This window comes from Streptomyces griseus (assembly GCF_900460065.1).
Classification (GTDB): Bacteria; Actinomycetota; Actinomycetes; order Streptomycetales; family Streptomycetaceae; genus Streptomyces; species Streptomyces griseus.
The window spans coordinates 54,897-100,176 of the sequence record NZ_UAVD01000003.1; the positions used below are offsets into that span (position 1 = coordinate 54,897).

General features: G+C 74.1%; 38 protein-coding genes (1 of these 38 running past the window's edge). 24 read left to right on the forward strand and 14 right to left on the reverse strand.

All coding sequences use genetic code 11. The features are described from left to right. A protein-coding gene (locus DTB53_RS01435) for an FUSC family protein (protein WP_012381984.1) crosses the window boundary here: on the reverse strand, window positions 1-919 show its 5' portion. It extends 587 nt beyond the left edge of the window; the window shows 919 of its 1,506 coding nt (coding positions 1-919); its start codon is at window positions 917-919; the stop codon falls past the left edge of the window. Window positions 920-1,232: 313 nt separating this feature from the next. On the opposite strand from DTB53_RS01435, the gene DTB53_RS01440 reads away from it, so the two are divergent. From DTB53_RS01440 to DTB53_RS01450, 3 genes are all read left to right on the forward strand, one after another. Beyond that, the gene (locus DTB53_RS01440) at window positions 1,233-1,742 is read left to right on the forward strand and encodes an Lrp/AsnC family transcriptional regulator (RefSeq protein WP_003970811.1); all 510 of its coding nucleotides are present in this window, start codon (window positions 1,233-1,235) and stop codon (window positions 1,740-1,742) included. A 37-nt stretch (window positions 1,743-1,779) separates the two neighbouring features. Beyond that, complete coding sequence (locus tag DTB53_RS01445; RefSeq protein ID WP_012381983.1) at window positions 1,780-2,472, forward strand: HAD family hydrolase; 693 nt, start codon at window positions 1,780-1,782, stop codon at window positions 2,470-2,472. Window positions 2,473-2,737: 265 nt separating this feature from the next. Beyond that, window positions 2,738-3,910, forward strand: coding sequence for a serine/threonine-protein kinase (locus DTB53_RS01450; protein ID WP_042497697.1), 1,173 nt, complete (start codon window positions 2,738-2,740; stop codon window positions 3,908-3,910). Window positions 3,911-3,967: 57 nt separating this feature from the next. On the opposite strand, the gene DTB53_RS01455 is transcribed toward DTB53_RS01450, so the two are convergent. The 3 genes from DTB53_RS01455 to DTB53_RS01465 form a co-directional block, all read right to left on the reverse strand. Beyond that, on the reverse strand, window positions 3,968-4,960 hold the full coding sequence (locus DTB53_RS01455; protein ID WP_106431732.1) for an aldo/keto reductase: 993 nt from the start codon (window positions 4,958-4,960) through the stop codon (window positions 3,968-3,970). Between the two features lie 101 nt (window positions 4,961-5,061). Then, a complete protein-coding gene (locus tag DTB53_RS01460) occupies window positions 5,062-6,459 on the reverse strand; it encodes a chitinase (protein ID WP_012381980.1) in 1,398 nt (465 codons plus the stop codon). A 164-nt stretch (window positions 6,460-6,623) separates the two neighbouring features. After that, a complete protein-coding gene (locus DTB53_RS01465) occupies window positions 6,624-7,532 on the reverse strand; it encodes a glycoside hydrolase family 16 protein (RefSeq protein ID WP_042497693.1) in 909 nt (302 codons plus the stop codon). Window positions 7,533-7,803: 271 nt separating this feature from the next. Between DTB53_RS01465 and DTB53_RS01470 the strand changes: the two genes are divergently transcribed. Further along, window positions 7,804-8,367, forward strand: coding sequence for a DNA polymerase ligase N-terminal domain-containing protein (locus tag DTB53_RS01470; protein WP_012381979.1), 564 nt, complete (start codon window positions 7,804-7,806; stop codon window positions 8,365-8,367). A 37-nt stretch (window positions 8,368-8,404) separates the two neighbouring features. Here the strand turns inward: DTB53_RS01470 and DTB53_RS01475 are convergent, their stop codons facing one another. Further along, window positions 8,405-13,291 carry a HEAT repeat domain-containing protein gene (locus tag DTB53_RS01475; protein ID WP_012381978.1) on the reverse strand — a complete coding sequence of 1,629 codons (4,887 nt, stop codon included), beginning with the start codon at window positions 13,289-13,291 and terminating at the stop codon, window positions 8,405-8,407. Window positions 13,292-13,612: 321 nt separating this feature from the next. On the opposite strand from DTB53_RS01475, the gene DTB53_RS01480 reads away from it, so the two are divergent. The 3 genes from DTB53_RS01480 (at window position 13,613) to DTB53_RS01490 (ending at window position 16,483) form a co-directional block, all read left to right on the forward strand. Further along, window positions 13,613-14,902 (forward strand): geranylgeranyl reductase family protein, encoded by a 1,290-nt coding sequence (locus DTB53_RS01480; protein ID WP_012381977.1) that lies wholly within the window; start codon window positions 13,613-13,615, stop codon window positions 14,900-14,902. Window positions 14,903-14,999: 97 nt separating this feature from the next. Continuing rightward, entirely contained in the window at window positions 15,000-16,154 is a 1,155-nt protein-coding gene (locus DTB53_RS01485; RefSeq protein WP_012381976.1) for a winged helix DNA-binding domain-containing protein, read from the forward strand. A 122-nt stretch (window positions 16,155-16,276) separates the two neighbouring features. Beyond that, window positions 16,277-16,483 carry a twin-arginine translocase TatA/TatE family subunit gene (locus DTB53_RS01490; protein ID WP_003970801.1) on the forward strand — a complete coding sequence of 69 codons (207 nt, stop codon included), beginning with the start codon at window positions 16,277-16,279 and terminating at the stop codon, window positions 16,481-16,483. Window positions 16,484-16,544: 61 nt separating this feature from the next. Here the strand turns inward: DTB53_RS01490 and DTB53_RS01495 are convergent, their stop codons facing one another. The 4 genes from DTB53_RS01495 to DTB53_RS01510 all read right to left on the reverse strand — a co-directional run bounded on the left by DTB53_RS01495 (window position 16,545) and on the right by DTB53_RS01510 (window position 20,685). Beyond that, the gene (locus tag DTB53_RS01495; RefSeq protein ID WP_003970800.1) at window positions 16,545-17,588 is read right to left on the reverse strand and encodes a hemolysin family protein; all 1,044 of its coding nucleotides are present in this window, start codon (window positions 17,586-17,588) and stop codon (window positions 16,545-16,547) included. Beyond that, on the reverse strand, window positions 17,585-18,997 hold the full coding sequence (locus tag DTB53_RS01500; RefSeq protein WP_012381975.1) for a hemolysin family protein: 1,413 nt from the start codon (window positions 18,995-18,997) through the stop codon (window positions 17,585-17,587). Before DTB53_RS01500 ends, DTB53_RS01495 begins: the two co-directional genes overlap by 4 nt. A 324-nt stretch (window positions 18,998-19,321) precedes the next feature. Next, window positions 19,322-20,254 (reverse strand): M56 family metallopeptidase, encoded by a 933-nt coding sequence (locus DTB53_RS01505; RefSeq protein ID WP_012381974.1) that lies wholly within the window; start codon window positions 20,252-20,254, stop codon window positions 19,322-19,324. A 2-nt stretch (window positions 20,255-20,256) separates the two neighbouring features. Then, on the reverse strand, window positions 20,257-20,685 hold the full coding sequence (locus DTB53_RS01510) for a BlaI/MecI/CopY family transcriptional regulator (protein WP_003970797.1): 429 nt from the start codon (window positions 20,683-20,685) through the stop codon (window positions 20,257-20,259). A 257-nt stretch (window positions 20,686-20,942) separates the two neighbouring features. On the opposite strand from DTB53_RS01510, the gene DTB53_RS01515 reads away from it, so the two are divergent. From DTB53_RS01515 to DTB53_RS01525, 3 genes are all read left to right on the forward strand, one after another. After that, window positions 20,943-21,518, forward strand: coding sequence for a TerD family protein (locus DTB53_RS01515; RefSeq protein ID WP_003970796.1), 576 nt, complete (start codon window positions 20,943-20,945; stop codon window positions 21,516-21,518). A 68-nt stretch (window positions 21,519-21,586) separates the two neighbouring features. Next, complete coding sequence (locus DTB53_RS01520; protein WP_003970795.1) at window positions 21,587-22,168, forward strand: TerD family protein; 582 nt, start codon at window positions 21,587-21,589, stop codon at window positions 22,166-22,168. Window positions 22,169-22,318: 150 nt separating this feature from the next. Continuing rightward, complete coding sequence (locus DTB53_RS01525) at window positions 22,319-23,098, forward strand: hypothetical protein (protein WP_042497686.1); 780 nt, start codon at window positions 22,319-22,321, stop codon at window positions 23,096-23,098. Here the strand turns inward: DTB53_RS01525 and DTB53_RS01530 are convergent. From DTB53_RS01530 to DTB53_RS01540, 3 genes are all read right to left on the reverse strand, one after another. Next, window positions 23,001-23,750 carry a gamma-glutamyl-gamma-aminobutyrate hydrolase family protein gene (locus DTB53_RS01530; protein ID WP_012381972.1) on the reverse strand — a complete coding sequence of 250 codons (750 nt, stop codon included), beginning with the start codon at window positions 23,748-23,750 and terminating at the stop codon, window positions 23,001-23,003. The two genes, DTB53_RS01525 and DTB53_RS01530, sit on opposite strands and share 98 nt — an antisense overlap. Window positions 23,751-23,855: 105 nt before the next feature. Continuing rightward, window positions 23,856-25,325: an ethanolamine permease gene (gene eat / locus DTB53_RS01535; RefSeq protein ID WP_012381971.1), complete on the reverse strand. Its 1,470-nt coding sequence runs from the start codon at window positions 25,323-25,325 to the stop codon at window positions 23,856-23,858. 176 nt (window positions 25,326-25,501) lie between these two features. Then, window positions 25,502-26,263 carry a FadR/GntR family transcriptional regulator gene (locus DTB53_RS01540; protein WP_012381970.1) on the reverse strand — a complete coding sequence of 254 codons (762 nt, stop codon included), beginning with the start codon at window positions 26,261-26,263 and terminating at the stop codon, window positions 25,502-25,504. 136 nt (window positions 26,264-26,399) lie between these two features. Between DTB53_RS01540 and DTB53_RS01545 the strand changes: the two genes are divergently transcribed. Genes DTB53_RS01545 through DTB53_RS01555 form a run of 3 tightly spaced genes read left to right on the forward strand, consistent with a single transcriptional unit; the run spans window position 26,400 to window position 29,969 of the window. Beyond that, the gene (locus DTB53_RS01545) at window positions 26,400-27,764 is read left to right on the forward strand and encodes a glutamine synthetase family protein (RefSeq protein ID WP_003970785.1); all 1,365 of its coding nucleotides are present in this window, start codon (window positions 26,400-26,402) and stop codon (window positions 27,762-27,764) included. A gap of 31 nt (window positions 27,765-27,795) precedes the next feature. Further along, window positions 27,796-29,178 (forward strand): aldehyde dehydrogenase family protein, encoded by a 1,383-nt coding sequence (locus DTB53_RS01550; RefSeq protein ID WP_012381969.1) that lies wholly within the window; start codon window positions 27,796-27,798, stop codon window positions 29,176-29,178. 5 nt (window positions 29,179-29,183) lie between these two features. Further along, entirely contained in the window at window positions 29,184-29,969 is a 786-nt protein-coding gene (locus DTB53_RS01555) for a 3-oxoacyl-ACP reductase (RefSeq protein ID WP_012381968.1), read from the forward strand. A 100-nt stretch (window positions 29,970-30,069) separates the two neighbouring features. Here DTB53_RS01555 and DTB53_RS01560 read toward each other — a convergent pair whose 3' ends face one another. Continuing rightward, entirely contained in the window at window positions 30,070-31,275 is a 1,206-nt protein-coding gene (locus tag DTB53_RS01560) for a PucR family transcriptional regulator (RefSeq protein ID WP_003970782.1), read from the reverse strand. Continuing rightward, window positions 31,272-31,424, reverse strand: a complete 153-nt coding sequence (locus DTB53_RS36760) for a hypothetical protein (RefSeq protein ID WP_172595238.1) — start codon at window positions 31,422-31,424, stop codon at window positions 31,272-31,274. Before DTB53_RS36760 ends, DTB53_RS01560 begins: the two co-directional genes overlap by 4 nt. A gap of 183 nt (window positions 31,425-31,607) precedes the next feature. On the opposite strand from DTB53_RS36760, the gene pgfA reads away from it, so the two are divergent. From pgfA to DTB53_RS01615, 11 genes are all read left to right on the forward strand, one after another. Then, complete coding sequence (gene pgfA / locus DTB53_RS01565; protein ID WP_003970780.1) at window positions 31,608-32,591, forward strand: cell envelope lipid trafficking protein PgfA; 984 nt, start codon at window positions 31,608-31,610, stop codon at window positions 32,589-32,591. A gap of 274 nt (window positions 32,592-32,865) precedes the next feature. Continuing rightward, the gene (locus tag DTB53_RS01570; RefSeq protein ID WP_012381967.1) at window positions 32,866-34,050 is read left to right on the forward strand and encodes a glycosyltransferase family 4 protein; all 1,185 of its coding nucleotides are present in this window, start codon (window positions 32,866-32,868) and stop codon (window positions 34,048-34,050) included. Beyond that, entirely contained in the window at window positions 34,047-34,766 is a 720-nt protein-coding gene (locus tag DTB53_RS01575; RefSeq protein ID WP_003970778.1) for a class I SAM-dependent methyltransferase, read from the forward strand. Before DTB53_RS01570 ends, DTB53_RS01575 begins: the two co-directional genes overlap by 4 nt. Beyond that, complete coding sequence (locus DTB53_RS01580; RefSeq protein WP_012381966.1) at window positions 34,763-39,181, forward strand: alpha-(1->3)-arabinofuranosyltransferase domain-containing protein; 4,419 nt, start codon at window positions 34,763-34,765, stop codon at window positions 39,179-39,181. The genes DTB53_RS01575 and DTB53_RS01580 overlap by 4 nt, the downstream gene beginning before the upstream one ends. After that, on the forward strand, window positions 39,181-40,509 hold the full coding sequence (locus DTB53_RS01585) for a condensation domain-containing protein (RefSeq protein ID WP_012381965.1): 1,329 nt from the start codon (window positions 39,181-39,183) through the stop codon (window positions 40,507-40,509). The genes DTB53_RS01580 and DTB53_RS01585 overlap by 1 nt, the downstream gene beginning before the upstream one ends. Next, a complete protein-coding gene (locus DTB53_RS01590) occupies window positions 40,506-41,231 on the forward strand; it encodes a class I SAM-dependent methyltransferase (protein WP_012381964.1) in 726 nt (241 codons plus the stop codon). Before DTB53_RS01585 ends, DTB53_RS01590 begins: the two co-directional genes overlap by 4 nt. Before the next feature lie 4 nt (window positions 41,232-41,235). Further along, window positions 41,236-42,129 (forward strand): hypothetical protein, encoded by an 894-nt coding sequence (locus DTB53_RS01595; RefSeq protein WP_012381963.1) that lies wholly within the window; start codon window positions 41,236-41,238, stop codon window positions 42,127-42,129. A 92-nt stretch (window positions 42,130-42,221) separates the two neighbouring features. Beyond that, window positions 42,222-42,440 carry a Trm112 family protein gene (locus DTB53_RS01600; protein WP_012381962.1) on the forward strand — a complete coding sequence of 73 codons (219 nt, stop codon included), beginning with the start codon at window positions 42,222-42,224 and terminating at the stop codon, window positions 42,438-42,440. Continuing rightward, a complete protein-coding gene (locus DTB53_RS01605; RefSeq protein WP_003970772.1) occupies window positions 42,437-43,207 on the forward strand; it encodes an FkbM family methyltransferase in 771 nt (256 codons plus the stop codon). Before DTB53_RS01600 ends, DTB53_RS01605 begins: the two co-directional genes overlap by 4 nt. 50 nt (window positions 43,208-43,257) lie before the next feature. Continuing rightward, on the forward strand, window positions 43,258-43,989 hold the full coding sequence (locus DTB53_RS01610) for a GntR family transcriptional regulator (RefSeq protein WP_012381961.1): 732 nt from the start codon (window positions 43,258-43,260) through the stop codon (window positions 43,987-43,989). A 168-nt stretch (window positions 43,990-44,157) separates the two neighbouring features. Continuing rightward, a partial coding sequence (locus tag DTB53_RS01615) for an amidohydrolase family protein (protein WP_112416002.1) occupies window positions 44,158-45,280 on the forward strand: 1,123 nt, incomplete at its 3' end.

Genomic DNA, 45,280 nt, shown 5'->3' on the forward strand with positions numbered 1-45,280 from the left:
GCAGGGCGGCGTCCAGGACGCCCAGCGCCCCGTAGAGCATGCCGGCCATCACCGTCACGAAGAACATCATCCAGCTGTACGAGACCGCCGCCGCGTAGAAGATGCCGAAGACGCTGACCGCGACGACGACGGCCGTCGGGGCCCCCGCGCCGTCGAGCGGGATGGCCACGGCGAAACCCGCGACGATCCCGATCACCGTGCCCAGGACCCGCCGGAAGCCCCGTACGAGCGTCTCGCCCCGCGAGGTGGTGTTCACGAAGACCCACCAGGTGGCTCCCACGGCCCAGTACCACCGCTGGTCGGACAGGAGCTGCCCCAAGCCCAGCGCGAAGGCCCCGCCCAGGGTGGCCTGGACGGCCTGCCGGGTGGTGATGCGCAGCGGGCCCCGGCCCTTTGGGGGTGCGGGCACGGGCACGACGGGCAGCCGCCGCTCGTAGCACCACAGGCCGAAGCGCACGGTGGCCGAGGCGCCCAGGGAGAGCAGCACGGCGGCGTACAGCTCCGGCAGCTGACCGGGCACGGTGTGCAGGAACTGGGCGGCGAACAGCATCATGAACGCGAAGACGCCCAGCGCGTGGCCGCGCGGTCCCCAGCGCCGCGCGTACACGCCCGCCCCCATCACCGCGAGGAAGACCAGGTCGCGGGCGACCGGATGGTCGTGCAGTACGGCGGCGACGGCGAGGACGGGCAGGCCGACGACGGGGAGCAGGGCGGTGGTGACCGCCTGGCCGCGCACGGTCGGGTCGGTCACGGTGAACAGGGCGAGCAGCGCCGCGAGACCGCCCGTGATCGCCGCCACGAGCGAGTGGCCGACGAGGCCGCACAGCGCGACCGCGAGGCTGATGCCGAGGACGCCCCGGCCTGCGAAGCGCAGCCGCACCCGCCCCGGGTCCGGCGCCATGAACACCCTCTTCAGCACACTTCCGCCCCTTCCGCGTCCCCGCAGAACTCGCATGAAAAAGGCGCCGCGGAAGTCCGCAGCGCCATTGATGGATCCATTGCAGCATCTATCGGGCCCTTGGATCAAACCGGGACGAGAACCATGTGCCAATGGCCCAGTGAAGCCCGGTGATCTTCGGCCGGTGGCGTGCCAACGGACCACCAGGGGCGGGCGCCGCCGCGCGCCCGGCGGAAGCACGCACCGGACGACCGGGCTCCGGTTCGGGGCGGGGCGCCCCGCCCTGGGTACAGTCGGGGCCGCACCGGACGGCTCGGAAGGAGATCTGCGGATCATGGCGGTGGACGTTCTCGACACCCGGATCCTGCGGCTGCTGATCGAGCAGCCGCGTACCAGCGTCCGGGAGTACGCGCGCATCCTCGGGGTGGCCCGCGGCACGCTGCAGGCCCGGCTCGACCGGCTGGAGCGCGACGGCGTGATCACCGGTACCGGGCCGACCCTCTCCCCCGCCGCGCTCGGCCATCCCGTGCTCGCCTTCGTCCACCTGGAGGTCACCCAGGGGCATCTGGTCGAGGTGGGCGACGCCCTGGCGGCCGTGCCGGAGATCATCGAGGCGTTCTCGACGACGGGCGGGGGCGATCTGCTGACCCGCGTCGTCGCCCGGGACGCCGGGCATCTGGAGGACGTGATCCAGCGGCTGATCCAGCTGCCGGGGGTCGTCAGGACCCGGACCGACGTGGCGCTCCGCGAGCGGGTGGCGCACCGGGTGCTGCCGCTGGTCGAATCCGTGGGGCGCGCGGCGGGCGACCGGGACCGGCCGGGTCCCGGGGCCGGCCGGGGGTGACCGGGCCGACCGTCAGGGGCTGGGGCATGCTGGGGCCATGACGCCCCGCCCCGTGACCGAGCCCGGCCCTCACGTGATCTTCGATCTCGACGGAACGCTGGTGGACAGCGAGCCGAACTACTTCGAGGCCGGGCGCCGGCTGCTCGCCCGGTACGGGGTCCGGGACTTCGACTGGGAGGCCCACACCCGGTTCATCGGCATCGGCACCCGGGAGACGCTGACGGTTCTGCGCGCGGAGTACGGGATCGACGCCCCGGTCGAGGAGCTCCTCGCCGGGAAGAACGCCCTCTATCTGGAGCTGGCCGGGTCGTCGACCGAGGTCTTCCCGCAGATGCGGGTCTTCGTGGAGCGCCTGCACGCGGCCGGGGTGCCGATGGCGGTGGCCTCCGGTTCGTCCCGGGCCGCGATCGGGGCGGTCCTCGCGGTGACCGGGCTGGACGCGTACATCCCGCTGTACGTCTCCGCCGAGGAGGTCGCGCACGGCAAGCCGGAGCCGGACGTCTTCCTGGAGACGGCCCGGCGGATGGCGGCGGAGCCGGCGGACTGCGTGGTGCTGGAGGACGCGCCTCCCGGAGCGGCGGCCGCGCACGCGGCGGGCATGCGGTGCTTCGCCGTCCCCTATGTGCCGGGGACGGCGTCGGACCCGGCGTTCGGAACCGCCGAACTGCTTTTCGTGGACGGGCAGTCCGCGTTCACGGCCGATGCCGCGTACCGTCGGCTGCTCGGCTGAACCGGGGTCCGGCGGGCGCTCCCGGCGCCGGGACGGGCGCGGAGGGGTACCGGCCCGTCAGCAGAGCCCGGGGAAAGGGCCGTCGGGGCATCGGGGCTCCGCCGGACCGATATCCTGATCATGTCCTTCGCCGCTCCGCCCCGGACTCCGCCGGAGAGCGGGAACAACGGGGCCCGGCAGCCGGAGCGGGCCACAATTCGAGACAGGTGCACAGGTGCTGGTAGCTGGTCGGTACCGATTGGTATCCCCCATCGGTCGTGGCGGCATGGGCGAGGTGTGGCGTGCCACCGACGAGGTGCTGGGGCGTGCCGTGGCCGTGAAGCTGCTGCTGGGCGACCAGGCGGACGCCTCGTCGACCGCCCGCTTCCGGCTGGAGGCGCAGACCGCCGCGCGGCTGAGCCATCCGCATCTGGTGGCCGTGTTCGACTTCGGGGCCTGGGAGGACCGGTTCTTCCTGGTGATGGAGCTGGTCGAGGGGCAGAGCCTCGGGGACCTGCTGGCCGCCCAGGAGCGGGTCCATCCCGAACAGGTCGCCCGGATCGCGGGCCAGGCCGCCGCCGGGCTGGCCGCCGCGCACCGCCAGGGCATCGTCCACCGCGACATCAAGCCGGGCAACCTGATGCTGGACGCGGACGGCTCGGTGAAGATCGGCGACTTCGGGATCGCCCAGTTCGTGGACGACCCCTCGACCGCGCTGACGACGGCCGGCCACATCGTCGGGACGAGCCTCTATCTGGCCCCCGAGCGGGCGCTGGGACGGACCGCCGACTCGGCGTCGGACATGTACTCCCTGGGTTGTGTCGTCTATCAACTGCTGCTCGGTCAGCCGCCGTTCCGCTCCGACACGGCGACCGCGACGCTGTACCAGCATGTCGACACCCCGCCGGTCCCGCTGCGGCAGCGGGGCGTGGAGATATCGGCCGCCTTCGACTCGTATCTCCTCGGGCTGCTGGCCAAGCAGCCGGAGGAACGGCCCACCGCGCAGCAGGTCTCCGACTGGTTCCGCACCGACGCCTGGCGCGGCCGGCCGGAGCCGCTTCCCCTCCAGACGCCCACGTCCCACCGGGCGCCCGCCCCCCTGGCCCCGAAGCCCTCCCCTGCCGGGCCGCCGGCGCCGGTCGCCCCGACGACGTACCGGCTCCCGGGGCCCACGGGGCGAAGACGGCAGGCGCCGACCCGATCGGCTCCGGCCCGTCGTCGCAGCACCCGTGAGGCGATACGACGGCGGCCCAGGGTGGCCAGTGCCATCGCGGGCACCGCGACGTTCCTGGCCGCCGTGTACCTCGGGATGATCCTCTTCTCCCCGGACTCCAGCTCGGCCGGAACGCCGGATCAGAGTCCCTCCTCGGGCCCCTCGCAGGACGTCGGCGACGGCGAGGGACAGCAGCAGGACCAGCAGGACGGCGGGCAGGGCGGGGACGACGAGCAGGACGACTGAGTCCCGCCCGCTCCCCTCTCTGCTTTCGGGGCTCGCCCGCTCCGGACCCGCCCGGCCTCACCAGCGGTCGTGGACCTCCGCGCGGATCGACCGGTCGTACAGCTCGCGTACCGCGTCCAGGGTGGACTGCGGCAGCGGCGGCAGGTCGGCCGCCGCCGCGTTGGCGCGGGCCTGTCCCACCGAGCGTGCGCCGGGGATCACACTGGTCACGCCCGGCTGCTGGATGATCCAGCGCAGCGCGGTCTGCGCCGGGGTGGCGCCCTCGGGGGCCAGTTCGGCGAACTCCGCCGCCGCGGCGACGCCGGTCGCGTAGTCGATGCCGGAGAACGTCTCGCCCCGGTCGAACGCTTCGCCGTGCCGGTTGTACGTGCGGTGGTCCTCGGGGCCGAAGACCGTGTCCTTGGTGTACTTGCCGGAGAGCAGGCCCGAGGCGAGCGGCACCCGGGCGATGATGCCGACGCCCGCCGCCGCGGCGGCCGGGAGGACCTCGTCCAGCGGCTTGAGGCGGAACGGGTTGAGGATGATCTGCACGCTCGCGACGCCGGGGCGCGCGATGGCGGTCAGCGCCTCGGCGCAGGTCTCGACGCTCACCGCGTAGGCGGCGATCCGCTGCTCGGCGACCAGGGTGTCGAGGGCGTCGTAGACGGCGTCAGAGGAGTAGACGGCACTGGGCGGGCAGTGCAGTTGTACGAGGTCGAGCGTGTCGGTCCCGAGGTTCGCGCGGGAACGGTCGTTCCAGGCGCGGAAGTTGTCCAGGACGTAGTTCTCCGGCAGCTGGTCGGCCCGGCGGCCCATCTTGGTGGCGACGAAGACGTCGGCGTCGGGGCGGGTCTTGAGGTAGCGGCCGATGAGCTGTTCGCTGCGGCCGTCGCCGTAGACGTCCGCGGTGTCGAAGAAGGTGACGCCGGATTCGACGGCAGCGTCGAGGACCCCGAAGGCGTCCTCCTCCGCGACCTCGCCCCAGTCGCCCCCGAGCTGCCAGGTGCCCTGTCCGACGACCGAGACGTCACGGCCGGTCCTGCCGAGTGTGCGCTGTTCCATGGGGATCATGCTATTCCGGTTCTCCGACGGTGAGGGGTGGACGGCGGCAGGAGCACCTCTGCCGCCGTCCACCGGCTTGCGGCCGCCCCGGGAGCGGGCGGGGGGGCGGGTCAGCCCCGGTACTGCGCGAGGACCCGCGTGAAGTCCCACGGCTGCTGTCCGACACCCGAACAGGTGTCGGCGCCGCCGCCGGTGCAGGGGCGGTCGCGGTTGACGGACCAGAAGGTCAGCCGGGCGAGGTGCCGCTGCTGGGCGTAGGCGAGGATGGTCCGGAAGTCGGCGACGGTGATGGTCTCGCCGACGTCGGTGGTGCCGTTCATCGAGGAGATGCCGGTGTGCCGGTAGGCCTGGTCGTCGCTGTAGCCGTAGGCGCCCTTGACGGCCGTCTTGAGCCCTTCGGCGGCGCGGACGCTGAGGGTGCCCATGTTCTGGCCGTTGCCGCCGAAGTTGAACGGCATGATGGTCCAGCTGTCGACGGTGAGGCCGGACTGGGCGGCCCGGTTGATCAGGCTGGTGTCGGAACCGTTCTGGCCGGTGCCGAAGGTGACGTACAGCTTGATGCCGGGGTTGTTCGCCCGGATGGTCTTCAGGGCGTCCACGGTGCGCTGCTGGACGGTCGGCGAGTCGTAGGCGGCGGCTTCGATGTCGATGTCGATGGCCTTGAGCCCGTACGCGTCGATGACCTTCTGGTAGGCGGCGGCCAGTTCGCCCGCGCTGCCGCAGGAGCTCTCCAGCTTGTTGCCGCTCCAGCCGCCGAACGACGGGATCACGTCGCCGCCGGCGGCCCGCACGGTGTTGATGGTCCGCTGGTCCACTCCTCCGACGAGGGGGCGGCCACCGTCCCACTGGGGGTTGCAGTAGCCGTTGCTCAGGACGAAGGCGAGGGTGAACCACTTGACGCCCGTCGCGTTCATCACGGTCGTCGGGGAGGGCGGGCTGCCCCAGCCGTTGTAGAGGTAGGGGGCCACGGCCATCGGGGCCCCGCCCGGGTCGGGATCGCCGCCGCCGGACGGGGCGTTCCACTTCTGGTTGGCGGCCCCGGTGCAGGTCCACAGCTGGAGCCGGGTGCCGTTGGCGGAGCTGTTGCCGGTCGCGTCGAGGCACTTGTCGGCCGCTACGGAGACGATGTCGCGGGCGGCGGAGATCCCCCAGCGCTGGGCGGCCGAACCGTTGCAGTCCCACAGTTGGAGGACGGTGCCGTTGGCGGTCGCGCCGTCCTTGACGTCGAGGCACTTGCCGAGCGCGCGCACGGTGCCGTCGGAGCGGACGTCCCACTGCTGGGCGCCGGTCCCGTTGCAGTCGTAGAGCTGTACGGCGGTCCCGTTGGCGGCGGACGCGCCCGCCACGTCGACGCACTTGCCGCCGATGCCGGAGATCTGCCCGGTCGCGGCGACAGCTGCGGTGGCGGGGCCGGCGCGGGTGAGGAACGCGGCCACGGCGACGAGCGCCAGAGCGGGCAGCGCGAGGCTCCCGAGCCGTCTTCGCGGGGAGCGGGGGGTCGCGGTCATACGGTCACCGTCCTTGTAGGAAGAGAGCCGGCGCCCGTCCGCGGACTGCCGCGGACGGGCGCCGGAGCTGCTGGTTCCACCGCGGCCGGAGCGTGGGCTCGGACGCGACCCGTTGCCGGCCGGCGGGCCGTCGGGCACGGCCGCCGGTTGTCGGTCCCCGGGAGTCAGTCGCCGGTCGTCACGCGGACGTAGTCGATGACCATCTGCTGCGGGAACTGCGTGCTGCCGTCGGGGTCGCCGGGCCAGTAGCCGCCGACCGCGAGGTTCAGGATGAGGAAGAAGGGCTTGTTGAACACCCAGCGGTTGCCGTTCAGGTCGGCCGGGGAGCGCCGCTGGAAGACGTTGCCGTCGACGGACCAGGTGATGGAGTCGGGCGCCCAGTCGATGGCGAAGGTGTGGAAGTCGTCGGCGAACGCCTGTCCGTTCGGCAGCGTGTACGCGGCGCCGATGCCGCCGGAGCCCGAGTATCCCGGTCCGTGCAGGGTGCCGTGGACGGTGCCGGGTTCGAAGCCGACGTTCTCCATCACGTCGATCTCGCCGCTGTCGGGCCAGCCGACGTTGCCGAAGTCGTCGCCCAGCATCCAGAACGCGGGCCAGATGCCCTGGCCCCGCGGAATCTTGATCCGGGCCTCGACGTGGCCGTAGGCGGCGGCGAACGTGCCGGAGGTGTTGAGCCGGGACGAGGTGTACTCGCAGCTCCCGTACCAGCACTGGTAGTTGCCCGGGTTCTCCTTCCGGGCGGTGATCACGAGGTTGCCCTGGCCGTCGAGCGCGGCGTTGTCGTTCCCCGGCGTGTAGTACTGCCGCTCGTGGTTGTTGACGTTGTCGCCGGTCTCGATCCGCCACTTGGCGCCGTCGACACCGGCGCCGGCGGGCCCGTCGAACTGGTCCTCGAAGGCGACGGCCCGCGTCCCGGGCCCGGCGGCTTGGGAGCCGGCGGCGGGCGCGGCGGACGCTCCGCCGGGGAGCGCGGTCAGGATGGCGGAACAGCAGAGCAGCGAGGCGGCGCACAGGGCGACGCGACGGCGCCGGGAAACGCGGCGCGCCGTGGAGTGCGTGGGGTGCACGGTCATCACATCACTTCGCGTGGGGGGCATGCGCATGACAGGTCGGCACCGAGAGGTGAACGGTTGGGGCGATCACCTCGGGCGCATATTTCAATACTTGATTTAAGGGAGTGCCACAGGAGCCGTCAATAACCTGGTCCAGACCGGAGAGGGAACGGCATGCGCCGAAGGCATATGCGCCTGAAGACAGTCGGCTCACCGTGCGGTCCGTCCCGGACAGCCGCAGAGTGGAGACACGGACCGGCGGGACAGGCCGGGGCACCGAAAGGAGCACGACGTGGAGATCGACGGCGCACCGCGGCCCGCCTTCGTCGTGCAGATCCACGACGCGCGGCGCCTGCACTTCGATTTCCGGCTGGAGGTCGACGGCGTACTGAAGTCCTGGGCGGTGCCGCGCGGGCCGTCGGAGAACCCCAGCGACCGCCGGCTCGCCGTGCCGACGGAGGACCACGCCCTGGAGTACCGCGAGTTCGAAGGGGTGATCCCCCGCGGGGAGTCCGGCAGCGGCACGGTCATCGTCTGGGACCAGGGCACCTACCGGCCGCTCGGGCACGACGGATCGGGCGATGCCGTCCCGTTCTCCGAGTCCCTGGCACTCGGCCACGCGACGTTCTGGCTGTACGGGTCGAAGCTGCACGGCGAGTTCGCGCTGACCCGTGTCCGCAAGGGCGACGAGCCGGACAGCGGCGGTCACGAGGCGTGGCTGCTGATCAAGGCGAACGACCGCCTGGCCGTGCGCGGCGGGCCCGGCTCCCCCGACCCGTACCACGCCAGGTCCGCCCGTACGGGGCGAACGCTGCACCAGGTCGCCGCTGCGGCGTCCCGCGGGCCGGGAGGCTGAGGCCGGCCCCACGGACCGGGACGGGCCGTGCGCCCCGTCAGACCGCCGCGCCGGAGATCTCGGCGAGCACGTCCGTGTAGAGCGGCCGCCGGTCGGGGCGGGCGTGGGCCGCGGTCCGGCGCAGGACCGGGACCGCCGCGTCGCCGAAGCCGACGAGCGCCTCGCGGGCCGCTCCCCGGACCCCCGCTCCCCTGTGGTCGAGGAGCCGGACGAGGCCGGGCAGCGCGGGCTCCCAGCCGGCGCGGCCGAGCGTCCGCGCCGCCATCCGCACCACGTCGGGCGAGGGATCGGACAGCAGGAGGACGGTGAGCCGGGCGTGGGTGTCCCGGTCGAACAGGGCGCGCGAGGTCCGGTGGGCGCGCAGGCGCACCCCGGCGCGCGGGTGGCTCAGCAACTCCTCCACCAAGGCGTGCAGCTCCGGGGCCGTGGCGGCTCCGGGCTCGGGGGCGTGCTCCTCGACGAGACGGGTGAGGACCTCGCGGATCTGCTCGGGCGTTCCCGTGCGGGCGAGATCGAGCAGTTCCGGCGTCGACGGGCGGCCCGCCGGGGCGGCCGCGGCGGGCCGGAACGGGGTGCACAGGGCATCGAGCGCGGCAGCGTCCACGGGCGCGGCCCCGGGTGTGCGCAGCGGGCCGTCGACGAGGACGAGCGCGTCGGCCAGGTCGTCGCGGCCTTCGGTACGCAGCCGGCGTTCGGCCCTGCTCAGCACGGGGGTCCGGAGCAGCCGCACCCCGGCCAGCAGGTCGAGCAGTCCGAGGTCGCCCGCCTCCACGCGTGGTGCCAGGTGGTGGGCGAGGACGTCGGCGGGTACGTGGTGCAGCGTGGTCCGGGCCGCCTCGTGCACGGCGGGCGAGCCGTTCTGCCACCACGCGACGATCAGCGGGACGAGCGGGGGCAGATCGTCCTCGGGCAGCAGCGCCGCCCAGCGCAGCGCCCGCTCGGGCAGCACTCCTCGGGAGGTCAGCTCCGCAAGGGCGGGGTGCCGGCCGCCGTCCTCTTCGGGGCGGTCCCCGCAGTGGTCCTGGGGATGGGCGAGGAGATCCAGGGAGGCCGTCTCCGGGAGCACGTCCACCCGGCCGCGCAGATAGGCACGCAGTACGGCGCGCGCCACCTCCGGCTCCGGCCGGTCAAGCAGGGCCCGCGCCGCGGCGGTCCGGCGCTCCGGCCTCTTCGCTTCCAGCATGGCCAGCAGCCGGGTCCGCTGGGCGGCCGACCGGGGCTGGTCGAGATCGTCCGCCCGCACCGGGCGCGACGCGGGCCCGGAGGCCGTGTTCGCCGCGCCGGTCTCGGCGATGGTCCACTCGGGCGCGTCGATCGGCTGGAGCTCGGTCATCCAGTCGACGAGCCGCCCGCGCACTTCGGGCGCGGCCCCCGGATACGCCTCGACGAGCGCGGAGAGCAGCGCCCGGGACCCGTTCGCGGCGGGGGCGCGCCCGGCGGCGTCGGCGTCGGCGGGGCGCAGGACCGGTGTGGCGGCTCCATCGTGTCCCCGGAACTCCGCCAGCGCTGCGGGTGTCCGTACCGCCTCGGCCAACGCCGCACGCCAGGCCGCCGGTTCGGCGTCGAGCGCCCGCCGCCCCGGTACGCCGAACGCCTCCCGGAGCACGGCGGGCGCGGCGCTCCAGGGGTCCGCGCCGAGGTGGGCGGTGTCCAGGGCCCGGTCGAGGTCGGCGCGGACGAGCACCGCGCCCAGCCGCCGGAGCAACGCGAGGTCGCGGGCGGCCGTCCCGGGCCGGGGCCGGCCGTCCGGGGCGGCGGGCGGCAGGGCGCGCAGTCCTTCGACGACGGTGAAACGCCGGTCGGCGGACAGGTGCGGTGCGACGGTGTGCAGGACCTCGACCAGCTCCCGGGCCACCGGCCCCGCGACCGCGGCCCGGGCCCCGTGTGCCGCTCCCCCGCCCGTGGCGGCGTCGAACGCCTCGGTCACCGTACCGGTGTGCCGGGCGAGGACCGCCGCCTCGTCGGCGGACCACGGCCCCGGGCACAGGCGCAGGGCGCACCGCAGGAGGCGGGCGCGGAGCCCGGCCTCGGGGGTGCTGCCGGCCAGGTCGAGCCAGTGTCCCAGCAGTGCGCGGGCCGCCCGGCGTTCGTGGCCGCCGACGGTGTCCGGGGGCGCGGGCCGCCGGGCGACGCGCAGGGCGAGCGCCGGGTCCCAGCCGGAGCGCAGCAGTGCCGCGACCTCGGGGTCGGCCCCGTCCGGGGGCCCGCCGGGGGCGGCGGGCGGCGTCGGCACACCGTGCCGGGCGAGTGGTTCCGCCAGGTCCTGGACGGAGCCGGCGGCGAGCCGCACCCCGCCGTCGGCGACGAGCGCCAGCAGGGCGGGGACGACCGGCGATCCGCCCGCGTCGAGGGCGAACACGGCGTGGACGGTCACCTCCTGGTCGAGGGCGCGGAGCAGGAGGCGTCGGGTCCGCTCGTCGGGGGCCGCTTCGGCGGCGGCGAGGAGCGTCGCCGCGTGGGCGTCGCCCACGACGGCGCGCAGCGCCCGCGTCAGCGCGGTGCGCAGCCCCGGGTTGTCGTCGCGGCCGAGCGCCCGCAGGAGGTGCGGGACGGCGGCCGGCGCGCCCGCGTCGAGGAGGGCGGCCGCCGCGGTCTTCCGGATGTTCATGTTCGGGTGGTGGAGACAGCCGGCGACCGCCTCGCCGGCCCAGCGGGCCCGGGCCGCGCCCAGCGCCGACAGGGCCGCGCGCACGGTCCGGATGTCCGGGTCCCGGGTGAGCGGGACGAGGGTCGCGGACAGGGCCCGCGCGTCCTCGCCCGTGGCGTCGTGGGCCAGCAGGGCGATGACGTGCTTGCGCACGTGCGGGTCGCGGTCGCGCAGCAAACGGTGCACCCGGGCCCGGGTGGCCGGGGTCGCGGGGCTCTGGAGCAACGCCTTGAGCAGCACCGCCCGTTCGCCTCCGGTGAGTTCGGGCCGCTCCAGCAGGCCGAGCACCGTCGCGGTGAGGAACGCGTGGCCGGCCGCGGTGCCGTCCGGTGCCTCGAGCAGACAGACGGGCCTGATCCGCCGTCGACTCCACAGCCGGCTCCCGAGGGCACGCGTCGCCTCCAGCACCTCGGGCGGCAGCTCCGGTTCGCCGTCCGGGCGGCCCGGTCCCGCGGGTACGAGGCCGGGGCCCGGGGCGTCCGGCCCCGGCCCGAGCCGGCCGGCGGCGAGGTCGCGCACGATGCGCAGGAGCAGGTCGGCCAGGGGGACGCCCTCCGGGGACGCGGGTCCCCCACCGGCGTGCGCCGCGATCCGGCAGAAGGCCGCGACGGGGGCGTCCAGGTCCACGCGGGCGCGCAGGACGGCCAGTTCCCGCTCGTCGGGGGCGCCGAGATCGGCCTCGATGTCGCGCGGGAGGTCCTGCGGGGCCAGCCGGGAGAGCAGTTCGTGCCGCTGCCCGGGTCGGTGGGTGAGATGCCACAGCAGGGCCAGCGCCCGGTCGCGTACGGGACGCAGTTCGGGTGCGACCGGGAGGGGTGACGGGCCGTCCGCGGCCGTGGGCGGTCCGTCCGCCGGGCCTCCGACGCCGAACGCGTGGGCCAGCGCCGATCGCGTGCGGTCGCCGCCGACGGCCTCCAGGGCGTCCAGGGCGGCGGCCGGGGCCGTGGGCAGCAGGGCCAGTACCGCTTCCTCGGCGGCCGGCGGCCGCAGGGCGCGGATCGCGGCGAGGAACGGGCGCGGGGCGCGGGCCGCGGGGAGGAGGCGGATGATGGCCTCACCGATGGGGACGTCCTCGGCCCCCTGTGCCGACAGGGCGACGAGCAGCTCCAGCCGGCGTGGCCAGTCCGGGGCGGTGGGCGGGGCGCCGGTGAGGGCGTCGAACAGCGGGTGACGGCAGGTGTAGAGGACCGTGGCGAAGTCCTCCGCCGGAAGCGTGTGGTCGGTCAGGGCCAGGGAGAGGAGCGGGCCGACGTCCGTGGCCGCCGGGAAGTGGCCGCGCCGGTGCAGCGCGCGCAGACAGGTCAGTACGGGCCCGGCGAGCAGGAAGGGGTCCGTCCCGGCCAGGGCCACCAGGCGGCCGACGTCGGAGCGTTCCGCCCGTTCGCCCAGGAGTTCCACGGCCTGCCCGCGCAGGGCCGGAGCACCGGCCGGGTCCTCCGCCGTGCTCCACAGCTCCGTGGGGTGACCGTGCCGGGCGGCGGCGAGGAGAGCGGCTGCCGCGAGCGCGGCGGACGGCCCGTCGCGGTCGGCGGACCGGCCGCCCAGGGCTCTCGCCGGGCGGATCAGCGGGGATGCTTCCACGGGGGTCACCGCAGCCCAGGGCTCGGCGAGTTCCCGCAGTGCGTCGGTCACGACACCGGGGTCGGGCGAGTCGAGCAGCCGCACCAGCCGGCCGCGTACGAACGCCGGTGCGAGCAGCCCGGCGTGCAGCCCGGCACGGGCCAGCCGCAGCGCCTCGGCCCCCAGGACCGGGTCCCCGGTACCGACGAGTTCGGCGACCAGCCGGTCGGGGCGGTGCGCCCCGGCGGCGTCGCACGCGCGCACGGCCCGGTAGAGGGGTTCGCCCGCCGGTTCCGTACGCAGGACGGCCGGGTCGCCGAGGATCTCCGCCCGCAGCCAGGCGATCCGCACCCGGGCGGGCAGCGCCGCCGCGCGCCAGTCCGGCAGCCGGTGTCGCGGCTGCCGCGCCGCGAGCCGGGCGTGGAGGCCCGCGAGCAGGAGGGACTCCTCGGGCGAGGACCCGGGGGAATCGGGCAACAGGTGCCGTGCGGGACGGTGTGCCCCGGCCGTGTCCTCTCCCCCGTCCCCGGAGACCGGGGCGTCCGCGCGTTCGGCGAGGAGGGCGAGGCCGAGGTGCCGTATCCGGGGTGCGGGGTGCCGGACCATCCGGCCGAGCAGATCCGGCGGACAGGTGAGGGCGTCGAGCCGCCGGGCGAGGAGAGCGGCGTCGGCGTGGTCGAGGGCGTCGGTGATCGTTTCGTCCGGCGGAGTGGTCACCGACGGAGCGTAGAGGGCCGGGTCACCCGGTCGCCCGGGGTTTTCCGAGGCCTGGTACCGCCCGGGCCCGTCCTGATCGATGATGTTGCCCTGGGCCGCCGCTCCGGCAGGAGCAACGGCCCGTGGGACGAAGGGGTTGTGATGCGGGAACTGCCACCGGACCCGACGACGACGGACCCGCGGGAGACTCCCCGTACGGGAGATCCGCGGGAGACTCCCCGCACGGAAGACGGGCAGGGGGCGTCCCGTACGGAAGACGCGCGGGAGGCGCCCCGTGCGGAAGAAGCGCGGGAGGCGCCCCGTGCGGGAGCCGACGCCCAGGTGATCGTGGTGGGGGCGGGCCCGGCCGGCTCCTCGGCCGCGTACCACCTGGCGCGGGCCGGAGTGGACGTGATCCTGCTGGAGAAGGCCCGCTTCCCCCGGGAGAAGGTGTGCGGCGACGGCCTCACCCCGCGCGCGGTGCACCAGCTCATCCGGATGGGCGTCGACATCACCGCCCCGGGCTGGACGCGTTCGCGCGGTATGCGCTGGGTGGCCGGGGAGCACCGGGTGCGCATCGACTGGCCCGCGCTGGGCCGCTATCCGGACTTCGGGCTCTCCCGCAGCCGCCACGACTTCGACGACATCCTGGCGCGGCACGCCGTGGCGGCCGGGGCTCGGCTGTACAGCGGATGGAAGGCGGAACGCCCGCTGACGGACCGGGCGGGCCGGGTCACGGGGGTCGCCGCGTCCTCGGACTCCGCGGAGGTCCCGGACCCGGTCGACTTCCGCGCTCCGGTCGTCATCGCCGCCGACGGGGCGTCCGCGCGCCTTGCCCTGGCGCTGGGTCTGGAACGGGACCCGCGACGGCAGATCGCGACGGCCGCCCGGCGCTACTACCGCAGCCCCGAACGCTCCCGGGAGGAGTACCTGGAGCTCTGGGCCGACCTCCGCTTCCCCGGCGGGGGCCCGTACCTCCCCGGCTACGGCTGGATCTTCCCGATGGGCGACGGGCGCGTCAACGTCGGTCTCGGGGCGCTCCCCCACCGGCGGCACGGCAAGGCGGACCTGCGCGCCACCCTGGACCAGTGGCTGGCCCGGACCCCGGAGGAGTGGGGGCTGCGCGAGGAGAACGCGGAGGGCCCCGTCCGCAGCGCCGCCCTGCCGCTCGGATTCAACCGCCATCCGCTGTACGCGCGCGGGCTGCTGCTGGTCGGCGACTCCGGCGGGATGGTCAGCCCCTGGAACGGCGAGGGCATCGCCCAGGCGATGGAGGCGGGCGAGGTCGCCGCCGAGACCGCGGCCCTCGCCCTGGCCCACCCCCGAGGGGCCCGCCGCGAACAGGTGCTGCGCGGCTACCCGGTGGAGATGAACCGCCGCTGGGGCCGCTACTACCGCCTCGGCAACACCGCCGCCGACCTGGTCTTCAGCCGCTCGGGCTTCCAGCCGGTGCTCAACCGGTACGTCATGGGCTCGCCGTTCCTCCTCAACGCCCTGGCCCGGCTGCTCACGGACCTGACGGACAAGCCCTCGCGCGATGTGATCGACCACGTCCTCAACACGGCGTTCCGCCTCGTCCCGGCGCCGCGGCCGCGTCCGGGCCGGCGCGGCGGTCGGCCGGGCGACCGCTGACAGCCTGCGGGGGGCGCCGGTGTCCGGGATGCCGGCCGGGCGGCGTACGGTTCCGTCACCCACGGCACGAAGTGGGCAGTCACCGAAGGACGGACCGATGGACGACGGCAGGGTCATCACCGCGCGTGAGCTGAACCGTTCCACGCTCGCCCGGCAGTTGCTGCTGCGGCGCGAACCGCTGGACGCCGCCGAGGGGGTGCGGCGCGTGGTGGCGCTCCAGGCCCAGCAGCCGGCCTCCCCCTACCTCGCCCTCTGGAACCGGCTCGCTGCCTTCGATCCCGCCGGGCTCGACGCGGCGTTCACGGATCACGCGGTGGTGAAGGCGACCTTGATGCGGCTCACGCTCCACGCCGTGCACGCCGACGACCACCGGGTCTTCCGGGAAGCCATGCATCCGGTGGTGCGCGCCGCCCGGCTGGGCTCCCGCTTCACCGCCTCCGGGCTGACGGCCGAGGACGCCGACGCGCTGGTCCCCCGGCTGCTGGAGTTCGCGGACCGGCCCCGGACCACCGCCGAGTGCGAAGCGTGGCTGGGCGAGCGGCTGGGCGAACGGCCCGGGCCGGGCGCCTGGTGGGGACTGCGGCAGTACACGCCGCTGCTCCACGCGCCCACGGCTCCGCCGTGGTCGTTCGGACACCGGCCCTCCTACATCGCGCCCCGCAACGGACCCCCGGGAACGGAGCCGGCGGCGTCCGCGGCGTCCCTGCGGGAGCTCGTCGTGCGCTACCTCGAAGGGTTCGGGCCCGCGTCCGTCGCGGACGTGGCGCAGTTCGCCATGGTCCGGCGGACGGACGCGCGGACCGCGCTCGCGGAGCTCGCCGGGCGTCTGGAGCGGCTGACGGGCCCGGCGGGCGAGGAGTTGTTCGACCTGCCGGGCTCCCTCCGTCCGGACGCGGCGACACCCGCCCCGCCCCGGCTGATGGCGATGTGGGACAGCGTGCTGCTGGCGTACGCGGACCGAGGCCGTGTCCTGCCCGCGGCCTACCGCAGGATCGTGATCCGGGCGAACGGGGACGTACTGCCGACGCTGCTGGTCGACGGGTACGTCGCCGGAGTGTGGCGGCCGGTCGCCGGCGGCATCGAGGCGACGGCGTTCCACCCGCTGCCCGAGGAGAGCTGGGAGGGGCTGGCCGCCGAGGCCCGTTCGCTGGTGGCGTTCCTCGCCGACCGTGAACCGGAGGTCTACCGGCGCTACGGGCACTGGTGGGGACACCTCCCGGACGCCACCGTGCGTCTGCTGCCCGGCGGTTGAGGCGCCGTCCGGTCGCCGGACCCGGACCACGACTGCTCTACAGACCTGTAGATTGAGCCTGCCCGCCCCGTCGGACGCGGGGCAGGCTCCGTGTCCGCTCCGCCCCAGAGAAAGCAGCGACCATGTTCGGGATCGGCGAACTCACCATCCTCCTCCTGGTGATCGTGGCGGTGCTGGCCGTGAAGCGGCTGCCCGACCTCACGAGGTCGGCCGGGAAGGCCGCGCGCATCCTCAAGAGCGAGAAGCGGGCGCTCAGGGACGAGGACGGCGACGGCCCCCGGTCGTCTCCCCGCGTCATCCGCGGGGAGACGACCGAGCGGGACTCCTGAGGGCCGTCGTCGCGAGAGCTTGCACGGCCCCGCGGGACAGGCGGCAGTTCGACGACAGGGCCTAGAGGCCCTGTGCCGCGGCCCCGGGGGTCGTCGGCGGGTGCAGCAGCCGGGCGAGGAGGTCGTCCAGGCTGACCAGTCCGGTGAGCCCGCCCTCCGCGTCGCGGACGACGGCGATCGTGGCCCGCCGATCGCGCAACTGCTCCACCGCGTGCGCGACGGTCGCGTCCGGGGCCAGCTCCGGGACGGGCCGGGCCAGGTCGCGGGCGAGGACGTCCCGGCCTCCGGCACGGGCCACGAGGGCGTCCCGGGCGTGCACCGATCCCAGAACCTCGTCCCCGTCGCGCACCAGCAGCCGGGTGCGGTCGGCGTCGGCGGCGGTGGCCAGGATCCGGTCGAGTCCGGCGTCCGCCGGGACCGTCACGATCCGCTCCACCGGGATCCGGAGCGCGGAGACCGGGGTCCCCGGCTCGGTCAGGGACCGGGTCATCAGTCCGGAGTCGCCCTTGCTGATCAGCCCGAGGCGCTCGGACTCCTCGATCAGGTGGGTGAGCTGGTCGCGGTTGTGCACCGAGGTGAGTTCGTCGCGCGGGGTGACCCGGCACAGCCGCACCAGGGAGTTGCTGACGGCGTTCAGCAGCCGGATCAGCGGGCGTACGACGCCCACCACGGCGCGGAAGGCCGGGCTCAGCAGCATCGCGGAGCTCTCCGGGTGGGCGATGGCCCAGGACTTCGGCGCCATCTCGCCGACCACCATGTGCAGGAAGACGACGACGATCATCGCCAGCGCGAAGGCCACGCCGTAGCTGAGGGCGGCGGGCAGTCCGAGCCGCTCCAGCAGCGGGTCCAGCTCGTGGGAGATGGCGGGCTTGGACACGGAGCCCAGGCCCAGGGTACAGACGGTGATGCCGAGCTGGGCTCCCGCGAGCATCAGCGACAGCTCGCGCATCCCGTCGAGCGCGGCCTTGGCCCCGCGCTGCCCGCGGGCGGCGGCCTGTTCCATGCGGTGCCGCTTGGAGGCGACCAGGGCGAACTCGGCGGCGACGAAGAATCCGCTGCCGATCAGGAGGAGGACCGTCACGAAGAGAGCCATGGGGAAGCTCATGCCTGCGGCTCCTGTCCGGTGGATTCGGCGGGCCCGGTGGGATCAGTGGGCCCGGTGGGATCAGTGGGTCCGGTGCGTCCGGTGGATTCGACGCGTTCGGTGGGTTCGATGCGTTCGGTGGGTTCGATGCGGGCGTACTCGGCGACGTGCCGGTCGAGGGTGCGCACCTCGATCCGGACCGAGCCGACGGTCAGCCGGTCGCCCACGGTGGGAAAGCGCCCGAGCCGGTCGATGATCAGCCCGGCCAGGGTGTCGTAGTCGTCGCTCTCCTGGGGCAGCGCGACGCCGGTGGCCTCCTCGATCTCGTCGAGGCGGCGGCCCGCGTCCACGATCCAGCCGGAGCCGTCGGCGACCGCGAGTTCGACGACGGTGTCGGACTCGTCGGCGATGTCCCCGACGAGCTCCTCGGCGATGTCCTCGTACGTGACGATCCCGGCCAGGCCGCCGTGCTCGTCGAGGACGACGGCGAACTCGTCGTCGCGTTCGCGCATCTGCGCGACCGCCGCCGGGAGCCTGAGGAGCTCCGGCAGCAGGAGGGGGCGGCGGGCCAGGGAGCCCACGGTGGTGCGCCCGACGTCGGCGGCGGGCAGCCGCATCAGCTCCCGTACGCCCAGGACTCCGGCGGGGTCGTCCGGATGGTCGCCGAGCACCGGGTAGTTGGAGTGTCCGTGGCGGGCGATCAGCTCGACGGCCTCGGTGGCGAGGGCGTCCCGGCGGATGAACGCCACGTCGGCGCGCGGGATCATCACCTCGCCCAGGTTCCGCTCGGAGAACTCCAGCGCGTGGTCCATGAGCTCGGCCGTGGCGGCCGGCAGTTCACCCTGTTCGTGGGATTCGCCGATGAGGTGGCCCAGCTCCTCCAGCGTCGCGCCGTGGTGGAGCTCCTCGACCGGTTCGATGCCGATGCGGCGCAGCAGCCGGTTGGCGGCGCTGTCGAAGACGTGGACCACGGGGCCCACGATCCGCAGGTAGATCAGGGTGGAGGAGGCGAGGGACTTCGCCATGCTCTCCGGCACGGCCAGGGCGAGGTTCTTGGGGGCGAGTTCACCGAGGACCATCTGGATGACGGTCGCCACCACGAACGACAGCACCACGGAGATGCCCGAGACCAGGCCGTCGGAGAGGCCCGTGCCGTTCAGGGCGGGCCGCAGGAGGACGGAGACGGACGGTTCCGCGAGGAAGCCGACGACGAGTCCCGTGACGGTGATGCCGAGCTGCGCGCCCGACAGCATGAAGGAGAGCCGTTCCAGCACCTTCACGGCGCGGGCGGCCCGCTTGTCGCCGGCGGCGGCCTCCCGGGCGAGGGTCAGCCGGTCGGCGGAGACGTAGGCGAACTCCTGGGCCACGAAGTAGCCGGTTCCGGCGGTGAGGACGAACACGGCCAGCAGGCCGAGCAGGGCGGAGATCATCGGTCACCCGTCCCGCGTGGCAGGCGGCGGGCGGCCCCGCACGGGGCCGCGGGTCGGTGACTGTGGGGGTCGGGCCCTGAGGGGCCCGGACTGGCGGACAACGCGTGGCTCCTGTCCGGCTGGGTTTCTCCAGCCATGGCATCGAGTGGGACGCACTCCGGCGGGAGGTGGGCGCCGAGCATGATTCTGCATGCCGGGCGGGTGGAGAGCCGCCGTCGACGGGCCCACATTCCGCGGCTGATGAACTCTACAGCCCTGTAGTGAACGGCGTCGGGTGGATATGCGCGGCCCGGACAGCGCTCGCGAGGGGGGCCGGGCGCCGCACTACAGCGGTGTCGCCGCCTCCAGGACGAGGAACAGCGCGACGGCCGCGTTCAGCGCGGACAGCGCGGAGACGGTCGTCCCGGCCGCGGCGACGAGCGCGGCGACACCGACGGGGGTGAGGGCGGGGGGCCAGCCCCGGTCCGGCGGCACGGGGCCCAGCAGCGCGGCCACCCGGCGCGGCACCGGCCCCGCCGCGGCGAAGGCGGCGAAGGCCGCGCCACCGGACACCGGGCGGGAGACGAGCGCCGCCTTGCCGACCGCGCGTGCGGTCAGCCGGCGGTCGCCCGTGACGCGGGCCGCTTCCTCGTCCGCCCAGCGCTCCGTGCTGTAGACCAGGGCCCCGAGCAGCGGCCACAGCAGCGGATTGACACAGCCGGCCAGCCGGGTCGCGAGCAGCAGCCGGTGGTGGCGTCCCGTCAGATGGGCGCGCTCATGGGCGAACAGTGCCCGGTGCTCGGCCGGGTCGAGGGAGGCGAGCAGCGCCGTGGAGACCATCACCCGCCCCGGGGAGCCGGGGAGCGCGTAGGCGTACGGGACGTCGTCGGGGAGTACGGCGACGTCGCCGCCCGGCAGCCCCGCGAGCGCCCGGTGGGCCCGCGCCCGGAAGCGGTAGTGGCGGTGGACGGTGAATCCGCAGGCGGTCGTCACGACGACGAGGGCGAGGATGGACGCCTTGCCGGCGAACGCGTCGTGCGGCACGGCCTCGCGGACCTCGGCGTCGGACCAGCCGTCGGGCAGCGGGTTGCCGGGCAGCTGGGCCGTGCCCACCACCACCAGCAGCCCGAGGCAGACCAGGCTGCAGGTGGCGAGGATCACGGCGACGGTGGTCAGCAGCCGGGCGGCCCTGCGGGGGTGCAGGTGCTGTTCGGCCAGGCGCGCGATCGGCAGCGCGCTCAGGGGCAGCACGAGCGGCAGGTAGACGAAGACGCCCATCGTCAGCGCTCCGGCCGGTCCGAGGGTGTTCCGGTGTCGTCGGGACCGCTCTCTGCGAGCAGGGCCCGCAGCAGGTCCTCGTCGTGCGAGGAGAGGACGGAGACGAAGCTGGAGAGCACCGCGTCCCGGTCGCTCTGCTTGTCGAGGAGCCGGCGCATCCGCAGGGCCGCGAGCCCCGCCTCGTTCGCCACGGGCTCCCACAGGACGGGGCGGCCCCGTCCGGTGCGCGTGACCGCCTGCTTGGCGTGCAGGCGCGTCAGGATGGTGATCACGGTGCTGTACGACAGGCCCGCGCCGAGCCGCTCCAGCACCCAGGCGGCGGTCACCGGCTCGCTCGCCCCGCCCAGCACGGACAGCACCTGGGCCTCCAGCTCGCCTTGGCCCCGCCTGCGGGCGGGCGACTCCCGTTCCCCGGCTCCTTCGGCGTCCACGGCCCGACCCCTCTCTCCGTCCGTCCGCCCGGTTCTCCCCGTTCGGCCGCCCGGCCGTGGCGCTGCGCCGGCCGGGCGTCGGAAAAGGGTATCCAGCCGGCGGAGGCGCCGGCGACCGGCGGGGGCGGGCCGGACACCTCCTGGCCCCGGAAATCTACAGTGCTGTAGATTTGGCCGTAGTCGCAGAGTGTCCGCGCCGTCACCCGCGGCGTGGCCGCCGGCACGAGAACACCCGTCACCGCACAAGGGAGAACGACATGGGCGTGAGCCTCGCCAAGGGCGGAAACGTCTCGCTGAGCAAGGAGGCCCCCGGGCTGACCGCGATCCTCGTCGGTCTGGGCTGGGACGTCCGCACGACCACCGGCGCCGACTACGACCTGGACGCGAGCGCGCTGCTCTGCGACGAGGCGGGCAAGGTGCTGTCCAACGAGCACTTCGTCTTCTACAACAACCTCAAGAGCCCCGACGGGTCGGTCGAGCACACCGGGGACAACCTGACCGGCGAGGGCGAGGGCGACGACGAGATCGTCAAGGTCGACCTCGCCTCGGTGCCCGCGACCGTCGCCAGGATCGTGTTCCCGGTCTCCATCCACGACGCGGAGAGCCGGGGGCAGAGCTTCGGCCAGGTGCGCAACGCCTACATCCGGGTGGTGAACCAGGCGGGCGGCGCGGAGATCGCCCGCTACGACCTGAGCGAGGACGCCTCCACCGAGACCGCGATGGTCTTCGGCGAGCTGTACCGGCACGGCGCCGAGTGGAAGTTCCGCGCGGTCGGGCAGGGTTACGCATCCGGCCTCAGCGGCATCGTCGCCGACTTCGGCGTCGGTCTCTGAGCCGCCGGAACCTCGACGCACGCCCCTACCGAAGCCACCCCAGGCACCCAGTCACCGAAGGCGGAACGATGACGATCAACCTCACCAAGGGCCAGCAGGTCAGCCTCACCAAGTCCGGCGGCGGCGAGCTCGACGTCGTACGGATGGGACTGGGCTGGAAGTCCGCTCCCCGCAAGGGATTCCTGGCACGGATGACCGCCCGCGAGATCGACCTGGACGCCTCGGCGGTCCTCTTCGCCGGCCAGGCGCCGCAGGACGTGGTCTTCTTCCAGCATCTGACCAGTGACGACGGTTCGGTCCGGCACACCGGGGACAACCGGGTCGGAGGGGCGGGCCAGGGCGGTGACGACGAGTCCATCGTCGTCGACCTGCGGCGCGTGCCCGCCCATGTGGACCAGATCGTCTTCACGGTGAACTCGTTCACCGGCCAGACCTTCGAGGAGGTCGAGGCGGCCTTCTGCCGTCTGGTCGACGAGGGCACCGGCCAGGAGCTGGCCCGGTACACCCTGACCGGCGGCGGGCGGCACACCGCCCAGATCATGGCCAAGGTGCAGCGGTCGGGCTCGGGCTGGCAGATGACCGCGATCGGCGCGCCCGCGGACGGGCGGACCTTCCAGGACCTCATGCCCGCGGTCGCGCAGCACCTCTAGCCCTCGCCGGAGCCTTCTCCGGAACTCTTCGAACACGCCTCGCCGGACAGCCGCGGGGGTGCGCACGCGGCACGTGCGCGCCCCCGCGGCGCGGCGGGCGGAACACTCACCACACAGGTGTCCGCACACCTGTGTCGACCGAGGGACAGCATGGGCAGACCCACCCGGCTCGGGGACGACGACAGCTCCGACTACGGACACGCACTCGACGAGGTGATCGCCTCCCCGGAGATCCAGCGCCTGCTCGAACGCTCGGCCGTTCCCGCGGGCCGGCTGCGTGTCCGGGGCCTGGCGGCCGTGGCACGCACGACCTCCGCGGCCGACGCCGAGTACCGGCGCTACGCGGCCCTGCGGCGGCGTGCCGGGGGCGGGCGGCGGAACGCCGGGAGCGCGCCGCTCTCCGGACCGGGCGACCAGGAACGGCCGGGGGCCGGGGTGCTGGCGGTCCTCGGGGTGCTGACGCCGGTGCTCGCCGCCGTGGCCGCGGCGACGTTCCTGCTGCTGGGCTACGGTCTGCGGCTCGCCGGGGCCCTGCCCTCCCTGGCGGGCACCCTCGTCGGGGTCGGCTGGGTCAGCCTGGTGGTCGCGGCGGTCGCGGCCCTGGCCAGCGTCATCGCCCTGTACCGCACGGCGGCGAAGCAGTCGGCGGCGGACGCGGTGGCCGTGTCCGCCCCGTCTCCTTCGCACGGCGCCCCCTCCCCCGCCCTCGCCCACGCCCGTGAGGCGTGGCTCGCGGCGCTGCGCGAGCGGGGGATCCGGCCGTTCCTCCTCCAGGAACTCGCCGAGGCCGCGGCGTCCACGCCGGGTCAGGGCGGGGCGCGCGGCTCCCGTTTCAGCTCACCGGCGTTCGCGGGGCCCGACTTCTCGGGTCCGGGGTTCGAGGGCTCAGCGCCGCCCGCTCCCGGGCCGCCCCGACCAGAGCGGCCATGACCCGGGTGTCCTGGCCCATCTCCGGGTGCCACTGGACACCGAGCACCAGCCCCCCGTGTCCGGGGAGTTCCAGGGCCTCCACGGTTCCGTCGGGCGCGTGGGCGGAGGCCACCAGGCCGCCGCCGAGCCGGTCGACCGCCTGGTGGTGGTAGGCGGGCACCACGGTGGTCTCCGGGACGGCGTCCGCGTACGCGGTGCCGGGCACCGGGATCACCGGGTGGCTGCCGAATACTCCGAGGCCGCCGGTGTGGTCGTCCAGGTGCTGGTGCAGGGTGCCGCCGAGCGCGACGTTCAGCAGCTGCATGCCCCGGCAGATCCCGAGCAGCGGGATCTGCCGGTCGATCGCCGCCCGGATCAACGCCAGCTCCCAGACGTCGCGTTCACGGGCCGGGGGGCCGGTACGGGGGTCGGCGACCGCCCCGTAGCGCGCCGGTTCGACGTCCGCTCCCCCGGCGATCACCAGTCCGTCGAGGGCGGCGACGGTGTCCCGTGCCGCGTCCCGCGCGTCGTCGGGCGGCAGCAGTACGGCGAGCCCGCCCGCCGCCCGGACGAGCCGGGGATAGCCGGCGGGCAGCAGCACCGCGGGCATCTCCCACACACCCCAGCGGGCCTGGTCCTGGTAGGTGCTGATGCCGATGACGGGCCGGGGCATGGAACGGGCTCCTTCGGGTCGGGGTGATCACGCGGTCACGTTGTCGGGGGGGGCGGGCCGCCGTGCCGTGCGCCGGCCCGGCGGGAGCCCGTCGCCCGGGCGGGCTCAGTCGCGGGCGAGTTCGGCCTCGGCCGCCGCCAGTGCGGCGAACTCCTCCTCCGGGGCCCCCGCGACCAGCCGGTGACGGCTGTAGAAGGCGAAGTAGGCGAGCGCCACCGCGTACACGCCCAGCGCGATGAACGCCGCGTCGCGGTCCACCAGGAAGGTGGCCACCAGGGCCGAGCATGCCAGAACGAAGGCCACGGACGAGGTGAGCGCGCCGCCGGGGGTGCGGTAGGGGCGCGGCAGCTCCGGCTCGCGGCGGCGCAGCACCAGGTGGGAGAGGGCCATGAGGGCGTAGCTGATCGTGGCGCCGAAGACGGCGACGTTCAGCATCCGGCCGCCGTTGCCGCTCCAGGCGGCGAGGGCGAACCCGATGGCGCCGGGGATCAGCAGGCCGAGGTAGGGGGACTTGCGGCGGTTGGTGAGGGAGAGGAAGCGCGGCAGGTAGCCGGCCCGGGAGAGGGCGAACAGCTGCCGGGACCCGGCGAAGATCAGGGAGAAGAACGAGGCGACCAGTCCGGCGAGGCCGGCGTAGTTCACGAAGCGGCTCAGGGCGGTCGGGTCGCCGCTGCCCTGCAACGCGACGACCAGGGGGTTTCCGGCCTCCTTGATGGCGTCGGCGCCCTGGGCCCCGGTGGCGGAGACGAAGGTGACGAGCGCGAGGAGGACGAGCACGGCGAGGGAGATGGCCAGCGCCCTGGGCATCGAGCGGACCGGGTCCTTGGCCTCCTCGGCGGCGAGCGGTACGCCCTCCACGCCGAGGAAGAACCACATGCCGAAGGGGAAGGCGGCCCAGATCCCGAGGAGTCCGAACGGCAGCCAGGAGGAGGAGCCGAAGGCGGAGGCGTCCGCCGGGATGTCGTTGAGGCGGCCCGCGTCGAACTCGGTGAACGCGCCGACGGCGAAGATCAGCAGCGCGGCCACCGCGATGGCGGTCACCACCAGGCTGAAGCGGAGCGCCTCGCCGACTCCCCAGAGGTGGATGCCGATGAAGATCACGAAGCAGGCGAGGTAGACGGGCCAGCCGGAGGTGAGGCCGAACAGGCCGAGCGATTCGACGTAGTCGCCGATGAAGATCGCGATCGCGGTGGGCGCGAGGATGTACTCGATGAGGATGGCGGTGCCGGTCAGGAAGCCGCCCCAGGTGCCGAGCGCCCGCCGGGCGAATCCGTAACCGCCTCCCGCCGTGGGCAGGATGGCGGAGAGTTCGGCCAGCGCGAAGACCAGACACGCGTACATGACGCCCATCAGGACCATGGCGACGGCGAGCCCGCCGAAGCCGCCCTTGGACAGGCCGATGTTCCAGCCGGAGAAGTCGCCGGAGACGACGTAGGCGACGCCGAGCCCGGTCAGCAGGAGCCAGCCGGCGCTGCCCCGGCGCAGGGTCCTGCGGTGCAGATACGCGTCCGTGCCGGACACCCCCGGGCTCGCGTCACCGGGTGGTCCGGCGGGTGTTTCGGTTCCCTGAGCCATGAGGCGCTCCAGATGTGTGGGTCTACGTCATCGTCGGCACTGCTTCGATCAAAGGTTCGTCGGCACACCTTTGTGGAACGGGAGAGCGCATGGCAAGGGGCGTGCGTTAAAGAGGGGTTACGGATTCGGCGCCCCGCCCACCGCGCGGGACCCGGGCCCGGGTCGGGGCCTCACGCTCAGGCGAGGAAACCGCGCAGCAGGGCCGCCGTGCCGCCGCAGTGCTCGCGCATCATCTCGCGGGCCGCGTCCGCGTCCCGGTCGAGCACCGCCTCGACGACGGCCGCGTGCTGCTGCTGGGAGTGCTCCAGGTTGCGCACCAGCAGCGGGATGCAGTCGAGCAGTTCGTTGAGGGTGGCCCGGACCGCGGCGTACTGCGCGGCGAGCGCGCGGGAGCCGGAGAGTTCGGCGAGGGTGAGGTGGAGCAGGGTGTCCTGGCGCCGGTAGTCCTCCAGCCTGGCCCCCCGCGTCGCGTCGAGCGCGACCCGCAGCCGCCGCTCGCCGTCCTCGGGGAGACCCTCGGCGCACAGTCCCGCCGCCCCGGCCTCCAGCACCTCGCGGAAGCGCAGGGTGTCCTCCACGTCGACGGCGGCGATACGGCGGCGCAGCTCGTCGCCGGCGTCCGGGGTGGCGGTGCGCGGCAGGACGAACGTACCTCCGTACCGGCCGCGGCGGCTCTCGACCATGCCCTGGTCCTGGAGGACCTTGAGGGCCTCGCGCAAGGTCACCCTGCTGATCCGCAGCTGCTGCGACAACTCGCGTTCGGAGGGGAGGCGTTCGCCGGGCGCGACCAGGCCGAGGCGCAGAAGCTGGAGGATCTGCTCCAGCGCCTCCTCGAAGCCGTTGCCCGCGCGGACCGGCCGCAGCACGGAGGCCGGCCGGCCGGTCGCGGTGTCAGCACCGCGCCCGGCCGCCCCGCCCCCTTCCGCCGCTCCTGTCACCCCTGCCGCTTCCGCCGTCCCTGCCGCCGGACGGGTGTCGTCCGCTCTCTCCCTCGTGACCACTGGCGGATCCCCTTCCCAAGCAATGGTTCTCTGCCATACCTTAAGCCTCCCGGTTCCCCCAAGGAGGCATCCCGTGGCAGACCGCACACCCCCGCTCGGCGTCGACGAGCTCCGCTCACGGGTCGCTGACGGGTCGATAGACACCGTGGTGCTGGCCTTCCCGGACATGCAGGGCCGGCTCCAGGGGAAGCGGTTCGCGGCCGGGTTCTTCCTCGACGAGGTGCTGGAGCACGGCACCGAGGGCTGCAACTACCTCTTGGCCGTGGACACCGAGATGCGGACCGTCGACGGCTACGCGATGTCCTCGTGGGAGAACGGCTACGGCGACTTCGGCATGGTCCCCGATCCCGCCACCCTGCGCCCCGTCCCCTGGCACGAGGGGACCGCCCTGCTGATCGCGGATCTCGCGTGGCACGACGGCAGTCCGGTGGTGGCGGCCCCGCGGCAGATCCTGCGCCGCCAGCTCGACCGGCTGGCGGAGCTCGGATACACGGCGCAGGTGGGCACGGAGCTGGAGTTCATCGTCTTCCGGGACAGCTACGAGGAGGCCTGGGACCGCGACTACCGCGGGCTGACCCCGGCCAACCAGTACAACATCGACTACTCGATCCTCGGCACCGGCCGCATCGAGCCGCTGCTGCGCCGGATCCGCAACGAGATGCAGGAGGCCGGACTGACCGTCGAGTCCGCCAAGGGCGAGTGCAATCCCGGCCAGCACGAGATCGTCTTCCGCTACGACGACGCGCTCACCACCTGCGACCAGCACGCCGTCTACAAGACGGGCGCCAAGGAGATCGCCGCCCAGGAGGGCGTCTCGCTGACCTTCATGGCCAAGTACGACGAGCGCGAGGGCAACTCCTGCCACATCCACCTCTCGCTCACCGACGAGGACGGCGCGAACATGATGGCGGGCGACGGCGAGGACGGCATGTCCGAGCTGATGCGCCACTTCCTCGCCGGGCAGCTCGCCGCGCTGCGGGACTTCTCCCTCCTCTACGCGCCCACCATCAACTCCTACAAACGCTTCCAGCCGGGCTCCTTCGCCCCCACCGCCGTCGCCTGGGGCGTCGACAACCGGACCTGCGCCCTGCGGGTCGTCGGCCACGGGCGCTCGATGCGCTTCGAGAACCGGCTGCCCGGCGGCGACGTCAACCCGCACCTGGCCGTCGCCGGACTGGTCGCCGCCGGACTGTACGGGGTCGAGCACCGGCTGCCGCTGCCCGAGGCCTGTACGGGCAACGCCTACACCGGGGAGTACGACCAGGTGCCGACGACCCTGCGCGAGGCCGCCGAGCTGTGGGAGGCCAGCCCCATCGCCAAGGAGGCGTTCGGCGAGGAGGTCGTCGCCCACTACCTGAACATGGCCCGCGTCGAACTCACCGCGTACGACGCCGCGGTGACCGACTGGGAGCTGCGCCGCTCCTTCGAACGTCTCTGACCACCCCCCGCTTCCCGATCGAGGTCCGTACGTGCCACAGCCCACCCTGGACGTTCTGAACCCGGCGACCGCCGAGGTCATCGCCACCGTCCCCGCCGCCTCCGCCGCCGATGTGGACACCGCCGTCACCCGTGCCGCCGCCGCCCAGCGGCGCTGGTCGGCGGCGGCGCCCGCCGACCGGGCGCGGCTGCTGCGCCGCTTCGCCGTCGTCGTCGACGAACACATCGAGGAACTCGCCCGACTGGAGGTCCGCGAGGCCGGACACACCATCGGCAACGCCCGCTGGGAGGCGGGCAACGTGCGCGACCTCCTGGACTACTGCGCGGGCGGCGCCGAGCGGCTCCTGGGCCGGCAGATCCCGGTGGCGGGCGGCATCGACTTCACGGTCCTGGAGCCGCTGGGCGTCGTCGGGGTCATCGCCCCGTGGAACTTCCCGATGCCGATCGCCGCCTGGGGTCTCGCACCGGCCCTCGCGGCGGGCAACGCCGTCCTCCTCAAGCCCGCCGAGACGACGCCGCTGACCGCTCTCCGGCTGGCCGAACTCGCCCTGGCGGCGGGCCTGCCCGACGGGCTGTTCCAGGTACTGCCCGGCGAGGGGCCGGTGGCCGGCAGCGCCCTGGTGGAGCACCCGGGTGTCGCGAAGATCGTGTTCACCGGCTCCACCCGGACCGGCAAGCACATCATGACCCGCTGCGCCGAGCGCGTGAAGCGGCTCACCCTGGAGCTGGGCGGCAAGAGCCCCAACGTCGTCTTCGCCGACGCGGATGTGGAGGCCGCGGCCGCGGCCGCACCGATGTCCTTCCTGGACAACGCCGGTCAGGACTGCTGCGCCCGCACCCGGATCCTGGTCGAGCGATCCGTGTACGACCGGTTCCTCGACTCCCTCGTCCCGGCCTTGTCCGCCGTCGTGGTGGGCGACCCGGCCGACGGGAAGACCCAGATGGGGCCCCTGATCTCGGCAGTCCAGCGGGACCGGGTCCGGGGGCTCGTGGACGGCGGGCGCGAAGCCGACGGCGTACGGGCCGTCCTCGGGACGGCGCCCGAGGGCCCCGGGTTCTGGTACCCGCCGACCGTCCTCACCGGGGTGCGGCCCGAGGCCCCGGTGGCGGTCGAGGAGGTCTTCGGTCCCGTCGCCGTGGTCCTGCCGTTCGAGGACGAACAGGACGCGCTGCGCCTCGCGAACGCCACCGACTACGGGCTCGCCGGGTCCGTCTGGACCCGGGACGTCGGCCGGGCCCTGCGCGTGAGCCAGGGACTGCGGGCGGGCAACCTCTCCGTCAACTCGCACTCCAGCGTGCGCTACTCGACGCCCTTCGGCGGCTACAAGCAGTCGGGGCTGGGCCGCGAGCTCGGCCCGGACGCGCTGGCCGCCTTCACCGAAACCAAGAACGTCTTCATCAGCTCGGAGGCCTGAGCACCATGACCGACACTTCTTCCGTCTGCCGCCGTCTGGTCGGCCGTACCGCCGTCGTCACCGGAGCCGGCAGCGGCATCGGCCTGGCCACCGTCCGGCGGCTGTCCGCCGAGGGCGCGCACGTCGTCTGCGCCGATGTGGACGAGGGGAGCGGCAAGGCCGCCGCCGCGGAGGCGGGCGGGATCTTCGTCCGTACCGACGTCACCGACGCCGACCAGGTGAACGCCCTCTTCAAGGCCGCGTTCGACACCTACGGCTCGGTCGACATCGCGTTCAACAACGCGGGGATCTCGCCGCCCGACGACGACTCCATCCTGGACACCGGTCTGGAGGCGTGGAAGCGGGTGCAGGAGGTCAACCTGACCTCGGTGTACCTGTGCTGCAAGGCGGCCATTCCCTACATGCGGGCGCAGGGCAGGGGCTCGATCATCAACACGGCGTCCTTCGTGGCCCGGATGGGCGCGGCCACCTCGCAGATCTCGTACACCGCGTCCAAGGGCGGGGTCCTGGCGATGTCGCGCGAGCTGGGGGTGCAGTTCGCGCGCGACGGCATCCGGGTCAACGCCCTGTGCCCCGGCCCGGTCAACACCCCCTTGCTCCAGGAACTGTTCGCCAAGGACCCGGAGCGGGCCGCCCGGCGTCTCGTGCACATCCCCGTCGGCCGGTTCGCCGAGCCCACGGAGATCGCCGCCGCCGTCGCGTTCCTCGCGAGCGACGACTCCTCCTTCGTGAACGCCACGGACTTCCTGGTCGACGGCGGGATCGCCGGGGCGTACGTCACCCCGGTCTGACCCGGTCCGGCGGTCCCGGTGGGGGGGGGAGGGCGCCGGACGGCCGGACGTCCCCTGACGTCCTCCCCGCCCGATCGCTCTCCCGTACGGCCGCCGCCGCTCAGCCCGCGGTGGCGGCCGGATCGCCCCGCAGGCGCCGGGCGCGGAGCACCAGGAGCATCTCGAAGCGCTGATCCGGTTCGTCGATGGCGTCGCCCCACAGCTCGCGGATCTGCCGCAGCCGGTAGCGGGCCGTCTGGGGGTGGACGCCGAGGCGGGCGGCCACCTCCGGGGCGCCGCCGGGGGTCTCGATCCAGGCGAGCAGCGTCTCGGCCAGGCGCCGGGCCTGGGTCGGGCTGAGGCCCTCCAGCGGGGCGAGGCAGCGGCGGGCCGAGGCGTCGATCAGCTCCTGGGCGGGAAGCAGCAGCAGTTCCTCCGTCCGCTCGGTGCAGTACAGCACCTCCCCCTGCGGCAGCCGGCCCCTCGTGATCAGCTGGACCGCGGTCTCCGCCCAGCGCAGCGAGGTCGCCGCGGCGGCCAGCGGGACCGCCGGGCCGATCGCCCCGGACCAGCCGGCCGTGGCGCGCCGCAGGATCTCCGCACGGCCCGCCGTGTCCGGGTCCGGGATGACGATGCGCGGCTGCTCGCTCTCCATCTCCAGCAGGATGCCCTGCCCGACCGCCGGGGCCACGGCCTCGCGGGCCGGGCGCATGAGCACGCCCACGGCGATCGTCTCCGGGAGCTCCCAGCCGATGCGGGCGGCCCGCTCGGACAGGGCGACCGACACATCGCCCCGGTGTTCCACCAGGAGGAGCTCGATCAGCTGGCGCTGGAGGCGGAGCCGTTCGCTGGCGCGCCGGGCCGCCGCCTCGGCGTAGCCCCGTACCGACTGTTCCACGAGCCCGTCCAGATACTCGAATCCCGATTCGGCCAGCTCGTACATGGCGGGCGCGGGGATGTCGACCTCCTGGCCGATCTCGGCGAGCCTGCGCCAGGTGAGCCGGACCCCGAGGCGATAGATGGCCTGGAGCGCGTCGAGGCTGCGGCCCTCCAGCCCCTCGCCGCGCCCGAACTCCTGGAACATCTCCGGCGGCACCCGCGGGTGGGCGCCGGCGGTGAGGTTGTGGACGAAGCCTTCGATGGCGCGGCGGATGCCGACGAGGGCCAGTGGCTCCCCGGACTCGTCCTCGACCAGTTGCAGATAGGGATATTCCTGGCGGATCTGGTACAGGATCATCTGGGCGAGCTCGGGGGCCTCGGACCGGGCGATCGCCTCGAAACGGTCGAGCTTCGACCGGGGGACGTCCTGCCAGGCCGGGCGGGTCACGGAACCGCCGGTGCGGTGTCATAGCTGATCAGGGGCGTGTTGGGCTGGTCGGGCGTGGCGCCGAGGAGTGCCACGACACCGACCGCCGCACCAACGGCGAGCGTGGCGGCCACCAGCACGGTGACAGCGGCTGCGATGAGTCTGCGCATGATCGGGTGAGCTCCTTGCTGGAGGCGATCCCCACCCCGTCAGCCGGGCCCCTCCGGCTGGGACACAGTGTCGACAGCACATTGACATTCCGTCAAGGCCTTGCTTACTGTTCACGCCAATCAAGGGCTGACCGGCCCGGGCCCGTGCACCTCCGCGAAGAGATTCGACCCAGGAGTGCCCGGATGCGCCACAAAGCTTCACCCCTGTCGCTTGTCCTGCTGGGGGCAGGAGTCTTCCTGCTCGTCCTCGCGCCGCTGCTCGTCTGGTACGTCCAGCCGCACGCCAAGCGCACCCCCATCGACATCGACACCACCACCGTCTTCACCGGGACGGGCAGCTATTTCGACACGTCCGAGGTGGAGACGGTCGAGGGCAGAACGATCACGATCACGCGGCAGGTGCGCGGGGACGTGGCCGACAGCGAGAAAAGCGGCAACGCCGTGTGGGACGTCTCCACCTCGGTCGACCACCAGGGCACCCTGCCCGCCTCGGACCCCCGTGACGCCCTCCAGTGGACGCTGGAGCGCTGGGTGACCGACCGGGTCACGAACGAGCCGGTCCACTGCTGCGAGGAGTCCCCGACGTTCGACGGGGAGGCCTATCTCAAGTTCCCCTTCGACGTCGAGGAGCGTTCCTACCGCTGGTGGGACAGCACGCTCGGCGGGGTCGTGCGCCTCTCCTACGCCGGTGAGCAGGAGGTCCAGGGCTACTCCGGCCTCCTCTTCAAGGGCGAGGTCGAGCCCACCAGGACCGGGGTGCGCCAGGTGCCCGGGCTGCTCGTGGGGAAGAAGAAGATCCCCCAGGTGCTGGCGGAGGAGTGGTACTCCAACAGCGGCATCGAGTTGGTGGTCGACCGGCGGACCGGCCGGATCATGAACGCGGCGATCGGCCCGAGGAAGACCCTGCGCGCCCCGGGCTCCACGAAGGACGCCGTGGTGCTCCTGGAGAGCAAGCGGGTGGAGTTCACCGAGGAGACCCAGCGCCGGCAGGTCGAGCTGGCGTCGGCGGACAGCGACCGGCTGGCGATGCTCGGCACGACCGCGCCGGCCGGGGCCGCGGGGCTGGGCGGTGTGCTCACCGTGGCAGGCGTCGTGCTCGTCGTCCGGGGCCGCCGGACGGAGCCGGAAGCACCGAACACTCACATGATGACGATTCCGCACACCTGAGTTACCGGCAAGTTGTTGCGCCGGTGAGTAGCCGGTCGCGTACCCGTGCCGAAAACTGTCTACCCCCACCAGAGCACGGCCCCCCGGTCTCGTCCCCGTCCGTCCTCCTTCTCCTCACTTCCGCATCACCCTCATCCCGATCCCTCGCGCCGCAGCCGGGTTCCCCGGCCCGGCGCACCCCGTCCGGGCCCCCCGGTACGTCCCCGCTGCAAGCGGCCCTCGTCCCGAGGGCCGCTCCCCCCGTCCCCTCCCCCCGAGCCGAGTTGGAGCACCCATGCCCCAGCACGTCCCTCCCCCACTGCTTGACGCCGTCGCGCGTCCGGGTCAGGGCCCGGCGCCCGCGACGATCCCCGCGACCCCCAGACGCATCGTCTTCCTCGCCCACCGCGACCTGGGCAACCCGGCCGCCGGCGGCTCCGAGCTGCTGGTCGACCAGCTCGCCCTGGGCCTCACCGAGCAGGGCCACGACGTCACGCTGCTGTGCGGCGGACCGGCCGCCCGCCGGCCCTACCGGGTCGTCTCGGCGGGCTCCGCGCTGGGGCACTACGTCGGCGCGCGGTCCGCGTTCGCCCGGCAGGTCGGCGCGTGCGACCTGCTCGTCGAGGTCTGCAACGGCATGCCGTACCTGGCCCCGCTGTGGCACCGCGGACCCACCGTGTGCCTGGTCAACCATGTGCACACCGATCTGTGGGACATGCGTTTCCCGACGCCGGTGGCCCGTGCCGGGCGCAAGCTCGAACACTGGGCCCTGTCCCGGGCCTACCGCGACCACCTGATGATCGCGGTGTCCCCGTCCACGGCGGGCGCGCTGCGCGAGATCGGCGTGCCCGACCGGCGGATCCGGGTGGTGCACAACGGGGTCCAGGAGCCGAGCCCGCAGGGCGAGCGGTCCGCCGAGCCGCTGTTCGTGGCGCTGGGCCGGCTCGTCGACTACAAGCGCATCGATCTGCTGCTGCAGCTCTGGGAGCGGGTCCGGCCGGTCACCGGCGGCCGGCTCGTCATCGTCGGCGACGGCCCCGAGCGGACCCGGCTGGAACAGCTCGCCGGTCCCGGTGTGGAGTTCGCCGGTCATGTGACCGAGGCGGAGAAGCACCGGCTGCTCTGCGCCGCGTGGATGCTGCTGCACCCGGCCGCCGTGGAGGGGTGGGGGCTGGTCGTCACGGAAGCCGCGGCCCGTTCCACCCCGACCCTGGGCTTCGACGTGCCGGGGCTGCGCGACTCCGTCGAGGACGGTGTCACCGGGATCCTCGCCCCGGGCGCTTCCTCCTTCGCCGCCGCCTGGTGCGCGCTGGCGCTGGACGACGAGCGGCGCGAGGCGATGGGCAGGGCGGCCCGGGAACGGGCCGCCGACTACCGGTGGACCGCCAGTGTGCGCCGGTTCGCCGCGGTCGCCGCCGAGGCGACGGCCGGTGCCCGCGCCCTGACGGCGGACGCCCCGGTGATCGGCGCGAGCGCGTGAAGGACCCCTCGTTCCGGCGGTCGGCCGCCCTGTTCCGCGCCTTCCTGCGCGAACAGGGCGACCCCGCCACGGCATACACCCTGCTGGCCCGTGACGCGGCCGACCAGGTCGAACGGCACGGCCCGCTCCGCGACAAGGTCGTCGTGGACGTCGGCGGCGGCGACGGCTACTTCACCCGCGAGTTCCGGCGGCGCGGCGCGCACAGCTACCTCTTCGAACCGGATCCGGCGGAGATCGGCCCCGGGCAGCGCGCGGACACCGTCGTCGCCGACGGCTATCTGCTGCCGCTCGCCGACGGCGCGGCCGACGTCTGCTTCTCCTCCAACGTGCTGGAGCACGTCGCCGATCCGCACACCTTCCTCAGCGAGATGGCGCGGGTGACCCGCCCCGGCGGGCTCATCTACGTCTCGTACACCAACTGGCTCTCCCCCTGGGGCGGCCATGAATGGGCGCCCTGGCACTACTTCGGCGCCGAACGCGCCCGGAGCCGCTACGAGCGGCGCACCGGCGGCCCGGCCAAGCACCGGCTCGGCGAGAACCTCTTCAAGATCGGCGTCGGGGAGACCCTGAGCCACGTCCGGAGCCGCTCCGACGTGACCGTCGTCTCAGCACGCTCGCGCTACTGGCCCGTCCTTCCCCAGCTCGTGCCGCGCATCCCCGTACTGCGGGAATTCGCCACCTGGAACCTCCTCCTCATTCTCCGGCGGTGTTCATGACCAGCGCTGTCCACCCACCCCGGTCCACGGCCCCGGAGGGCGCGGGACCCGCGTCCCCGGGTCCCGCCGACGGACCTCCCACGCCCCGTTCACGGCGGTGGCTGCTGGGCTTCTGGGCCGCCGTGTTCGCGGCGTTCCTCGCGGTGTCGCCCGGCCGGATGACGTTCGACACCAAGCTCGGCGTCGTCGTGGACCCGTGGCGCTTCCTGGGCGACCTGGGCGAGTTGTGGCACAGCCGGGCCGGGTTCGGCGGGATAGCCGACCAGTACGTCGGCTACGCCATCCCGATGCTGCCGTACTACGGGGCCGCCGACCTGCTGCACGTGCCGTTGTGGCTGGCGGAGCGGCTGTGGCTGTCGCTGATCGTGGCGACGGCCTTCTGGGGTGCGCTCCGGCTGGCGGAGCGGCTGGCCGTCGGCTCCCCGGCCACCCGGCTGCTCGGCGCGCTCGCGTACGCGCTGTGGCCGACGTACACCATCGTCGTGGGCTCGACGTCGGCGGCGGCCCTGCCGGGCGCCCTGCTGCCGTGGGTGCTGCTGCCGCTGACGAACCCGCGCCTCGCGCCGAGGGTCGCCGCGGCCCGGTCCGCGCTGCTGATCCCGCTGATGGGCGGCGTCAACGCCGCCTCCACCCTGGCCTCGCTGCTGCCGGTGGGGCTGTATCTGCTGTCCCGTCCCGGCGGGCCGCGCAAGCGCGCCCTGCTGGCGTGGTGGATCCCGGGCGTGATCCTGGCGACCGCCTGGTGGATCGTTCCGCTGCTGCTCCTGGGCACCTTCGGCGAGAACTTCATGCCGTACGTGGAGTCCTCGCACACCACCACGACGACCATGTCGGCGACCGAGATGCTGCGCGGCGGCGGGAACTGGGTCGGCTATCTGAACTTCGGCGAGGCCTGGCTGCCCGCCGGCTGGACCGTCGCCACCGCGACCGTCACCATCCTCGGCTCGGCGTTCGCCGCCGCCCTGGGGCTGGCGGGGCTGGCGCGCCGTGATCTGCCCGAGCGCCGCTGGCTGGTGCTGACCGTACTGAGCGTCGCGCTCATCACGCTCGCCGGCTACGGCGGTGCGCTGGGCGGGCTGTTCCACGGGACCGTGCAGGACTGGCTGGACGGCTGGCTGGTGCCGTTCCGCAACATCTACAAGTTCCAGACGGGTCTGGCCCTGGCCCTGGCCCTGGGTCTCGCGCACCTCGCCGCGGTGGCCTCCGCCGCCGCGGCCGCGCGGGGCGGGGCCACCGCGGTGCGCGCCCGCCGGTTCGTGCCGGTGATCGCCGCCGCGCTGGTGCTGCCGGGGCTCGCCTGGCCGTACGTCAACGGGTCGATCCTGCAGACGGGTTCGTTCCAGCAGTTGCCCACGTACTGGGAGACGACCGGGAGCTGGCTGGAGAAGAACTCGGCCGACGACCGCGCCCTGGTGGTCCCCGCGACCGCGCACGGCATCTACACCTGGGGCTCCCCCATCGACCAGCCGCTGGACGTCCTGGCGAACTCGCCCTGGGCGCAGCGGGACTACGTGCCGTTCGGAACGCCGGGCAACCGGCGGGCGATGGACGCCGTCGAGCAGGCGCTGACCACCGGCGGCGAGGTCCCCGGACTGAGCGAGTACCTCAACCGGGCGGGACTGCACTATGTGGTGGTCCGCAACGACCTGGATCCCGACCAGTTGGGGTACGTCCCCACGGCCACGGTGAAGCGCACCCTGGAGGCGTCCGGGTACCGGCGCGTCACCGGCTTCGGTCCGGTGATGACCGGCGGCCGGATCGCGGCGGACACCCCCGTGCAGGTCGAGGGCCTCTATCCGCGGCAGCGGGCCGTGGAGATCTACGAGCCGCCCGCCGGGACGGAGCGTCCGGGCCGGGCGGGCACGGCCCCGGTGGCCTCGACGGCCGTCGTGAGCGGCGGGCCCGAGTCGCTGCTGCCGCTGTCGGCGAGCGGCGCGCTGGCCGGCCGGCCGACCGTGCTGGCCGGTGACGCGCACCCGGGGCTGGGGCGGCCGTCGCTGTACGCGGCGGGCGACGGGCTGCGGCGTGCCGACACCCGGTTCGGGCTGGTCAACTCCAACACCTCGTACACGTACACCGCCGATGAGCGCAACGCGGTGGAGGCCGCGCAGGACCCGGACCGGAGCCCCCGGCAGATCCTCCCCGCGTCGGGCGCGGAGCACCAGACGACGGCCGTGCTGCGCGGCGCCGAGAAGGTCAGCGCCTCGTCGGTGGGCAACTGGCTGTTCCATCTGCCGCAGTACGACCCGGTCAACGCCTTCGACGGCAACCCGGACACCGGCTGGGCGGAAGGGTCCCCGGGCTCTCCCGAGGACGAGTGGGTGCGGATCGACTTCACCACGCCGACGGAGATTCCGGCCTCGCTCCAGGTGACGCCGCTGCCCAGCGCGAACGTGCGGGCCGCACCGACCGTCGTCCGGGTCGAGACCGAGCGGGGCCACAAGGACAGCCCGCTGAAGCCGGACGGATCGGTGCAGACCGTGGCCGCGCCCACCGGGCAGGCGTCCTGGCTGAAGGTGACGATCCTGGAGTCCCAGCAGGGGCGTCCCGGGCTCACCGGCGCGGGCTTCACCGACATCGCGATCCCCGGGGTGCAGGTGACCCGGATGCTGGAGCTGCCCTCCGACGCGCCCCGTGGGGGCGCGGACTCCACGGTCTACTCGCTGCGGCGGGGCAGCGACCCCGGCGGTCTGTCGTCGGTGGCGGCCGAGGTCGGCCTGCACCGGCAGTTCACCGCCCGGGAGGCCGGGCCGTACAAGGTCTCCGCCGCCGCGGTGCCGGTGCCCGGCGAGGAGCTGGACAAGCTGCTGTTCGAGCTGACGGGCGAGCGGGACAGGATCGAGGTCAGCGCCGACTCCACGGCGCGGCTGGGCACCAGCCTCAGTCCGCGCAATCTGACCGACGGTGATCTGACCACGGCGTGGATCGCGGGCGAACGCCCCACGCTGCATCTGTCCTGGCCGGAGAAGAAGGAGGTCGGGGAGATCGTCTTCGCGGCGGCGGGCGGTCTGTCCACCCGCCCCGAGCAGGTGCAGATCAGTTCCCCCGACGGCACGGCGGTGGCCTCCGTGGACGAGAACGGCATGGCCCGCTTCTCGCCCATCAGGACCGACCGGATGGACATCACCATCTCGCGGCAGGCGCCGCTGACCGTCCACAACCCGGTCGCCGACGACCAGTTGCAGTTGCCGGTGGGGCTGAGCGAGGTCTACGTCCCGGCCCTGGAGGAGTACCGCTCGCCGCAGCCGAAGCCGGACCAGAAGTTCAGTCTGGCCTGTGGAAAGGGCCCGGTCCTGTCCGTCGGCGGTACGTTCCTGGAGACCCGCGCCGAGGGCCTGGTGCGGGACCTGACGCAGCGCCGCCCCATCGAGGTCACGCCGTGCACCGAGGGCGGCACGGTGGAGCTGGCCGCCTCGTCCACCACCGTCGAGGCGGGTGACGCGGGCCCTCTCGCCATCACGGACGTCACGCTGAGCAACGGAACCTCCGAGCCCGCGGCGAGCACGCCGCGTTCGGTGGACGTCGAGCGGGGCGACGGCGACCGGCGCACGATCGCCGTCGGCGCGGGCGAGGCCTCCTACCTCCAGATCCACGAGAACCACAACAAGGGCTGGGAGGCCACCCTGGACGGCGAGGAACTGACACCGCTGCGGATCGACGGCTGGCAGCAGGCCTGGCTGATCCCGGAGGGCGAGGGCGGCACGGTCACCCTGGAGTACGAGCCGGCCCGGATCTACCAGGTGGGTCTGATCGGCGCCGGGGTCCTGCTCCTGGTGCTCGTGGGGCTCGCCTTCGGACGCCGGCGGGGCGCCGAGCCGTACGCGGCCGAGGAGCAGCCCGTCGTACCGGGTCCGGGTCCGGTCCTCGGCACGGTGGCGCTCACCCTGGTGGGAGTGGTGATCGCGGGGCCGCTCGCCCTCGCGGTGCCGGTCCTCGCCGTACTCGCCCACTTCCGGCCGAGGGCGCTCGCACCCGTCGCGTTCGCGGCGATGGCCGCGGCGGGTGTCGTCGCGGCGGTGGGCACCGGGGAGACCACGGCCGCGGGCGCGGGCGCGTTCGGCGCGACGGCCCAGTTCCTGGCGCTGATCGGCCTGTTCGCCGCCCTGGTCACGGTGGGGCGCGAACCGCTCGGCAGGCGTGCCGCCCGGGGCCGGGGCCGGGGCACGGCCGCCGCGGACGGCGAGGCGCCCTCGGTGCCGGCACAGGCCACCGCCGCCGCGGGCAGGACCCTGTCCACCGACCCGAAGCACCCCCAGGGAACTCCGCCTCCCGCACCCGGATTCGGGTACGGCTCGGGCGAGGGCGGGGGCGAGGCAGGCGGCAGCCGTGGCGCGGGCGACGGCCCGGGCGGTGACGGCCCGACGCGGGGGCTCGGCGGTCAGCAGCCGCCGGCCCGTCCCGGAGGAGGCACCTGATGGCGACCACGCAGCACCCCCGGGCCCGGGGCGGTACGCCCCGGCCCGGGGCCCCCGGCCGGGTGCCGTTCCCGGTGGTCGACGAGGTGGCCCGGCACTGTGCGCAGGACGCCGAGCCGAACACGGTGCACATCGAGATCCATCTGCCCGGCCGGGTGGACGAGGGGCGGCTGCGCTCCGCGTTCGCCGAGGCGCTCGCCCGGCACCCCCGGGCGCTGATGCGGGAGCGCCCCCGGTCCCCGTTCGCCCGGCTCTACGAGTGGGAGCTGACCGGGCGCCCCGACGTGGACCCGGTCTCCTTCCCGCCGGCCGCGCCCGGGGCGCTCGCCCGGGCCCGGGCGCGGGCGCTGGACGAGGCGCCTGCGCTCACGGCGTCACCGCCGCTGCGGCTCACCGTGGTCGAGGAGCCGGGGGCCGAGGGGTGTGTGCTGGTCTTCGCCGTGCACCACACCGCCCTCGACGGCCCGGCCTGCATGCGGCTGGCGGCGACGGCCGCCGAGGTCTACGGCACGCACCGCATCCCGCCGGCCCCCGCCCCCGCGCGGCCGGCGTCCGAGGCGCCCGCCGGGGAGTCCCCGGCGGCGGCGCTGGCCCGTCCCGCCCGGATCGCGGCGGGCTCGCCGGGGCCCTCACCGGTACCGGGAAACGCCATGCTGCTGGTCGAACTTCCGGTGCCGAAGCGGGTGTCCGGCGCCCCGTACACGGTGAACGACCAGCTGATGGTGGCCACCGCGCTCACCGTGGCCGACTGGAACCGGACGCAGGACGCGCCGTGGGCCGACCGCCGGCCACTGCGGATCACCATGCCGGTCGACGACCGCACCCGGGGCCCCGAGATGCCGATCGGGAACGGCACCCGGCTGGTGGAGGTCGGGTTCGCCGCGTCCGAGCCGGCGCCCGGGGCGGACGTGCCGGCACTGCTCCGGGCGACCGCGGAGCGCACCCGGGCGCTCAAGGCGCGCACCCGTCCCCCGCTGGGCCGCTCCGCGTCGCTGCTGACCGCGCCGCTGATGCCGGTGGCCGCCCGCGCCGCCCTCACCCGGGGGCTGCGGGTGCTGGCCGCGCCGTGGACCTCGACGACGCTGCTGAGCAACATCGGCCGGGTGCCGTACCCGTTGGACTTCGGGGAGGCGGGCCGGGCGACGGCCGTGTGGTTCTCCGCGCCCGCCCGGATGCCCCGGGGGCTCACCTTCACCACGGCGTCCACGGGCGGCCGGCTGCATCTGGCGCTGCGCTGGTCGCGCACCCTGCTGGGGGACGAGGACGGCGTGCGCCTGTGCGAGATGTTCACCCGTCACCTGGCCTCGACGTCCTCGGAGACCGTATGACCGGCACCGCCTCTCCCCCGCCCGGGCTGCGGGACTTCTACGAGAACCCGGCCGTCCCCGTCGCCTCGGGCGACGGGCGCACCCTGCGGCAGGCCCGGCTGCTGGCCGACGCGCTGGGCGCGCCGGGGCAGGTGATCCTCGACGTCGGGTGCGGCGACGGCACGGCGGCGGCCACGGCGGCCCCGATCCTCGCCGGTCACCGGCTGATCGGCGTCGACTGGTCCCAGGACGCGCTGCGCCGGGCCCGGCCCCGGATGGGCCATGTGGTGCGCGGTGAGCTGGAGCACGGCGGGCTGCCGCTGGCCGACGGGTGCGCGGACGCGGTGCTGTTCAGCGAGATCCTGGAGCATCTGGTCGACCCGGACCAGGCGCTGGACGAGCTGCGGCGGGTGCTGCGGCCCGGCGGCCATCTGATGCTGTCCACCCCGAACCTGGCGGCCTGGTACAACCGGGCGCTGCTGCTCGCCGGGGTGCAGCCGGTGTTCTCGGAGGTCAGCCTGCGCGGCATCCACGGCCGCCCCGGTTCCGAGGTGGTCGGGCACCTGCGGCTGTACACCGCCCGAGCCCTGCGCTCGTTCCTGGCGGCCTCGGGCTTCGACGACGTGAGGATCACGGGCGCCCCCTTCCACGGAGTGCCGCGTCCGCTGCGGCTGCTGGACCGGGCGGCGTGCTCGGTGCCCGGGGCCGCCTCCATCCTGCTGGCCCACGCGCGACGGAGGTAGCGCGATGTGGTGGGGTGTCGGCGCGGCGCTGGTCGCCAACGCGCTGTACAGCGTGGGGTTCGTGGTGGAGAAGCGGGCCCTGGGCTCGCTGCCCGCGCTCTCGGCGGGCCGGCCGCTGCGGGTGGTCCGGGTGCTGCTGACCAGTCCGCTGTGGATCGTCGGCGCGCTGGCGCTGGCGGCCGGGTTCGGGGCCCAGCTGATCGTCTACCGGGCGCTGCCGATCGCGGCCGCGCAGGGCATCTTCGTCTCCGGTCTGGTGCTGCTTCTGCTGTTGTCGTCGGCGGTGCTCGGCGAGGAGTCGACGGGTCGCGAACGCTACGCGCTCGGCGGGGTGCTGGTCGCCCTGCTGATGGTCGTCGCCTCGGTGCGCGAGGGCGAGGACGTGGTGAGCGGCGGCGCACCGTGGGCCGTGGTGCTCCTCGTCTGCGTGCCCGCGCTGGGTGCGGGCGTCTGGCTGTACGTACGGGTCGAGAGCCGGGCGGCCAAACGGCACCGGGTCCCGACCAGCGGCATCGGGTACGGGGTGGCGGTGGGCCTGCTCTACGGGGTCAGCTCGCTGGCCATCAAGGGCACCTCCAGCCGTCTGACCGGCACCGGTCCGGGCGAGGCCGCGCTGTCGCTGCTGGCGTCCCCCTATCCGTATCTCCTGCTGTTCACCGCGGGCGCCGGTCTGGTGATGTCGCAGACGGCGTTGCAGCGTTGCCGGGCCTCCCTCATCGTGCCGGTGTGCACCACGGTGACCAGCCTGTTCACCGCGGTCCTCGGGACGCTCGCCTTCGGCGAGACGCTTCCCGAGGATCCGCTCCTGCTGGCCCTGCGGGTGGGCGGCACCGCGCTCGCCCTCTCCGTCCTGCTGGCCATGCCGCGCCACGATCCCCGCCCGACGGTCCCGTCCTGACCCCGGCCCCGGCGCCGCCGGCGCTCCCCGTACCCCTGCCACCCCCGACCACTCCGACACCCCCGACATCCCCGACACCGAGGAGCCACCCGATGAACCCCGAAGACCCGCTGCTGGCGCTGCTGGCCTGCCCGCTCGACAAGGGCCCGCTGTCCCTGCTGACCGAGGAGGAGGCGCTCTACAACCCCCGGCTGCGCCTGAGCTACCCGATCGTGGACGGCATCCCGCAGTTGCTGCCCTCGTCGGGCAGGAAGGTCGGGTCGGACGACCACGAGCGCCTGCTCACCCGCCTCAAGGCCTCGGCCACGTGACCACGTTCGCCGCGGCGGTGGCGTCCAGACTGCCCGGGGGCCTCGTCGGCTCGGCCGCCGTCGCCCTGTACCCGCGCTTCGAGCCCGAGCTCCGGCGGCTCGCCGACTTCTGCCCGCCGAACGGCGTCGCCGTCGACATCGGCGGCTGGTACGGCCCCTGGTCCCGGCGGCTCGCCGCCCGCTGCGACCGGGTGGTCACCATCGAGCCCGTGCCGCATCTGGCCGAACACCTGCGCAGGACACTGCCGTCGAACGCCCGGGTGGTCCAGGGCGCCGCGACCGACCGGGCGGGCACCGCGCGGCTGTGGTTCCCGGAGGGCGACAGCGGGGACCGGGGGGTGTCGTCGCTGGCCCGCCGCGACATCCACGCGCACTGCCTGGAGGTTCCGTCGATCACCGTCGACGGTCTCGGGCTGAGCGGGGTCGGCTTCGTGAAGATGGACGTCGACGGCGGCGAGCGGGCGGCGCTGCTCGGGGCGGCGGAGCTGCTGCGGAAGGACCGGCCGGCCCTGCTCATCGAGCTGGAGAGCCGGCTCGGACCGATCGCACCCGCGGTCGACCTGCTGGCCGGCCAGGGTTACGCGGGCTGGCTGCTGGCGGGCCGCCGCTGGATCGCGCTCGACGGGTTCGACCTGGTGGCCCACCAGGCGCGGACGGAGCACCTGGTGCACCAGGGGTTGCTGCGCCGGGCCTTCGTCCCGCACCGGGAGCGGTACATCAACTCGGTGCTCTTCCTGCCGGACGGGCGGGTCCCGGGCACGTCCTGACGGTCGGCGGGTCCCGCGTATCCTCGGCCCCGGGGCAGGCCGAGCGGAGGATGGCGCACGTGACGGGCAGCAGCGCAGGGCGGGACCGGGCACGGCCGGACGGTCCGGGGAGCGAGCGGGCGGGCGTCCCGGAGCGCACGTCGCTCAGCGCCCGCGCGCGGGACGCGGTCCGGGAGCGGATCGTCGACCGCCGCTACCCGCAGGGCGCCCGCCTCGTGGAGCGCGAGGTCGCCGAGGAGCTGCGGATGTCCCGCGTCCCGGTCCGCGAGGCGCTGCGCGCCCTGGTGGGCGAAGGGCTCCTGGAGCTGCTGCCGCACAGCGGGGTCCGGGTGCGGCGGATGGAGCGGGCGGACGTGGAGCACCTGTACGAGGTGTGGGAGCCGCTCGCCGTCCAGGCGTCCCGGCTCGCGGCCCGCAGGGTGGCGCGGTCCGCCCCGGCGGAGCCGCCGGGCGTCACCGCGCTGCGGACCTCCCTCGACCGGGCGGAAGAGGCGGCCTCCGACGACGAGGGGGCGCGCGAGGTGGCGGCCCACACGGCCTTCCACGAGGACATCGTCGCGCTGAGCGGCAATCCGATGCTGGCCCGCACCATGGAGCAGCTCGGCGGACAGCTCCGGTTGCTGTTCGGGATGCGGGAGGAGCCGGAGCACATGCGCGCCCAGCACGCGGTCATGTTCCGGTACATCGCGGCGGGCGACGAGGAGTCGGCGGCGGCGAGCACGCTGCTGCACGTGCGGGACAGCCGGGCCGTGGCACTGCGGTCCCTGTTCGACGACGCCTGATCTCTTGTATACCAACTAGCCGCCACCTCGGTAAACCTGGCAAGGAAAGAGCGCATCTTCTGCACTTTTCCTGCACGCGCGAGGGGCGGAATCACTTCTTCCCGGAATCATGACGATTCTGGTATACAAAATGCTCCCGCTTGCTTCCGTGATCCGAGGAGCCCTCCCATGTGCGTCGAGAACACCCCGCCCCCTTCCGGCCGGCTGACCAGGCGGGGTGTGCTCGCGGGCGCCGCGGCCCTCGCCGGAGTCTCGGCGGTGCCGGCCGGAACGGCTTCCGCCGCGTCCGCCCCGTCCGGCGCCCGTCCCGGGTCGCCGGGCCGGGGCGGAGATCTCGTCGTCGAGGGCGGCAGGCTGCTCGACCCCTTGACGGGCGAGGTCACCGAGGACGCGGTCGTGGTGATCGCCGGGGGTGTCGTCCGGGCGGCCGGGGCCCGGGGGCGGGTCGGCCGGGTCCCCGCCGGCGTACCCGTGCTGCGGGCCCACGGGCAGTGGATCCTGCCCGGCCTGGTGGACGCCCATATCCATCTCAACACGGCCGCCGAGGCGCGCGACGCGGTCCTCAAGGGCGCGACCAGCGCGCGCAGCGGTTCCACCAACTTCTACCAGGACGTCGCCGTACGGGAGTTGGCCCGCCAGTCGCCGGAGCGGGCGCCCCGCCTCCGGGCTGCGGGCGTCTTCGTCACCCCGGACCTCGGCGACACGATCCTCGCCGACCCGGACCTCGCGCCGCTCGCCCGGCTGCGCGAGGGAGTGCGCTCGCCGGAGGCCCTGCGCCGGGTGGTCGAGGTCAACCTCGCGCGCGGGGCCGACACCATCAAGACGCGGGTGAACGAACGCGCCGGGCTGCCCGAACAGGACCCGCTCGTCCAGGTCTACGACCACGAGCAGCTGTCCGTGATCGTGGCGGCGGCAGAGCGCGGGGGCAAGGGGGTGCTCTGCCACAGCTACAGCGAGAAGGGCTGCCACGACGCGGTCACGGCCGGGATCCGTTCGCTGGAGCACGGGGCGTTCGTCGGTGAGCGCACCCTGCGCGAGATGCGCCGCAGGGGGACGTACTTCACGCCGACGCTCACCGCCATCGCCGGGCTCGCCGAATCCCCGGACCCGGTCCTGGCCGAGCGGGGCCGCACCTACCTCCCGGTCCTGAAGCGGGCGGTGCTCGCCGCCCACGAGCTGGGCGTCCCCCTCGCCGCGGGCACCGACTCCTCGGGCGGAACGGTCGACCCGATCGGCCGTGAGGTGGAGCTGATGCACGCCGCCGGGCTCCCCGCCCTGGACGCGATCCGCA

Excerpts from the sequence above, each read along its gene's own strand:
- DTB53_RS01440 (WP_003970811.1), top strand. The coding sequence starts at position 1,233 with ATGGCGGTGGACGTTCTCGACACCCGGATCCTGCGGCTGCTGATCGAG.
- DTB53_RS01445 (WP_012381983.1), top strand. The coding sequence starts at position 1,780 with ATGACGCCCCGCCCCGTGACCGAGCCCGGCCCTCACGTGATCTTCGAT.
- DTB53_RS01450 (WP_042497697.1), top strand. The coding sequence starts at position 2,738 with ATGGGCGAGGTGTGGCGTGCCACCGACGAGGTGCTGGGGCGTGCCGTG.
- DTB53_RS01455 (WP_106431732.1), bottom strand. The coding sequence starts at position 4,960 with ATGATCCCCATGGAACAGCGCACACTCGGCAGGACCGGCCGTGACGTC.
- DTB53_RS01460 (WP_012381980.1), bottom strand. The coding sequence starts at position 6,459 with ATGACCGCGACCCCCCGCTCCCCGCGAAGACGGCTCGGGAGCCTCGCG.
- DTB53_RS01465 (WP_042497693.1), bottom strand. The coding sequence starts at position 7,532 with ATGACCGTGCACCCCACGCACTCCACGGCGCGCCGCGTTTCCCGGCGC.
- DTB53_RS01485 (WP_012381976.1), top strand. The coding sequence starts at position 15,000 with ATGGACGACGGCAGGGTCATCACCGCGCGTGAGCTGAACCGTTCCACG.
- DTB53_RS01490 (WP_003970801.1), top strand. The coding sequence starts at position 16,277 with ATGTTCGGGATCGGCGAACTCACCATCCTCCTCCTGGTGATCGTGGCG.
- DTB53_RS01495 (WP_003970800.1), bottom strand. The coding sequence starts at position 17,588 with ATGAGCTTCCCCATGGCTCTCTTCGTGACGGTCCTCCTCCTGATCGGC.
- DTB53_RS01500 (WP_012381975.1), bottom strand. The coding sequence starts at position 18,997 with ATGATCTCCGCCCTGCTCGGCCTGCTGGCCGTGTTCGTCCTCACCGCC.
- DTB53_RS01505 (WP_012381974.1), bottom strand. The coding sequence starts at position 20,254 with ATGGGCGTCTTCGTCTACCTGCCGCTCGTGCTGCCCCTGAGCGCGCTG.
- DTB53_RS01515 (WP_003970796.1), top strand. The coding sequence starts at position 20,943 with ATGGGCGTGAGCCTCGCCAAGGGCGGAAACGTCTCGCTGAGCAAGGAG.
- DTB53_RS01520 (WP_003970795.1), top strand. The coding sequence starts at position 21,587 with ATGACGATCAACCTCACCAAGGGCCAGCAGGTCAGCCTCACCAAGTCC.
- DTB53_RS01525 (WP_042497686.1), top strand. The coding sequence starts at position 22,319 with ATGGGCAGACCCACCCGGCTCGGGGACGACGACAGCTCCGACTACGGA.
- DTB53_RS01530 (WP_012381972.1), bottom strand. The coding sequence starts at position 23,750 with ATGCCCCGGCCCGTCATCGGCATCAGCACCTACCAGGACCAGGCCCGC.
- eat (WP_012381971.1), bottom strand. The coding sequence starts at position 25,325 with ATGGCTCAGGGAACCGAAACACCCGCCGGACCACCCGGTGACGCGAGC.
- DTB53_RS01555 (WP_012381968.1), top strand. The coding sequence starts at position 29,184 with ATGACCGACACTTCTTCCGTCTGCCGCCGTCTGGTCGGCCGTACCGCC.
- DTB53_RS36760 (WP_172595238.1), bottom strand. The coding sequence starts at position 31,424 with ATGCGCAGACTCATCGCAGCCGCTGTCACCGTGCTGGTGGCCGCCACG.
- pgfA (WP_003970780.1), top strand. The coding sequence starts at position 31,608 with ATGCGCCACAAAGCTTCACCCCTGTCGCTTGTCCTGCTGGGGGCAGGA.
- DTB53_RS01570 (WP_012381967.1), top strand. The coding sequence starts at position 32,866 with ATGCCCCAGCACGTCCCTCCCCCACTGCTTGACGCCGTCGCGCGTCCG.
- DTB53_RS01580 (WP_012381966.1), top strand. The coding sequence starts at position 34,763 with ATGACCAGCGCTGTCCACCCACCCCGGTCCACGGCCCCGGAGGGCGCG.
- DTB53_RS01585 (WP_012381965.1), top strand. The coding sequence starts at position 39,181 with ATGGCGACCACGCAGCACCCCCGGGCCCGGGGCGGTACGCCCCGGCCC.
- DTB53_RS01590 (WP_012381964.1), top strand. The coding sequence starts at position 40,506 with ATGACCGGCACCGCCTCTCCCCCGCCCGGGCTGCGGGACTTCTACGAG.
- DTB53_RS01595 (WP_012381963.1), top strand. The coding sequence starts at position 41,236 with ATGTGGTGGGGTGTCGGCGCGGCGCTGGTCGCCAACGCGCTGTACAGC.
- DTB53_RS01600 (WP_012381962.1), top strand. The coding sequence starts at position 42,222 with ATGAACCCCGAAGACCCGCTGCTGGCGCTGCTGGCCTGCCCGCTCGAC.
- DTB53_RS01610 (WP_012381961.1), top strand. The coding sequence starts at position 43,258 with ATGGCGCACGTGACGGGCAGCAGCGCAGGGCGGGACCGGGCACGGCCG.